Origin of the sequence: Bacillus stratosphericus, assembly GCF_020524495.1 — a bacterium.
In the GTDB taxonomy this organism is placed as follows: Bacteria; Bacillota; Bacilli; order Bacillales; family Bacillaceae; genus Bacillus; species Bacillus stratosphericus_B.
In genome coordinates this window covers 1-53,781 of the sequence record NZ_JAIVLB010000022.1, presented here as the reverse complement: position 1 = coordinate 53,781, position 53,781 = coordinate 1, and the positions used below count along the sequence as shown (strand labels likewise).

Below are 53,781 nucleotides of genomic sequence, written 5' to 3'. Positions count from 1 at the left end.
GACGATGAAAGGGCGGCGGCGCAGTCGCAAATAAACTACGGGGAGTTGTTTTAGTATGACGAAATATAAGACGGAGAAACGTAAGGCAAACGTTGGCGAACGGATTTTGATTACGGATACTGAATATCCGGGCGGCGGTTTTAAGAATGGCGACGTACTTACGGTAAGTAGTTCGCAGGGCTTGGGCGTACAAACAGATGGCGGCTGGATAATTTGGCACAGAGAATACGAAGTCATCGTTGGCGAGCACACGCCAGCCTCGAACCTAGACGAAATGGACTATGACGAATTAGTAACGCTAGTAGAGGACACAATGAAGGCGCTAAGAACACGCTCATATAAGAACGGCTACGAACAAGGGCGTTTTGATGCGGAAATTGAGGCGGCGCATGGGACGTATGAGATGTCCGATCAGCAGAAACGTGATGATATCGTAGCGCAGGCGAAGAATGATATAGAGGCTTTGTATAAACGAGACCTCGGATACAGACACGACTTTATCGTAAATGCAGAAAAAAGAACCGTTGTCGCTTTACGAAAATCGTTTGCAGAAGGCTATATTCGCGATAGAGGAATCGCCAAATGCGCACCTAACGACTGCTTCAACGCGCATATCGGTAAGGCTATTGCGCTAAGACGTGCGTTAAGGTTACCAGTACCGCCAGAGTATCTGAACGTGCCGCAGCCGACAGAAGTTCGTGTGGGCGACGTAATTCGAGGAACCTATTATAACAAAAAGAGCACATATACTAAGACAGTAAAAAAGATTGAAGACGGAGCCTACTTCTATGAATCAGATTACGATTTCATTAACGGTGTTGATCTCGTAATTATTGACGATTCGAGAGCGGGTGAGGGCGAATGAAGACGGTGAATGTAACGTACTTCAGAACGAGAGGTAAGTACTACTTAGACGAAACGATAGAGATTTCGGAGTCACTAAACGGCTACGATGCGTTATTTCATGAAATTCCGAAGCACCATCGGATCAAAGAAATGATCATGTCGGTATCCGATAGCGGAGACGGAAAAGAACCGTTCATCGTTCCGCATCTATTCTTCCCTAAAAACTGACGATTCAAGGACGGAGGTAAACGAATGATTGACGTGGATAAGTGGGATAACTTTGCTAAGTATGTCCGCGAGACTGTAAAAGTGCGATGCCCTCATTGCGGATTTAGCGAAAGGTTTTCGAAAGATTCCGTACCAAAGCAGATTAAATGCGAAGGTTGCTACCGGAAAGTTAACGCAAAGGAGGCGCTTAATTGACGCTTCATCGCTGGCTTAAAACAGGCGGAAGAAAGAGCTATGGTGGTGTCGATTACTATTATACAGGCGGCGGATGGAAGGCGAACTTTAATGAACAACGCGTTAAAGGCGAAGATAAAAAGATGCGCACAAAGCACGAACGGACTTTACGTAAACGAATTGACCGAAAGGAGGCGGCTATGAATGACGAATGAATCACGATGCCTACTCGCAAGTAAATGCGCCCAAGCCGGCGGCGATAATTGTACGAAACACTGCGAACTATACCTCGGTTTGCACGGCTTAGACGGCGCAGGTGGGCGGTCAGGGGCGGCTGGCTTGGCGGAAGACTATCGGCTGGTGACGCTGACCGACTCGCCGGCACGCGCCGATCAGCCCGGAGCTTATAAGGCTGTCGATGCATATGCGCAGACATTCGTTCGGCAATTTGACGCAGAAGCCGACCGCATTAAATCGCTGTATTTATATAGCGCTAAATTAGGAACCGGCAAAACTACGACGGCGGCGGCTCTTCTAAACGAATATTTAACGGTCCATTACATCGGCTCACTAAAGCGCGGCGTTCAGCCCGACCAGCGTCCGACATATTTTCTAGACGTCAATGCGTGGCAAAACGAATACAACGAGTTTAATAGACCGCGAGTACCCGACGCAATCGCAGAGCCGGCAGCAAAACGTTATTATACCGAGCTAGAAGCAGCAAAACGGGCGCCTTTCGCTGTTCTGGACGATATAGGCGTTCGAGACGCGACGGACGGATTTCGTGGCGATTTACACACCGTAATCAACTACCGCGTGACGAACCGTATGCCGACCGTTTATACGTCGAACATCAAGATGGAAGACCTACCGGAAGTATTCGGAGAAGGGCGACTGGCGGACCGGATCGCCGACCAGTGCAGAGAAATCGTCTTCGCAGGCGGATCAAAAAGGAGGCGGCTGTAATGGGCGGCTTATCACTTACGGAACAACCGAAAACGATTATGAGAATCGGACATCTAACATTCGGGACACCGGAATATGTTCGTGTGACTAAACTAGCTGAGCGTGAAGCAGACGAGAAAGCCGCCACACAGGCGTGGGATAAGTGGGACGCGATGATAGAAGATAATCCTACAATGAGTGAAAGGGCTTCGTTGTACAAAATTCTTGAAGACATCGAGAGTTTACTATATTAGAAAGGAGCTGAACGCCGATGAGTTTCGGATCTAGCTTACTATCGAAAGTAATCGAAGCGAACGACCCGGCCGCCCTACTGCGTTATGGACTAACCCGCAACGATTTTCAAACCGACGGAGAACGAGCCGCCTTCGATTATATCAGCACCTATGCGGAGAAGAACGGCAACCAAGCGCCGACCGCCGAGATGGTAGCGACTGAAGTGCCGACCTTTCAGCCAGAATTCAGCATCGACGCAACGTTTGAATACTTGGCGCAGAAGGCGAAGGAAACTGCGGCGATGAGCGATTTTGCCGCAATTTTCAACGATAAATACGGGGCGAACGGCATCAAGAAAGCCGATTCGGAATTTATTCAGCGGTTCAATCGTGCACAGGAAGGCGGAAACCCGAAGGAATTTTTTGAATGGTTGACCGAGGTCGCAGAACGAAGTACAATAAGAACAAATGTTCGTAAAACGGTGGGGACAGACGTAGTGAGAGACGTCGATAAATTCCGAGCAGAATACGAAAAACGGAAGGCTGGCGAGTCTTTCCGCATATGGGACAGTAAGTTTCCGGCGCTCAACAAGGCGATCGGCGGCTACGTCAGCTCGAACATGTACGTTGTCTACGGAAAATCAGGACGCGGCAAGTCGGCTATCACGCTTGAAGAATCGATCAACTGCGCAGCACAAGGTGCTAACGTGCTTATATGGTCGATGGAGATGGGCTGGTTCGAGGTTCTCGTACGTATCTACGTATCGCTTTCCGGTGATCAAGGCGTTTCTTTAACGGAGATCGACGGTCAGCGGATGGAAGCTGGCTTTGATTCGAGGTCTGTCCGTCAAGGCAAGTTATCGGAAGAGTTTGAAGCTGGCTTTATGGAATTTATCGCGACGTTGAATACGATTATTTCCGGATCTATTACGGTGCGTGCCGTGGACGACAAGGACTTCGATTCGCGTTCTCTACGTGATCTCAAAGCGGACATCGAAAAGACGAACGCAGATGTTGTAATGATCGATCCGTTCTATTACCTCGATTACGAAGCTAACTCGAACAAAACGACGGGCGGCGCTGCGGCTGACACGTCAAAAAAGATGCGGCGATTAGCCGGAACGATGGACGTTGTAATTTTCGCAATCACACAGGCGGGAGAAGATGATGGAGCTGAAGACGAAGGAGGAAACCGTGAAATTAAGTTGCCGAAGCGCAAGGACGTCATGAAAACGTCTGCTTTGCTTCAAGACGCTGCGGTATTAATTCCGGTTGATACGAACGCAAGAGAAGGGCGCGGCTTGGTCGGCGTTAATAAGGGACGCGATGGCGGCGAGGACGAAGTCGTCGAGATCGTTTATCTGCCGCAAGTCGGCATTATTAAGCAAGTGGCTGGCGGTGAAACTGCGCTGGGTGGCTACGGATTCTAGAAATTGGAATGCCTACCATGAATTACACCGAATAATTCTGAATCTTTTCGACAAATTGCGACGGAAATCCCTATTACAATATTGTATTATAACGAAAGGAGTCGTATATACATGTCGATTATTACGATCAACGGCGTTCCTACCGACGTCGACATACGCGAAGAATTAGAACAGTACGAATGGGATCGTCCAACGTGGCACGCTGACCGGTTAACGGCGGCAAGCCCTTTTCGCGACGACCGGACTCCTAGCTTTTACGTTTACTACGAAGATACCCCAACTGCAAAGGCCGGCTATTTCGGAGACAGCGGCACAGGCGAACGCGGCGGCTTTATTAAACTGCTTGCATTCTTACGTGAAGAAACCGAGGAAGAGGCGGCTTTTTACCTAGCCGAGACTTATGGTACTGGCGGAGGCGATGCCCGCCTAAAACTCCGCATTCCACGTTTAAAAATCGTTGAGCCTAGACGTCCTTTAGCCGAGGCTCTGATGGCGGATGTGAAGATCGGGCCAAACGGATACTTGACTAGTCGCGGCATAAGCGAGGACGTTCAGCGAGAAGCAGGCGTGGGGCTAGACGGACAGACAGCCGTGATTCCGTGGCGGCTGCCTAATAATCGCCTAGCAAACGTAAAATATCGATCGACCCGCAATAAAGCGTTTTGGTACGCTAAGGGCGGCTGGCCTATACGCGGGCTGATCTACGGAGTTGATGTCGTATATGCCCAACGTGCTAAAGTTGCGGTGCTTTCCGAAGCTGAAATCGACGCGCTATCGTGGCGTACGGCGGGCTTTTGTGGGATCGCAACAGGCGGCAGTAAGTTTTCGGCCGAGAAGGCGGACATAATTACGCAGTCGCCGATCGAATATTTAATCGTAATAACGGACAATGATTCTGCCGGTGCACAACTAAGGAAGGAGGTCGAGCTAAAGATGCGCTGCAAAGTCAGGCTTGCGCACGGTTATATCACGGAAGGTTTTAAGGATGCGAATGAGTTAGTGATGGCGGAGGGCGAGAACGCGCTGAAGCGAGTTGTTGATCGTGCGGAGGTCGTTAAGGGCTTGCGGGTGTAGTTGCAGTACGGTAATACCCGTACTAAAGGTCGGCGGAGGGTAAGTTAACCCTCCGTGTTATTGTCGGTCCTCGAGCCATTCGTAAAGATCTTCGGGAGCACATCCGAGAACATGAGAGATGTTATAAGCACGCTCGATACTCGGTATATTACGAAGACTTACGTAGTCCGTTATGTGTTGTTTTGTTAAACCGACTTTAGCTGCGAGTTGAGTCTGATCAATGCCTCGTTTAGAGCATAATTCAGATATCCTACATTTAACGATCTTAAACGTAACAAGCACCTCCTTATCATTAGGGTGTCCGCATATTTTACACTAGGCACTACTATCTCGATCTAAGTTAGTTAGTCCCTTATAACCCTGACTATACATTCGATCGGAACATCTAATTCTTTACACAAGAACTCTATTGTTGAGAGGCTTACTGCTTGTCCCTTATTTATCCGAGCCTGGGTTTTGGAGTTTAGTCCCTTTTCCCGGAATTGACTTAAAGCTATTTCTTTTTCGTTAAGACATTTAAATAGCGGGGTGTAATCAATCATATTTAGCTTCCTTCCAAGTTTTTTCGAGTAATTATGTGTACAAAAGTACACATTTATATTATACTTAGAGTTATAAACAAACGCAATTCTGAATAGAGGGGGTTTAAATTTGGGCGCACTTCAGCAAGATGTTTTAAACTATTTCGATGATTTATTTCTAGACTTTGATTCAGCGGCAAATAACTTAAACATTCATGTAAATCAGCTTTACAATTTCAAAAGGACTGGAAAAATCGGCTTTCGGACGTTATTAAAATTATCGCAATTTTTCTATAAAGGGAATTATCATGAATTAATGCAAAAATGGTGCTTAAAGCTTACCACGACGGAGTCGATTAAACATGCCTTTGAGTATGCAGCAATAAAGCGTGATATTCCTTTGTTAGAAAAATTACTAAGAGCACACAGAACGGATTCCAGCTTAATCAATTATACACAATTTTATCAAGTAATATATAACTACATGTTAGGAGAATTCAGACCGTACGAATTAAAGAATTATGTGAACACTTTAAAATGCGGTAAGGATAAAGAATTGAAGGTGCTCAAGGATATTTTTTATTGCTATTGTCTTTATTTTGATAATAAAAATGTCACAATTGTTGAAAAAGCGGCAGATATCGAAAAGGAGATCTACGAATTAAGCGACGCAAGAAAAATATTTTTCAAAGAGTGTTATCTAATACGTCTTTCTGAAGTGTTCGCGCCTGCTTATTTATACCTCAAAGATCTACCCAAAGCCCGCCGGCATGCAGATTTTCTTTTTTCTTCGAATTTAAGTGCGAAAACTAAATCTGACGGGTATTATTACATGGGTGTTTCTTTTATAGAGGAAGATAAGGGAGAGTGTCTTCGCTACATGAGAAAGAGTGCTGATGAGGCTCAAAAAACAAACGATCCGAGGATTGCTGCGGAAGCAGATAATACATTAAAGCTAGTCGAGGTGTTTTATTCGTATAAAGAGAAGAGAGAGATTCCTCAAAACTTACCAACATCAGAAGATATGATACTAGGTGAAAAAAACCTGTTTCTGCGGTATTTTCGAAGGGTCAAGGGCGGATCTTTACCAGACCTAGCCGAAGCGTACAGCACGTTCACGCAAGAGTTTAACTTTCTATTTTCCAGCATTGTCGTAGGTGATATGATCGTTGCTGGATTAGACCCTCTCATAGCCGCCCCTATAAAGGACATTCAACTAAATTACAAGGGAGAGGTTTATTTTGAAAAAGATTTTATTAGTAGTTTTACTTACAGCGGGGGTTCTAGCAGCAGGAAGTTCGTTAATTAATACCGCGGCAGAAAGTAATACAACCCAGTTAGCAGATCCGATCCCAGGAGGTTAGTTCATAATTTTTATCAACCCGTCGAATGACGGGATTTTCTTTTATTTGGGGAATATTCGTTACATTAAACTGTTTTTCGGAAACATAGTGTGATAGAGAAGGATTATCCAAAATAAATGGTACTATTTCTTTGTAGAAGAGAAAATTAGAAAAAAAATAAAGAAATATGTGCGATTTTAAATTGTCGTGGGTATTATTAAGTGAGAAAGGGATGGTGAGCTTTTTTGAAAGAAAAACTGAATAATCTGGTATTGAATTACCAAAAGTCTAGGAGTAACAATTCATTCGCTGAGATTTATGAAATGACCATCACTCCGATGAGAATCACCTTCAAAGAAGTGGCTCGATCATTGAGGTCGAGCGTTCCGGAGGTAGTCGCTTTATACGAAGATGTTTTAATGGGTTGTATCTCTTCTTATTCAGGCGAATACGACTTCGAGAATTACTTTAAGTACAGTTTGAAAAATAAACGTGCAAATTTATACAGGGACAAAAAGAAGCGATCACAGTGGGAAGTACTAGAATGCGGGTTATCTTCAAGTGATGAGAGCGCGGCAACGCTCGAAATCGCCGACGAAGAAACACCAGAAACGATTTACTTTACGAAAAAAAGAGCCGATCAGTGTCAACTGATTGACTCTCTTCTAGAAAAAGCGGACGAAACGACGAGGCAAATCGTCGAAACGTTCCTTGGATGCGAACGCCCAACACCGACGGCAATCGGTAAAAAGTTAGGCGTTCATCACATGACAGTCATTCGCAAACTCGAAAAGCTAGCAGGCTACTTCGATACGAAACAGTTCGGTGACCACCGAGACTATTTGTTTACGAAATAACTGAACGTAACTAGCCGCAGGGGCTTCGCTACGTACCTCAATGATAATCGCTTCCCAAGCGAATTTCAAGCGAACACTATGCGAACAACCCTCCGTCTAGTACGTTAAACCTAATCGAAAAGGAGACTAACGTACTATGAAACGCCCTATCAACGTCATTAACATCCAAAAGTTAACGGAATTACAATACGAAGGTGCATTAAACCGCGAAGATGATCCGGCTGATCTTTACCGTCCAACGACGATCAAGGCGGTGCGTGTCGGATGAAACAATATCGAGTATCTAAGCACGCAGAAGATCGCGCCGTTAAACGATTAGGCTACGAGAGATCTAACGCTAAAAATAACCTACAACAACTTATGCAAACGGCCGTACACGTCGGAACCGTACAGAATAAGCAAGGAAAAAGTTGTGAAGTACGCGACCATATTAAATCACGCACTCGTATGATTTTGGACGGCGACTTAATCGTGACCGTTTACGCGATGCCAGAGCCATTGACGTCGAATCAAACGAAGGCATTACCGGAAGAGCTTAAAGACGCAATTAAACGTAAATCAAATACGATCATAAAAAATAAGAACCGTTCACTGCGCGCACTAAAAATCGCAATTGCCGAGAAAAATTTAGAGATTGCGCATTTAAAAGTCAATCTCGCTAAGGCTAAGGCGCCGAAGACGATTGATGCGATCAACGAAAAGCTCAGCGCTGGAGAAGTCGAATACGACGCACTTAAATTGCGCGAAGAAAAACTAGAAACCGATATTAAGTCGATTTCAAAGTTCGGTGATCTATATGTTTGATGACTTCCTAATGTTTTTCACATTCGTCGGTATTATTTCGACCATCATTATCGGCGGCATGTACTGGTCGCTCGTAGACGAAGGAAGACGGAATAAAGGCGGCGACTGACCGCCGACGCTCGGAGAATACCGGGGCGTTCGTTAAGTAAAACTGTCGCGTCGCTATGCCGTGCGCTGGCGGCGTCTCGGGCGCAGATACCGGTGTTTTGCGAGGGTCAAACCCTAAAACAAATTAACGGAGGTAATCGGATGACAAAGTACACTAGCGGAGCTGACGCTCTAAACGCATTGAACGCAACAAATGAAGGAAACGGCGGTAATAGCGCCGAGTTTGCGAGCTTCAAGACGGGCACGGTTTATAAGGTACGCGTTATGAGTGCTTTCGATCTAATTCGCTTCTTTTCATACGGAATCTATAAGAAAGTAAATTCGTTCTCGGCGGCTAATCCGAGCACGCTAAACAAAAACGGCTTTCCCGAGTCGAATTTAACGTCATGGGATCGCGCATGGAAGTATTACCAAGACCAAAAGAAAGCGGCAGCGGATCGCGGAGATGCCAAAGCGGAAGAGGCTGCGAAGGAAGAAGCGGCTAAGTATCGTGTCAAAGAACGTTACGCACTCGGTTTTATTAACCTAGAAACAGGTAAGCCGATCATTATTGACTTTACGAGTCTCCAAGCTAGAGGCGTTCATGCGGTGATCAAGAAGCAGGAAAAGAAACTCGGTCGTATCGCGTTCGAATTAGAGAAAACTGGATCAGGGCCAAATACAGTAGTCTCACTAACGCCGTTGATTGATTTAGACGAGGATTTGACGGAAGCGGAGCGCAAGCATTTTGCGGAGCAGGACGGCAAAGAATTCGACATGTCTTTATTTGACGGCTTAATTTACGAAGCTGATGAAAAGGAAATGCTCGAAAACCTTGTCGCGGCCGGCTTTGACCTATCGTTAATTGGCGAATCACTTGGCGGCGGTGCAACAGACGACGAACTACCAGCCGAAGAAAACTTCGAATTTTAAGGAGGGAGCATAGATGCGAGAGATTAAAACGGAAGCGCAGACGTTAGATTTATCGAAAAAGATCACCGTAGAAGTTTCGTTGGCGGAGTTAATCTTTATGGAGGCGGCTATGATGCGGGTGGATGTTGATTCTGCGTGGAGACGCATACACAATGTCAGGAGCAACGATGTAGGAACCGCTATGTTGAGGCCGGAACCAACTGCGCCGGCCCTCGCAGGTGATATTGAACGTATTTTAGCCGGGCATATTCCGGAGGAGGACGAATAGATGGCGCACAAAGAGGAAACGATCGGCAAATTCGCCGAACTGATCGCACGCGCTGCCTTAATGGCGGCCGGCTGGTCAGGCGTTAGCAAGCCGGAAACCGAAGAACCGTATGATATTCTCGCGGCTGAGCCGATCACTGGCGCAATCAAACGTATCCAGGTTAAGACGATTCGTGACCGTAGGAACAGTCGCGGTTGCTTAACGGTCAGCGGACGCAAGAACACCGGTCAGGCTTATACGAAATCTGATACGGATTATTTTATCGGCGTGTTGATCGAAGACAATAAGACAAAGGCGTATATGTTCGAATGTCGCAATATTACGGACTATTGGATGCCGCGAAAGAACGAAGGACACCGAGCGTGGCACGAACTCAAACTTAACTTAGACCGCGCATTCTTAGCGGCATTAGAAAACGAAGCGGAGGCGGTTTGACCTTATCGGGTCGGACGGTCAATCAAAGGAGGACGAAACGATGGCGGCATTAAAAGGCGTAAAGACGATCGATATGAAAAACGGTGAAATCACGAAAGTAGCGTATGACGGTGCGGAGTATGAACGCGTTGAGGGAGAGGCGAAGGTTGGCGATCTCGTTTTAATTACGGACGACAGTTGGTGTGATGCGACAGAAGGTGCGTTTTATTTATCTATCGATATTAGCGCTGAAGATCCTGTAATCGTTGGCGGTATTGATGAAAAAGATAGCAACTATAGCGACGGGTACGCACTATTCCGCAAGAAGCATACACGCCTAAAAGTCGGTGATTATGCGAAGGCTATTGGATATTTTTCCGATTATAGAATTAATGAGGGAGACATCGTTAAAATCTTGGAGGATGAGCCCTGGGCAGATTTCCCGCCATTTAAATGTGAATTTATAAATAAAGAGAATATAGAAGATAGATTGTTTTATGAAGATGAACTTGTCCTCGCAACCGAAGCCGAAGTCGCAGCCGCCAAAGAAGCGGAAGAAAAACGCTCTATCGAAGCGAAATGGGTGGAGATCGGCCGCAAAGTTGGCGAGTATAAAGTCGGCGATATTGTAAAATACCGCAGTGACGGAGAAATTTGCGAAGTAATTAAAGTCGAAGGCTATATTACGATGATGACCGCCAATCACGGCGATTGCCCAGAACTGGCGGAAGATATCGAACTAATCACTCCGGTCGAGGCACGATTTGACCGCAGCTAAATGCGCCGCCTGTCAAGCGCCCATTAACGAAGGCCAGCGCGCTATCTACGACTCGCTATACGATGTGTATTGTTGCGATGTGGCGTGCTGGTCGGACTTTTATGCGGATAATGAGACGGTTCATAGACGAAAGTGGGCGGCTGAAGTCGACTTTTAACGAAGAAAGGAGGACGCGACGTGGAAATCAAGCCGTTAAAACTAAACGTAAATGCTCGCAAGGACTCAGCGCCGGCGACCGAGGTTGCTAAACGTAAGCAAGCGGCCAACGCCGTCGAGCCGATCGAGGACGCATGGCGTCGCATCTACGCAAGCAAACTTAGCGATTCGGATCGGCAGAAATTAAACGAAGTCAAGGCGGCTATGGAGGACGGCCGGTTGGCGCGCGATCCTTCTGACTGCGTTAATAAAGCCGGCAAGCCGAAGAAGTTCAGCAAGGCGGAAGCGCTTCATCTGTGGAAAACGGTGCAAGCGCAGACCCGCGAGGAAAAGCTACGTAAAATGGTCGCGGAAACGCCGGATAATTATTGGCTGATTACGGATGAAAAGCGTCTAGCTGAGTTCATTGCGCTACTCGAAAACGAAGAAGAGATCGTATTTGACGTAGAGACTACCGGCGTAGACGTGTGGAACGATTATATTGTCGGCCATGTGATTACGGCTATCAAAGCGGACGTCCACGCTTATATTCCTACGCGTCATAAAACGGATCGACCGCAGTTAAGCCGAGATTTAGTAAGCGAAGCGCTACGACCATTCTACGAAGATCCAACCGTCGGCAAGCTCGCCCATAACGCCAAGTTCGATATTCATATGCTTGATCGCGAAGGCATTAAGCTATGCGGACTAACGTGGGATACACAAGAGGCTATGCGACTTCTAAACGAAAACGAACCGTCATTTGCGCTTAAGAACCTCGTCACGAAATACCTACGCATCGAGTCGAGAACTTACGGTGACCTATTCGGAGAGATCGGTTTTGACGAAGTAGATGACTTAGAGATTGCGCTTGCCTATGCGGCTAAAGACGGTGACGTGACGCTTAAGCTACGTAACTTCCAGCGATTGCACCTCGCAAAAATGCCGGAAGTGCTGCGTTATTACGAGACAGTAGAGGTTCCGTTGATCGGCGTGGTTCAGAAGATGGAGACGACCGGCTTCGATATTGATTTAGATTATGCGCAGGAATATGGACGAGAATTAAAGGACGGCTTAGACCGTTTATACGATGAATTAATCGAAGAGTTAGGCGACGTCAACATTAACTCTCCGGCGCAGTTAAAGCCGGCCCTTGAACGGGTGACAGGCGAATCACTAGCGTCGACCGATGCGAAGAAAGTTCTAAAACCACTCGCGAAAAAGTATCCGGTAGTTAAGAAGCTACTCGAATATAAAGACAGCTTTAAGCTTTATTCAACGTATATCAACGCATTGCCGGAACTAATCGACCAAAAGACCGGCAAGCTCTACACGAACTTCAATCCGAATGGAGCGAAAACGGGGCGGTTTAGCTCCGGCGGAACGGGCGTCAACTTACAGAATCAGCCGAAGAAGGCTCGGAAATTATTCGTTGCGCCTAAAGGCTACGCAATACTAGGCGGTGACTGGAGCCAACAAGAATACCGATGCCTGGCGTACTTTACGCAAGATCCGAAGCTGGTCGATAACTATTTCCGCGGTGACGATTTATATGCATCTATCGCGGCAGAAGTATTCGGCAAGCCAATCGAAGAATGCGGAGACGGCTCGGTCTATCGTAAACAGGCGAAGGTAATTATGCTTGCGGTTGCTTACGGTGGCGGCGCGAACATGTTAAAAGACGCGATCGGTGTAGAAAAGCATGAGGCGCAGAAGTTCCTCGATAGCTTCTTCGAGAGATTTCCGGTGGTAAAAGAATGGGTCGAATCGAATCAGGCGTTCGTGAAAAAACACGGATTCGTTTGGATGGATCATCTACAGCGGAAGCGCCGCCTGCCTGACGCTAAAGATCGGAGCGCAAAAGGACACTACTCGGCGGTCTTTACGCGATCAACGAATGCACGCGTTCAAGGTTCGGCCGCGATTCAAACAAAGGCGACCATGATTGCGCTGCAAGAGCTCTGCGATAAAAAGACGGCTGAAGGACGAGGGAAATGGCGCTTATGGTGCGTTGTTCACGACGAGGCGCTTTTATTAGTGCCGGATACACTTACGCAGCAAGACGTAAAAGACTTCGAGGATGCCATGGTCAATACGTACGTTTTCGGAAACATACCGAATAAGACGGACATTGAGATAAGCCGAAGATGGGGCGAGGGTTTAAAGATTGACGAGTTTTTCTCCGGTGAAGTAGATCGCGGAGATTATCCAAACGTGGAAGATTACGAAAAACAAAAACGGATTGTTGGCGAAGGCTGGCAAGGAAAAGGGGCGGTTTAATGTTACCACAAACTCACGTAGTGCTTGATTTAGAAACGACGGGACTCGATCATAAGAAGGATCAGATTATCGAAATCGGCGCAATTAAAATTCGACTTGGCGGGCAACTACGTGCATTCGAAGAAGTAGACCGTTTTCATACGATGGTCGCGTTAGAAGAAGGCCGTGATCTACCCGAGTTCATCACGGAGCTAACCGGAATCACAGAAGAAGACCTCGAAGATGCTCCGGAAGAATGGGACGCGCTGGACGATTTAAAAACCTTCATCGGAGACGCTACCGTTGTTGCGCAGAATGCACCGTTTGATCTTTCGTTTCTTAGTCGCGGCGGCATCGAGCCGGAACGTTTCTATTGTACGAGAGCAATGGCGCGCTTTGTAGAGCCGGAGTTATCAGCGTCGTTAAAAGACGTGACTAAACGAAACGGCATTTCACTAGACGGACATCATCGTGCGCTAAATGACGTAGAAGCAACGATCGAAGTTTTCCGTAATTACTTACCGCGAGTAGCCGATGAATATAACGAATTTGCGAACATAGTTATGGAGGCGCCGGACCGACCGTTGAAATTCGTTCCCAAGCACGCAATCGTTTGGGAGGTTCAGATGGTTGCGCTATCTAAAGCGGATCTGTTGCGTATTTACCAGGCGCTAAGAGATAACGAAGCGATGTCGTTAAAGATCGGTTCTATCATCGAGCGCAATATGAAGGGACGTGATTAATTGACGGCAGACAAACGAAAATTAGCGGCTCAATTACTTAGTAATGGCGGTTCATCGGAGCCATCATTTGCGCAATCAATCGCAGATGAACTCGTATCGTATCTTAACGAATGGCACTCGCTGCCCGAGACGTGTGATAACCAATTAACAGCAGATATTTACCGATGGTATGCGCAAGCACCAAACGTATTTCCGAAGCGCCCGTACTTTTCACCATCGGCAGCAAACGCATGTCCGCGCGAACTATATCATAAGGCGCTTAACGCGAAAAAAGACGTCGAAGCCAAGCCGCCATATCAAGGACGATGGACGCGTCTAGGAACGGCGATCGGCGACATGATCCAGCGCGATATTTTGTTCATGGCGAAGCACTTCGGTAAAAAGACCGGACGCGTATGCCCGTTTGACTTCGAACGCAACGAAGACGGGACGCCGGTATTCGAAGACTTTGCCAAACGTAATCATAAGATCGAGCGCGGCGGGCAGACGTTCTATCTATACGGGACTTGCGACGGCATTCTTCGCTACGTGACAGCAGATGGAGAAATCTTACGCGTCGGCCTCGAAATCAAGTCGAAGCAAACGACCGCCGCCAAGACTTCGCTGCATTCGATGCGTGAACCGGAAGCAAAGCACGTAGCGCAATGCGTGACTTACGGACCGATGTACGGCGTCGATTATTACATTATCTTATACGTCAACGCGTCCAAGAAATCGTGGGTCTATCCGGAAGGCGAATTCGAGAAGACACCGGACATCCGAGCGTTTGGCCTCGAAATCAAGCCGCATGATATTGACGCGATTCTTGATAGATTCGTAGCTATTCGAAATGCGGTCGATGCGGGTTCGCCGCCGGCACTTGATCTCGGAGCATGGACGTTCAACAACTATAAAACTACGATTGCTAAGTCGCTGACGGACGAGGAACTACAGACCATTCGCGAGAAAGTAGCGCAGGTCAGACGATCAGGCATGTACGCAAGCACGAAGCAGCAGTACGCAGAGGCGCTCGCATTTATCGAGAGAGTACGGGAAGGGGAGGCGGTTTGATGGGATTATCGTATGTGACTTTCATGAAGCACGCTGAAAAAATAACTAAAAAGACGTCGTCAGGAAGATCGGTTTTAAAAGGCGTCTACCACTCAGAGGACGGAAGCCTGGTGGTTACTGATTCTCATCGATTATATTTGGCGAAAAATATTAGTCGAGGTGTAGAAGGTACAGTATTAGATCCAAAGACGGGTGTTGTTATCGAAGGGAAATACCCAGATGTTAGAAGACTCTTTCCTGATGAAGGGACGGAGAGTGCGCGAATTTCATTTGACATAGACATCTTATTACCAGGATTGCTTGCACTTCTAAAATGTAATCAGGTGAACAAAAAGGAACGTTCTTTTATTACATTAACCGCGAGTTCAGATAAGGAAACACCTGAATTTTCTTGCACAAATAAATTCGTAGAAGCAAAGGTCACTGTAGGAGCATTCAACAAATATAGTGCTATTAGTTTATCGGTAGATACGCAATATCTTATAGATGCAGTTAACCTTTTTAAAGCGTCACAAATCACTGCAGTAGTTCTCAATTACTACGGAAATATCCGTCCTTTTACGATTACAGCCGAAAATAATTCGGATCTGATCGCGCTAATCATGCCAATAAGACGAGACGGAGTGCCTGAATGACCGCCGCCAAGCCTATCCGCATCCTTGCGTTTGACACGTCGATGACCTGTCCGGGCGTCGCGATCATAGAGGTACGCAAAGGCAAGCCAACCATCAAGGCGCTAAGCCACGTTAAGCCGAATACGAGCCGATCTCATGCGCACCGTGCCGAGGTTATCGAAGGATGGGCGATGATGTTTCTCGATAAGCACGTAAGCGCGGCTGGCTTTGATTACGTGGTTCGCGAAGATTTTGCCGGCAAGACGTCACGGTCGAACTATCCGGTACTAAGCGCTTGGAACGCGTGTGAAAGAGCGACGTCGCGCTTCGGGTTGACCTTCGATAAATATAAGAAGCCGGGCAAGAAGACGGAAGACCTCGGCATATCAGCGACGCGGGTAAAGTCGTTAGTCGCCGGGTCGGGCAACGCAGAAAAAGACGAATTAGAGGCGGGTGTAAGACGGCTAACAGGCTACGACGGCGCCTTCGCTAACTTTGATGAATCGGATGCGGCTGCGATTGGGCTGGCGTGGCTGATCGATGCAGGCGTAATTGAGAAACCGAAAGGGGCGAAATAGATGGGTCGTTTGCTAAATATCGGGGTCGTTGTGTGGATTGCGCTAGTACTGTTTTCTGTCGTAATTGTAGCGCCAGTATATACGATCGCTTCTTATGCTAATAAAAACACCTATGAGATTAAGGTAACGGATAAAGAAACGAAGACTTCCAAAGAGTCCTCTAAGTATCTGATTTTCGGCATTGACGAGGAAGGGAGCGAAAAAGTTTTCGAAAATACTGACGCTCTGTTTGCTCGTAAGTTTAATTCTAGTGATCTCTACGCGAAGATTGAAGTCGGTAAGACTTACGAGTTTAAGACGATTGGTTTCCGTATTCCGTTTTTATCTAAATACGAAAACATAATGACGTTAAAGGAGGCGAAGTAGATGGAAAGCGGATATTTTCTTATCGCAGGCAAACCGGAAGGCTTCGAGTATGACAAATCTACGGTAGTAAGATGCCGTAATGAGCATGACGTCGACTCCATGATTAAAAATTTAAGAAGCGGAGGTTATACGATCTTCTATGTAACGAAAATCGCGGAACGGATTGACGACAATCTGACGAAGGAGGCGGGCGCTAATGGATAAAGCGATGGCTTACATCGACAAATTAGCCGCAAAGCTCGGAGTGGCGGCGGAACATGTTTACGGGGTGCTCGTCAATCAGATGTATGTATTCGGGATAGTTAACGTGGTGGTAGGCGTCGCTTCGTTGGTGATGCTTGCGGCTTTAGTCCGACTGAACTATTTGATTATCGCAAAAGGCGGAAGGCCTTCGTGGGGAGAAGCTGCCTCATTTTACTACAAGTTGCGAGATACGGGAGGCGGTGGTCTATTTATGGTAATCATCGTCGTTACAATCGCGGCTTTAATTACGGGAATGGTAACGGTGCCTATCGGAATCATGAAAATGCTGAATCCGGAATACTACGCAATCAAAGAAATCCTCGACACGATCGGAGGTAAATGACGATGGAAGATACACCTAATGTTACTATATCGCAGGAATCTTACGATAATCTGATTAACGCATCTGTCGCGCTGGTCAATCAGTTGCGGGAAAAAGAAGCGGACAAAACGGCGATCATTACACCCGTAGAAGCCGAGTTTGCTAACGCATTCTTCTCGTACTCAAAAGAGACGATAGATGCCGTTAAAGAACGGTATGGCGACGACATCAAAGCGGCTGAGAAACGTAAAGTTAGTGCGGTCGAGTACGCTGAAATGTATAGCGTTCCACTCACGAATTTGCACGACATGAAACGTCGATTGGAACTCGATTTGATCGATCATGAGTACCGACTAAGTCGACTCGGTTCTAAACGGATTGAAACGGAAATCGAGCGCAATCGGACGGCTGCTAGAATTGCGGAATTAGAAGCGGAGATTGAGCGGAGAGGTGCAGACGAATGATCAATTACATTGCGATGGGTTATCTCCTACTTCCGATAATGCTTTCGTGGAGTATACCGACCGATTCAATCTTCGGCATCGTGACTAAATTTATGTGCATCGCGCTACCCATCATTGCCCTCGCATTAATATTAGGGGCGCATTTATGAACGTTTATTTCTACTCGCTGACGGGAAACGTACGGCGGTTCATCGCTAAAACCGGATTGGGTGGCCAGGCACGCGAAATCAAGACGGGCGAGATCGTCGAGGAGCCGTTCGTGCTCGTAACACCGACTTACGATTTCGGTCAGCCGCCCGCAACGGTAAGCGAATGGCTTAAGGATAATGGCGATTGGATGGTCGGAGTGGCTGCGTCGGGAAATCGTGCATGGGGAGACGGTTTTGGTGCGGCTGCTGACGTTATTGCGGCGCTCTATAACGTTCCGGTGATCGCCAAGTTCGAGCTAGCAGGGACGGAAGAGGACGTTCAATTATTCACGGAAAGGGTGGAGGCGCTTGGGTAAAGAGGTGATCGGAGAACTGGAATTGAATCGGATATATCAGCGCGATTGTATCGAAGGAATGCGTATGTTGCCGGATAATAGCGTTGATTTAGTTGTAATAGACCCTCCTTATAATATCGGAAAAGATAATCGATGGGATAAGTTTAGCCGCGCTGAGTACCACTCGTTCATGGTTGCGGTATTTCAAGAATGTAATCGCGTTCTTAAAGATAATGGATCGTTCTATTGGTTTCATAATGACATGAAGCAAATACGAGAACTTATGGACCTAATAGATTCGGATACTAATTTAATATTCAAACAGTTTATAACTTGGAACAAAATCAATCCTAGCTTCAAAAACTACGGTTATGTCCAACAACGATTAAGCGTAGCTTCCATGCGAAACTATTACAACGGTTTTACTGAGTACTGCTTGTATTATACAACTCAAGCTGACACCGGACTAGAGGGCCGCACGACTCAAAACCCTATTTCTAAGTATCTAAAGGAAGAATTTGAACGCGCAGAGGTAACAAGAAAAGAAATAGCATCTCTATTCCCGTCAAGGACTGGCGGTCTTACCGGTTGTGTATCAAATTGGTTGAAGGGTGACAATGTAATAACTGAGGATCAATATTTAAAAATAAGGAATTATTTAGAAGGGGAGTATCTTCGCAAGGAGTACAAGGATCTTCACGCTGAATACGAAGATTATCGCGCAACATTTAATGTGGCTAATGTCAAAGAGGATCTTCGCGCAAATTCAAATGTTTGGCTGTATCCTCCAGCGAAAAAACAAGGACATATTACACCTAAACCAATTGAGTTAGTCGAAAACATCATCAAGCATTCGTCTAATGAGGGGGATGTTGTTCTTGATTGTTTTATGGGGTCTGGAACAACGGCAGTAGCATCAATTCGTTTAGATCGTAATTTCATAGGTTTTGAGCGTGAGTCAGAATATATTGAGATTGCTAACCAGCGTTTAGAAAACGTAAACGATAGATTTGTAGAAAAAAATGTGTGAGGAGGCGGCCCATGCCGAATAGCAGCGCAAACTACATCGAGTTAAATAACGAAATTATGATTCAAAAAGACGGACGGTTTAAGTTTGATAAGGACAAAGAAGCCGTCCGTGCTTATTTTATAGACTACGTAAATCAAAACACCGTATTTTTCCACGACTTGCGCGAGAAACTCGACTACCTACGCGATAACGATTACTACGAAACGGAGTTCCTAGACGCTTATACATTCGAGGAAATAAAAGCGGTTTATAAAACGGCATACGCCGCCAAGTTCCGATTCCCTTCGTTCATGAGCGCATTCAAGTTTTACAATGACTACGCGCTGAAGACGAACGATCGAAAAAAAATCCTCGAACGCTACGAAGATCGCATCGCTTGCTGTGCGCTGTACTTCGGGAAAGGCGACGGGGCCAAGGCGATCGAGTTTGCGAAACTAATGATCCGCCAGGAATATCAGCCGGCGACGCCTACGTTTTTGAACGCCGGACGCAAACGTAGAGGCGAGATGGTGTCGTGCTTTCTGCTCGAAGTTAACGATTCGCTGAACGATATCTCACGTGCGATCGACATTTCGATGCAGCTTTCGAAGGCAGGCGGAGGTGTTTCGCTTAATCTTTCAAAGATTCGCGCAAAAGGTGAGGCGATAAAGGACGTTGCCGGAGCGACAAAAGGCGTAGTCGGCGTAATGAAGCTGCTCGATAATGCATTCCGATATGCGGATCAGATGGGTCAGCGGCAGGGCGCAGGTGCGGCGTATCTAAACGTATTCCACGCAGATATTAACGAGTTCATTGACGTCAAAAAAATCTCGGCAGATGAAGACGTCCGAGTCAAAACGTTATCAATCGGAGTCGTTGTGCCCGATAAGTTCATCGAGTTAGCGCGAGAAGATCGTCCAGCTTACGTTTTCTATCCGCACACGATCTACAAGGCTTACGGCACGCATCTAGACGAAATGGACATCGGCGCAATGTACGATGAACTCGTAAATAATCCGGCAGTTCGTAAGGAGCAAATCAACCCCCGTCAGTTACTCGAAAAGATGGCGGTGCTGCGATCCGAGTCGGGCTATCCGTACATGATGTTTCAAGACAACGTGAACCGTGAACATGCGCTGAACCATATCAGCCGCGTTAAATTCTCGAATCTCTGTTCAGAAATTTGTCAAGCGTCAACCGTCTCGGAATACACCGACTATGGCGAACCGGACGACATCGGCTTAGATATTTCGTGCAATCTCGGTTCTCTTAATATCGCGAATGTAATGGCGGACGGCTCAATCGAAAACGCCGTCAAATTAGCCGTCGATGCGCTTACGGTTGTCTCAGAAGCTACGAATATTAAAAACGCGCCAGCCGTCGCAAAGGCTAATCGCGAGATGCGTTCTATCGGACTTGGCGCAATGAACTTACACGGCTATCTAGCGCAGAACAGAATCGCCTACGAATCGGAAGAAGCGCGTGACTTTGCTAACGTATTCTTCGCGACGGTTAATTACTGGACGTTGGTGCGCTCGAATGAATTGGCGCAGGAAACGGGGTCAACGTTCGATGGTTTCGAGGGGTCAACGTATGCGAGCGGTGAGTATTTCCGTAAGTATGCGACCGTAGACGAAGCCGGAGATTATTTAGATACATTTCCGAAGACTGAAAAAGTAACGAAACTATTCGAAGGTATTTGGATTCCGGACGGACTCGATTGGTTTCGCCTTATGGAAGACGTAGAAGAATTCGGACTCTATCACGCATATAGACTTGCGATTGCGCCTAACGGGTCTATTTCGTATGTACAGTCGGCGACGGCTTCGGTCATGCCGATTATGGAGCGCATTGAGGAACGGACTTACGGAAACTCGAAGACGTACTATCCAATGCCGGGCTTATCGCCGCAAAACTGGTTCTTCTACAAGGAAGCGTACGACATGGATATGTTTAAGGTCGTCGATATGATCGCAACGATTCAGCAGCACGTCGATCAAGGCATCAGCTTTACACTATTCCTAAAAGATACGATGACGACGCGTGATCTGAATCGGATTGACTTATACGCGCATCACAAGGGGATCAAGACGCTTTATTATGCGCGGACGAAGGATACGGGACAGGAGGGATGCTTGTCATGCGCGGTTTAAGTGAGGAGCGACAGAAGCAGATTCAACGCGGAGACTTAATTATTTATTACTTCCGAGGTACCTTAATTAATGCGGAAGTTATTCAAGCGTATGAGGGTGGATATCTCGAAGTACGCCATAAAGACTTCCCAATACTGAATGGTTTACTCGGATATAGGGACGAGGTACGGACATCGGAAGTGTTGGGTGTAGTTAAACGTAAACGCAAACGTGGCAAGGAGGACGAATAATTGACGACATTCACAGCGGCCAACTGGTCGCAATCAGACGATAATTTCACGGCCATGTTCTACGATCAGAACGTCAAGCAGTTTTGGCTTCCGGAGGAGATTTCGCTTAATGGAGATCTACTCGCGTGGCACGAACTCAAGCCCGCCGAACGCGATACGTATATGAAAGTGCTCGCCGGTTTGGACTTATTGGATACGGAACAAGGCAATACCGGAATGCCTGCGATCATGGCGCACGTAGACGGACACCAACGCAAGGCCGTCCTTAATTTCATGGCGATGATGGAGAACGCAGTCCATGCGAAGTCCTATTCGAATATCTTCCTTACGTTAGCGCCATCGGAAACTATCACGGCCGTCTTCGAGTGGGTCAAAGAGAACCGATATTTGCAGCGCAAAGCGAAGCTCATCACCGACCTTTATCGCGGAATCAAGGCAGGCGACGACATTTCGTCATATAAAGCGATGGTGGCTTCGGTGTATCTCGAAAGTTTCCTATTTTACAGCGGCTTTTATTATCCGTTGTATTTCTACGGCCAAGGCCGCATGATGCAAAGCGGCGAGATAATTAACCTTATTATTCGCGACGAAGCGATCCACGGCGTATACGTCGGCTTGCTTGCGCAGGAAATATATAACCGTCAAACGGACGCTATGAAGGCGGGTCTGCACGAGTGGGCGGTCGGGTTATTAGCGGAGCTCTACGAAAATGAAGTCGCATATACGGATGATGTGTACGGCGTGGTCGGCTTGGCTCATGACGTTAAGGCTTTCGTTAGGTATAACGCGAATAAGGCGCTCATGAATCTCGGCTTTGAAGCGCATTTTCCGGATGAGCCGGTCAATCCGATCGTGATTAACGGGCTGAGTACGAAGACGAAGGCACATGACTTCTTTAGCATGCAAGGGAACGGCTACAAAAAGGCGACGGTCGAGGCGTTAAAAGACGAAGATTTTTATTTTTCCGACTGATATTGCGCGGTTTGTAGAAATGGTTCGTATTATTAAGTGAAAGCAAAAATAAGGAGATGAACGTATGAGACAGACGATTAACCAGGCTCTTTAATTGCGGCGTCCATCGTGCCGGCCTTTTGGTACGCACATGCAGCGGGCTTTTGGTGGTTCGTGGCGGCGGGTGCGCCGTTCTTACTATACGTGGTTACGCTACCGTTTGAGGACGGTAAGAAGGCGGAGGAGGGCGAGTAGATGTATCGGATTATTATCGAAGCCAAGAACGGGTTAAAATACCCCGCAAATGTAACTAAGGAAGAATTAGATTCGGTCTTACTGCGGATGAAAATTAGCGAGGAGAGCGATTTTATCGTTCTTGATGCGAGCGTATGGGGATGGACGTACATGATTAGGCGTAGTGAAATTCTCTCTTACGCATATAAAGAACTGAAGGAGGAATCGCAATGAACGTAAATATTAAACGGCTATCAGCCGACGCAACTACGCCAACATACGCACATTCGACGGATGCCTGCTTCGACCTATACGCGGCGGAAGACGTCATTATCGAGCCGGGCGAGACGGTTCTTGTGCCGACGGGCCTTGCGTTCGAGATTCCGCCAGGCTACGAAATGCAGATTCGGCCGCGTTCGGGCATTACGCTGAAGACGCACCTGCGCGTTCAACTAGGGACGGTAGATAGCGGCTATGCGGGTGAGGTCGGCGTGATCGTGGATAATATCGCAAAGGTGGACGAAACGGTTCCGAATGATTACGGGCCTCTTACGGTAAGTAGAGAAATTGATCGCATGATCGGTCATCATCCGAAATGGACTTATAGACTACGCAAAGGAGATCGCATAGCTCAAGCGGTCATCAAACCGGTAGAGCAAGCGACCTTTACGATTGTGGATGCGTTGGAAGATACGGAACGAGGTGCGGGCGGGTTCGGCAGTAGCGGCGTCGGGAAGGCGCGCGAGGAATGACGAAGTTGCCGCCGAGAAAAAGCGGGAAGTCGTTTGTTCACGCCGATCAATTCGAGCTAACTTCGGAATACGCAGCCGATTTCATTGCGCTACGTTCAATCGTTTATAGAACGCCGATCAAGACGACCTTACGTTGGGCTAATAAAAACGTTAGCGGATTATGGGTAAACCTCGGGTGGATAACCGAAGAAGAATACGGTTCACTAGAACGAGTCATCGCGGAAATGATCGTATATTACGAAAACGTTAGTAGAAACGAAGCAAAGCGGAAGTATAGAAGGATTGCGAAGACGATCAAGGAGGCGTCCAATAAATGACGCAGATATACGCGTGTTTCTTAAACGGAAAACTTTACGGAAAAGGTGACCTCGAATATATGAACGACTTATTTCGTGATTGGGTCGTTTATTGCGAAATGTACGGAAAAGATGACGTGACTTTCCGAGTGACGACGGTTGAGAAGATGCGAGAAATTGTAAAGGAGGCGTAATTTATGGGATTCGAATATGGGTCGTTATTTGTATACGATAGAAAGCTGTGGTTTTTCGAAGGCTATTCGACGGATGAAGACATGCACCAAACGCTCAAATTACGAGGAGCTGGCGGTGTCGAGTTAGAAGCGTTAGCATCCGAATGTTATTTCTTGGGCGCACCGAGCGAATTTGACTACGAAGAAATAGAACAGAACGCAAGGAGGGGCGAATAAATGACGGAAACCAAAATGAACGTACAGCTACTCGCACATACGATGATTACGGAGAAGTTTGCGAAAAGTTTCGGTCTTAACGAATCGGAAACCGAATTAACTGACGTCGGTGAACTGTTCCGAAATGAAGCAACCGATGGCCAAGCGATCGCCTTATCCGCGATCAGAACGTGCTACAGCGCAAACAAGCCGTCCGAAATCGTAGCCAAAGAAGGCGCCAAGTATTTCGGCAACAGCGCAACAGATGGCGGTTCAGGCACGGATGCAGACCGACTATTCCGGCAGATCGTCGCATCGAAGCACACGTCTACTCTCGAACATCTAACGTTCACCTTTGCGATCGAAGGCGTCAGCCGTGCTTTGTTAGCGCAGTTAACACGGCACCGCGCCGGCTTTAGCTTCAGCGTCCAATCACAACGTTATGTAAAGATGGGAAGCGGAAATAAATCGGGCGGGTTCGATTACGTCGTTCCGGAAAAGGTTACAGGCGATAAAATCGCAGTGGAGTGCGCTGATTACGATTTAACTGCGGATGATGTTTTTGCTGACGCAATGATGCACGCTCAGGAGAGCTACGATCTATTACGAAAAGCAGGCGTTCCGGCCGAAGATGCACGCGCCGTCCTACCGCAAGCCGCGGCTACTAATCTCGTAATGACCGTCAACCTACGTGCTTTACTAGACTTCTACGCTAAGAGACGGCGTGGCAACGGCGCACAGGCGGAAATCGCCGACCTAGCCGAAGCCTTGTGTCGAGCCGTAACCGAAGTCGAGCCGTGGACTGCGCAATTCTTCAAGGGGGTGTCTGCATCGGTATAATGAAGACCATGACGCTTGCGTGCGGATTATTATGTACGCAGCAACCAGCGGAAGAGAAACCAGCGCCTATACTAACGGCTGATCAAGCGGCCTTACAGCGGGCTAATCAACGTATCAAGACGTTAGAAGGCGAATTGGAAACGTTGAAAAAGACGAAGGCTAAGAAACACGCGGTCAAGAAGGCGCCAAACGTAGTCAAGCGCGAGAAGGTAGCGCAAACATACGAAGTGACTGCGTACACAAACGGCGCCGAATCTACCGGCAAGTCGCCCGGCCATCCCGACTATGGCGTCACAGCAAGCGGCGCACGCACCAAAACGGGCCATACGATTGCCTGTCCGCCGTCAATGCCGTTTGGCACACGGCTGAACATCGAGGGAATCGGCGTCAGAACTTGTGAAGACCGAGGCGGCGCAATTACGGAAGGTCATATCGACCTTTACGTTGCGGACGTGGCTGAGGCGCAGTCGTTCGGGCGTCAGCGGCTAAAGGCGGAATTCATAACGAAATAGGGAGGCGGCTATAGATGATGCACGTATTAAAAGACGAAAAGCTCGGCGTTGATCGCGAATATGTTGCGGTGGATAGAAACGCGGAGGTTGGCGAGAAGATTTATACGTTAGTAGACGGGGGCGATTTTTACAGGAAGGGTGAGTATGGCGTTGTCTATTCTTTAGACGGCAACTGCGCACATTCGAGATTTGAAAGCAACAGCTGGCTCATTAACCATAAAAAATACCACGTACTCGAACCGACCGACATCGTCCACATTGACGGTGAGCGCTATCGTTTAGAAGATCCGGAAAAGGACGCGATTAAATTCACTATGGAAATCGGCGGGAACCTAGTCAATATCGAGCCGTGGGATGCGACGCGTGGTCCTATTATTTCCGGTGGAGGCGAAACGTACAAACTAACGCCAGTTACCGATGATCGCGAGGAAGAGGAACCGAAAGAATCCGACGTCATCACCGTCCTTGCCAATTTAGGCGCAGAGGTGGCTGAATTAAAACGCACCGTAGCGGGTCAGCAATCGGAAATTAACGCCCTCCACGATAATAAAGTGCGTCTCGGCGAACAACTCGCAAAGGTAGTGGCGGCGGGCGACCCGAAAGCCTTGTCGGTTACTGCGGATGAGATCGCGCAGATATTCGTCAGTCTAAAGAAGGCCGGACTATGAAGCTCGCAATCACAGGTAAGCTAGGCGCAGGCAAAGACGTAGCCGTCGATTATCTTGTCGCAATGTACGAATTCTTTCCGTTCACGTTTTCCGCAAAAGGTAAGTCGCTCTTCTACGAACTGTTTCCGGAATTACGCGGCGACGCCAAACAGCGCCAGCCTATGCGGGATTTCATTAACGGAATCACCGAATTAGACGTACCTGGCGCAAAAGACGTATGGGTCGATTATCTATTCCGCCGCATCGAGACGCACGAGAAACTGCGCTGCTGTCGTTCTAGCAACGTGTTGATTACGGATATTCGGAAGTCGGCGGAATACGAACGTGCAAAAGCGGAGGGTTTTAAGATTCTCCGCATTACAGCGCCGGCTCAAACACGTATTGATCGTGCTAAAAGACGGGGCGACGTATTCAAGGCGGACGATTTAAGCCATCCGACAGAAACGGCGCTCGATCGATTTGAGGTCGATTATGAGGTCGTAAATGACGGCTCGCTCGACGACCTATATACGCGACTAGACGAAATTATGACGAAGGAGGGCGTTAGATGACGGAATTCAACTTAACGACGCAACAACAGGCGAACGGTCTTACGGTACTAGAACTTTTCTGCGGAGGTGGTCTCGGCGCAGTCGGATTCAAAGCGGCGGGCTTCGATATTGTAAAGGCACTTGACTTCGATAAGAACGCAGTCAAGGCGTACCGACACAACTTCGGAGATCACGTAGAGCAAGCGGACATCAGCACGGTCGAGATCGACTCTTTACCAACCACCGACGTCATTTTCGGAGGCCCTCCATGCCAAGACTTCTCGGTTGCGGGCAAAGGCGCCGGCGCTGACGGAGATCGAGGTAAATTAGTATGGCGCTATCTAGAAATCATCGCCGCCAAGCAGCCAAAAGCATTCGTATTTGAAAACGTTAAAGGTTTATTGTCGAAACGCCACCGTTCTACATTCGACGGCTTACTGGCGAAGTTCGACGAAATTGGCTACGAAGTTTCTTGGCAACTAATCAACGCATGGGATTACGGCGTAGCTCAGAAACGTGAACGGGTGTTTATCGTAGGCACACGAAAAGACCTCGGATTCAAGTTCGAATTTCCGAAGCCGTTAGAAGGTGATTATCAAACGAAGGTACTGCGGGATGTTATCGGAGATTTACCGGAGCCGGGGAACTACCCAAATCATCGAGGCACAAAAACTAAGTTTAGAGACGGAAAAACACAAGGCGATAAAGTATACCCTCTATCTAGTGCTTCTCCGACTATTCGAGCAGAGCATCACGGGAATATTGAGGGATTTGACGCATCGGAGAAAATAAACGGAGCTGAGTCAGGTCTGCGACGTTTCACCGTCCGTGAGTGTCTCCGTATTCAATCAGTCCCGGACACCTACATTCTACCTGACGACATCTCTCTATCGGCCGGGTATAGAATCGTAGGCAACGGCATCGCTTCCCGTGTAGCTTGGTATATCGGAATATCGCTCGCCGATCAGCTTAAAGAGAACGCATAAGTGCCCTGCGGATAGGCTAGATGCGGCTGTTTAGACGCCTCGCCATCGCCGATCAAATAGAAGCGTAGCGGCAATTCTCGCCCATCAAGGCCGGCACTTTCTAATACGCGACTGGCCGCCTTATTGTACGCACGCTTATCGAACTTGAACGGCTGCGTGTCCGTCTTAACCTTTTCCGGTTTTGCAACGACTAGACATTGGGCTTCTGCGTCGTATCCTATCGCAAGTTTAAACGGAGCATTTGAAGGTAAGCCGATTAAAGACCTAGCCGCCGAGTTAACGTAAATACGGCGCTGCTTATCTAACGAAATATAGGCGGTCTCATTAACCGCGGAAATCCATTCTAATGGCATTCGGATACACCTCGCTTATTATATAAGACGATTATAGACGATTTGAAGACGGAAAGCAAACGAAGGAGGCGTTTTGATTGGGTGAAACAATTACGGAAAAAATTAACCGTATTCTCGGAATAGATGATTCTTATAAAGCTCCGTCAAAAATTATGGAGATACTTTTCGATCGTGAACGCCGTGAGGAGATATTTCGCAAATTCGTCGATGATCCGGCTCTTAATTCCTCCGATAAAGACGTATTTCACGAGTATTTCCAGGAAGAGCATGCGGATAGAAAAGATAAGAAACAGGATTTTACTCCGGGAAGTGTGGGCGGTCTATTAGCGAGAATCACTGATGTCGGCTTTGAGTCGACTACGAGCTATGACGGATGCGCCGGTACAGGCGGCCTTACAATAGCGAAATGGCAGTCTGATCGTATTAAACACTCACCGTTTGACTATAAGCCTTCGTGGTACTTCTACCACTGCGAGGAAATGAGTGATCGTGCGATACCGTTTTTATTATTCAATCTGTTATTCCGCGGAATGAACGCCGTTGTTGTGCACTGCGATGTTTTGACTAGAAAAAGTAAGGGCGCTTTTTTTATACAAAACGATCATGACGATTTTATGCGTTTTTCAGCGCTTAATGTACTTCCGTATACTGACCTAGCTGCTCGTGAGCTAAACGTAACATGGGATGACGATTTTGTTCCTTACGACGATCTTATTGAATCGGAGGAGATTCCCACTCATGTACTAAACCCTACGGAATTTGGCACGGTAAGTTTTGAAACTAAGTTTCTCCATTTATTATGCGGTATAGATTCGGAGGTGGCGTAATGGGCGCATCTACGAACAAGCCCGACCAGCATCTACGGTACGAAACGCAATATAAGCTCGACGGACCGGACGGGGTAAAGGCGCTTCTAGCCGATTACACAACGTTAAGACAGCGCCGCTTTTTAGGCGACATGGCTGCTTGCGATATTCTAATGGATCTTGACCGCGCCATTGAACTAGCGGCGCTGACCGGAAAGCAATACGAAGCCATCCGGCTTGTGTATTTCGATGACCTTACGCAAGTAGAGGCGGGCGTGGCGCTTGGTATTACGCAGATAACTGTCCGAGAGTATTTAGAAACGGCTATTAATAAAATCGTCGACATCTACTATTATTGGGCGTCGCACGGCGAAGGATACGGAACTACGAGAGGGGCGATTTGATGGCGGAAGAATTAACGAAGAAAGAAATCGAGGAATTACGAGGCTATTTGCGTTGGTGCTACGACACTATGAACCATCCGAGAATCTCACCGCGAGTATTGTCGATTTTATTGAACGCATATACGGAGGAGGGTTCGAAATGTTCTCAGTAGCAATTACAAACATCGGTTTAATCGCGCTTATAGGCTTCGGTATTTACGCTACAGGCACCTGTTGGCCGTTAGCTGCGTTGATATTCTTACAATTTTATGGGGAGGGCGCCTAATTGACGAAGGAAGTATTGCTCGAAGCCATTACAGCTCTATACGAACGCACAAAAACCGGCGACTTAGAGCGCGAGGAACGAATCGCAGAAGTCACCGTTTTACTAGCGTCCTACGACGGAACTCCGCCGGCCGTCGCGCTAGAACGTCTGTCCGACTTAATCTTATACGAAGAACTATCGGATACGCGTCGTAATAAAATGTCAGCCGAAGAATATCCGTTCATGTCCGATCGTATGGAAAAGACACGCAAGACTGGTGAAGCATCCGAGAAGATGGCCGAAGAATACGACATCACCGGCGCCAATTACGCCGTACCTAAGCGTCGGACACGATCTCCTTACGATAATCTATTCACGGACCGTCACGCAAAAGCACGTAATAAGACGGCTCGCAAACGATACAACGATTTCGTCAACGGAAAGTCTAGCGGACAATTCACCGTAAATATAGCAACCGGCATCAAAACGGTAAGGTCAGACGCTCAATAGGCGTCTTTTGTTTTGCGATAAATACGAAAAGGGGGCGTATGTATGAATCAAAATCAACCGCGCATCATTGACGTTAACACAGGAGAAGACCTGTCCGGTATCTATTCGTTAAGGCACCGGAATCAAGACGCTGCTTTCCGTCAGCAATTAAATAAAACGGAGGATCGGCGTGAGTTTACCAACGCGGAAATGCCGAACATTAACGAGGTGTATGACGTACTCACGACGGCTCAATGCGGCTATTTAATGCTTTTACAGTGCTACGTTGATTATGGCGGCCTTTTAATTAAGTCCAGCCACAATAAGACACCGATGGATACTTCGGACATGATGGACGTTCTTCAGCTTACAAAGAAGCGTCAGACTTTCTATGACTTCATTGCGGCGGCTATTGAAAACGACATTATACGAAAAGATGACGTAGGATATTACGTAAATGAACGCTATCACTTTAAAGGTAACTTTCGTAGTCCGCACGTTGTTAAAATATATAGCGCAAAAATTAAACGAGTGTACAGCGAAGTCAAAGCGACCGACATCGGGCTTATTTATCGAATGCTTCCGTATATTCATTTCGATACTAACGCTCTTTGCGAGAATCCGAACGAATCTAATCCGCGCGCCATCCGGTGGTTCAGTCGAGCCGGTCTAGCTGCTGCGATAGGTGTGGTGCCTGATACGCTTGGCCGCCGTCTGAAAGCGATGAAATTCGGAAGCGAATATGTTATTGCTCGCGTTAAAGTCGGAAGTGAGCCGGAACGATACACATTTAATCCTAACGTTTTCTATCGACAATCTAAAGCGCCGGATAAAACGTTGATTGCGTTATTTAACGTTGAGAAGGCACGCTAATATGGTATGGTTTTACTGCGGGGAGGTGAGACGGATGATTAAAGCGATCACTAAATCGGGCGAATTAAAGCCGGGCGGTTAACGAAAAAGGACGCCTGCGAGGGCGTCTTTATTTTTGCGTTAGATGCGCTTAGTCATTCCGCACTTGGAACACTTACGGAGAAATACTCCTCCTTTAATCGAACTGTTAAACTTCGACGTATCGCAATTGTCGCACCGTCCGCTCTTAACGTCCGGCATCTCGCGAATATCATAAACGACAGATACGTCATAATCGCCTGGTTGCGGTCTAGTCACGTCTTTCACCTCACAACCTTCGTATTATAACGTATCTTGGCGCCTATTTAAACAATTTGCCGAAAGCCCTTCCGATGCCGCGGCGCATGATCCGTCCGCCTACGTCGTTTTTCTTCACCGCGTTCACGTCGCCCAAAAATCTAGCCCATCCGTACAAGAATCTGCGGAATTTCATGTCGTCGTCCTCCTTCTTTACTCTCTTCCGAATGATTCGGTGTCTAAATCTGTAACTACCGGACGGCTACTCGACGCCTTATTTTATTAGCGATTTTACAGCCGCCGTGCCGCCGAAAACAATTAAGGTTACGACGGCTGCGAAGTCAATCGGCTGCATAGAACCGTAATCTATGAACGCGATCCAAACGACCAGGACGAAAATGAGCAACGTATCAACCGTATTAATTTTGCGCATATGTGGTATAATTGATTGAACCGGGGCTTATCGCCCCGTCCGTTTACTTGCGACGTTTCTTCTTGGAGGGAGACCGTCGCTTTTTCTTTCTTTGCCGTCGTATTGCCGTGATTTCCATTGCGGTTTTAATGATCGCCAACCATGACGCAAGCAAGACGGATATTTTAGTCACCAGTTCAATCAATTTTTTCGCACCTCCTTTCTATACCTTTATTATACGATATCGTATAACGTATGTCAACGGTTATTGCGAAAAAATATTCGATATCGTATAATTACTTATATAAATACGGAGGTGGTGCGGATGGGCAAACGCATAAACGTAAGGCCGCGTCTGAAGGAACTAATGAAGGCGGATGGTTGGACGCAAACAAGACTGTCCGAAGCTTCTGGCGTTCCGCAGGGTTCTATATCGCGATTCGATACGAATAGTCGGCACGAAGACTGGCAGGTGGTTGCGCTAATGAAAGCGGGAGGATGGAAGTACGAAGACCTGTTCGAAATAGAGGACGAAGAAGTCGAAAAGTAGGGACGTTCAGGGGAGCGTCTCTTTTTTGCGTGTCGTATTAATATTTGTATATACGAATAAATATACGTTAATATTTCGTTGATGATCCGTACTGACTTGCGTCTGTTCTCAATTAGGACGTATTAAATGATAATCAATACGACTTCATTCGTACAAAAACGCCAAAAGTACGACTTTATTCGTACATGCGAAAATGGGGTTGACGCTTAGAGCCACGTGGGATACAGCGTTTTGAGGGCGGAAATTACTTCTTATCTTCTAAATCTAATACCTAGTGAGCCTTCGCTAACGCTCCGTCTCACATATACGCAATATGTATAATGAATGAATATTTGCGGACGAGGCGAAGCCGAGGTCGCTGTACTTAAATACATACGGAGAGGACAACGATAATATATCCGTCTCATTATCGTTAAATACCCGCACTGATTGCGTAGTTTTTCCCTATAAATATACCGAATATGCTGTCTTACGTTATAGAGGGACGTAAATGACCGTAACATACTAACGGTAGGATGACGTACAAGCAGACGATAGGCAGCGTTTGATAAGTCGAATAGGGTACCGACATACAGGCGGCATGTAACGGTAGGCACAGGCGGTGTATATAATATAGTACGAAGGCGGACGGTGGGGTGACGGTAGTATACCGGTTAACAATATAGATTACCAAGCAGACGCCGCCAGCGGACGAGGCCTTCCGAAACTCGAGGGGGTCAGCGACCAAAGCCAATCCGTTTATGCACGATCCTATACATACCGGCCGGCATGGGCAGCCCGCAAGAATGGCGGCATGGCGGGGTTGGTACGATGTATAAAGTTAATACGATTCATTGCGCTGCTCAGACGGTTGCCAACCGCATTGCATCAACGTTTATCATCAACGCGAATGTAACAGAAAGTCTTTTTGTTACTTTCGTTATGCAACGTTATGAATGCGTTATTCAATAATAATCGCGAAAAAAGAGACGAACGCCGCCCGCCCCCAAGCGCCCCGGCCAAAACCGCCGGATCTAGTGAACAAAACTTGCGCACAATTTTTTAAACTCGGGGTGTTAATCGTCTACCTATTGTGATTCGATTGGTCGTGGCTATCCGAAGATGTTCGGAGCAGGTAGAGGGTTAATACGCAAATTAAACGGAGGGTCTGACATGAAAAGAATCGAGCCGGTACGGCTGAATTTCGAAACTGACGCAGAAGTAGAAGCTTTTTCATCTTGGCTACGTAAAGATCGTCCGTTGACGGAGTCGGAAAAAAGAGTGCGTACTTTAATTGCGAATCACAAAAGATCGAAAAGGAGGACGCTAGGATGATCGATGAAATTGACCGATGTATCCAAATCGCCGAAAACGTTTATGTTAGCGACGACAGCAGTGACTCATTTCGAGAGTCGTTCGGAGAAAACGCCTCGGAAGTGTTGGCGAGTTTATACACGAAATATGTGCCGGATCGGATACCGACGGAACAACTCTCCGGTTCCTTATTATGCGTATATCTTTATAGCGTAGATTCAGACGACCTTAAAATGTGGGTGCAGAAAGCTCCGTTATTTGTAGGCGATTACGGACAGGTGTGTCTTATCGTTTGGGAAACGGAGGGGCGCACATGACCACGCTACCTAACTTCGCCGCCTGCGACGCATGCAATCAGCGAACCGCCGTCGTATTAAAAGAACAGGCCGTTCGAAAAGGCGTCGTCGAAACGTACTTTGACTGCATCGTCTGCGGTGCGCATTACCCGACCGCGATCACGAACAGCGCGCTACGAACGAAAATAGAGACGCTGAAGCAACTACGGCTTACGGACGGCTCGGCGACGGAATCAATCGACGCATTAAAGTCCGAAATCGCCGCCGATATGAAAGTATTGCGGGAACGATACGGACTAGCATAACGATTTTAACACGTAAATCGCACGAAAATAGACGTTTTGAAGGCGGTATAGGGTATTCGTAAGGGTACGGGGTGAGAGGAGCTGATTTCGTGTTATTTTTAAGGAGGTTCGGTTAGATGGTAATCGATACGAGAGAATCCGGCATTATTAAAATCGAAGGAAACGGCGACTTGATTTTAACGAAGGACAGCGTAGCGTTTGACTTGAAAACAGATGAGCCGTCTAAAACAGCGTTTCACATCACAAACCACGTAATTTATTGCGTAGGGGCTAGCGTAACTACGAATGTCCTTAAAAGTATTAAAGTACATTTTTAGTAAATGAACGCAATCAGAACAAGGCTTCCGGCCAGCGCTGGAGGTTTTTTGTGCTTGCGTTAAAATGCGCAGCAATAAAACGGACAAAGGAGATGACGTGAATGGCGGAAAACAAACGCGAATCAGTCGGAGGATTAAACGTAAAGGTAGACGTAGATGTTGCGGAGGCTATTAAAGGACTAAAGGCGGTTCAACGCCAAGCAAAGGCGGCGACTAGGGCGTTGGCTGAGTTAGAAGCGGCAATGAAAGGGTACGAGAAGGCGCAGAAAAAAGACAGACTAATCGGCGTAGACGTAGGGGTTGTCGGCTATGATAAGTCCGTGGTGCATGCGGGTCCTAATAGAGTCTTCGGCTACGGAACTTTACCGGCAAAAAGCACCACGACCTAAATCGCGATGCTCTCGTATGCGACCGAAATCTCGTCGGCCGTGATTCCGATATATTTCAGCGTATCCTTTTCGGAAGAATGCCCGAGGATCGCCATAATCCGGTCGACTGCGATATCCATTTCGTACAAACGGTAGCCGAACGTCTTACGCAACGTGTGCGTGCCGATGTTGCCGATCTTTTGAGCGATCTCGGCGCGCTCGGCTGCCTCGTTTAGAATGCGGTAGGCTTGGACGCGACTGATAGGCTTGGCGCCCTTGCGGCTTGCAAATACGTAGTCTTCGTCTGAACCTTCGAGTTCATTGACGAGTTTTTTAACGGCGGGCGAGAACGTAATGACACGCGTCTTGCTGCGTTTTGCTTCGGTTATTTTAAGAGACGTTTGGCCGCGAAGATCACCGACCTTAAGCGAAAGTAAATCGGAAATACGAAGTCCAAAAGCCGTCCCTAACTGCAATAACAGACGGTCGCGCCCTGGTTTAAGGGCGTTTTTTAGTTTGTTGAAATCGCGTTTACTTTTGATCGGGTTCACTTCGTTGGCCATACGTCTTCACTCCAATGTAATTTAATTATTTTTAAGTTACGTTCATTATACGATGGTGAATAAAGGAAGTCAACGCCGAAATGAGAGAGGAGGACGACAACTTGGCATTTATAAACGGTAAATTTTTAGAACGTGAGGAAAGGCGGGCGCGCATTGAGGCGGTGACGGAGCGGCTGAAGAAACTGCGCAACATTATCCAAGCCGGAAAACATAGCGACTATCATATCGAACTTATGCGGAAAGACCGCGACGAACTAATTAAGTTAAAACGGGTACATCGTGCCGAGGTCGACATGCTGTATTTCTTCTACGAATATTTTTCGGAAGCGAGAAACCCAGGCAATCCGGATAACCTCGTTCCAACGACCGCAGTAGACATGGAGAACGCGCCGGACTTTCACCGGAAACTATCGTCCATACTCGACTCGGTATCTAACCGGAATAAGACGGCTCGTATCGCTTGGGCGGCTTCGAGGGGACACGCAAAGTCAGCGTACCTATCGAATGCCTATCCGGTGCGTGAAATCGTGTATAAAAAACGGCGTATGATCTTGATTATCTCGGAAACCAACGCCGGATCGATCAAGTTCATCAAATGGGTCGCGGGGCAGCTTAAGTACAACCAAAAGCTACGCGAAGACTTTGGCGAGATCCTTTACGAACAAAAAACGCGCAACGAAAAGGATTCCGAGACTGCCTTTATCACAACGACCGGAATTAAGATGGAAGCGACGTCGCTCGGAACTCAAATTCGTGGTTTCCGTAATGGTTCACAGCGTCCAGATTTAATTTTACTGGACGACTTGGAATCGCTAGACTCAACCAATACGCCTGAATTGCGTCAGAAGGCGAAGGATTGGCTCAACCAAGACCTTATGCCAGCGGGTGATCCTACGAAAACAGCTTTTATTTTCATGGGAACACTTGTACACTTCGACTCTTTGTTGAACTACGTATTGAACGAACGTCGAGATTTCATTAAGAACAGCTTCCCAGCGATTATCAAGCCGCCAAAGCGAACTGATTTGTGGGCGGAGTTCGAACGTATTTACAAAGAGTACGTACCGAGTGACGAAGAGGTCGAAGAAATGATGCAAGAAGAATCGGAAGACTCGATGTCTACACCGAATGCACGGGCTGCACTTCGTTTCTATGAAGAAAATAAGACGGAAATGGACGAAGGTGCAGAGGTTTTGTGGCCTGGTCGTTTCCCCCTGCCGGCTCTAATAATAGAAAAGGCCAACATTACAACAAAAGCATTTAACACGGAATTTATGAATAACCCAATCGATGAGGAATCGCAGCTATTTAAGCCGGAGTCCTTTACGTATTGGACGGATTTTATATTAGACCACAAAGATTATGCGGTTTATATGGGTGTCGACTTTGCGATGGGGAAAGAACGCGGAGACTTCTCGGCGATAGTCACGATAGCGAAACATAAAAAGAGCGGAAAAATTTACGTCATTGATGCGTACGGAGAACGTATTCACCCTGATAAGTTTCTGCGCAAAATTGTCGAGAAGGTCGTGGAATACCAGCCGGATCGAATCGCAGCCGAGTCGCAGATGGCGCAAGAGTTTTTTATTGACACGCTTAAACGCGAGCTAGTCATACAAGGCTATCCAGCCGGATCTCGCGTCACGAAAATCAACCAACGATCGCGAAAAGAACTTCGTATAGAAGCGCTCATGCCGCAGATCGAAAAAGGTGAGATCGAATTTCACCGTAGTCAAGCGCTTCTACTCGAGCAGTTTGAGCGGTACGGCTCGAATTGGCACGATGACCTACCGGATGCGTTAGAAATGGCGGTGAGTGTCAGTAAACGAGCTAAAACGGTGCTTCAGGAGAAGCCAAAATTTATGTAACGAAAGGAGGGACGTTAAATGTCGAGAATTAAGCAGCTAGAGGCGCAACTGTCGTTTGAGAAGCGAAAAGCCGCCCAGGCCTGCGCATTGAATGAAATTATGCCGGAAGGCGGCGAGAAGAAAACGCAGGAACAACTCGCAGAAGAACTAGGAATGTCGCGTATGGGGTTGTATCGTTGGCGAACGCAAGATTCCGCGTTCATCGAATACATGAACTTACTTGCGGATGATATGTTATCGAGTCATAGATCAGAAGTTTACGGTCAATTAATGAAACTGATTAAAGGGTCGCAACCGTCCGTTAAGGCGATCGACCTATTTATGAAACGATACGGGCTACTAACCGAAAAACAAATCGTCACTGACAGTACTACGGATACTCAATCTAGCGTGGACATTTTAAAAGAAGCCGAAGATTTAGACGATCTTTTAAAGGAGGGCTAAGCGATGGGTTTTACGGACTTTTTTAAGCATCGCAACCACGAACCCGACGACGGATCGCATACTAAGACGTACAGTATCATCCGACCCGGCGCGCAATTTCCTCCGGCTGACTCAATCGAGCGTCTGGCAAAATATCGGCGCATGAAAAAGCTATTCGAAGGTCGTCACCGAAACGTCTATGAACGTGCGACCGACATTCTTAAAGATTCGCCGCAGGCCGAGCAGTTAAAAAAGCTGTATATTGCGGTCAATCTCGCCGACATTCTAGTCACGAAGCCGGCTGATCTTCTCGTAGGCGAACCGGTGCAATTCGAAAGCGGCCTGCCCGACGACAGCGAAGAACAAAAAGCGCTCAATCGCTACGTAGAAGAAAACGATATTAATCAGCTTCTTCACGAAAGCGCAACTGCAAACGGATTCCGCGGCGATTCGTGGTTTAAGGTTCGATATGGCTACCGTCAAGACTTTACGGAAGTTGAAAAGCTCGGCCTACCTGTACCGGCAGATGCCGAAATGGAAGCGATCATTGAGCACGTCAGCGCTGGCGCAGTCTTTCCAGAGTTTAGCGTCGGGAACGTCAAGAAACTAAAGGCGGTCAATATTGCGCAAGTCGAGTGGGTTGAAACCGAGAAGACGGAGATTCCGTTTTTAAACGTCGAGCGACATATACCGGGCTATATTCTGTACTCGCGATACCGTTTGCATGAAAACGGAGTTGATACTTCGACAGGCACGTCGGTATCCGTATATAAAATCGGCGAACAACTGCCAACAGGTCGCGAAGAAGACATCGAGGAGACACACCTACCACACATTCCGGTCTTTCACGTACCTTACAAGTCGATTGACGACGAGTTCTTCGGAATCGGCGGTTTAGAGAAGCTAGAAACGACGTTTGCTGCGATCAATGACCGCCTAGTGCAGATCGACTATATCTTATGGAAGCATAGCGATCCTACTGCGTATGGTCCGGAGATTCAAGATGATGGAGATACGGTTCGCTTCGGTGGAGCTTATATTCCTGTATCAAAAGACGACCCGACGCCTGGATATATGGTGTGGCAGGCGCAACTAGACGCGGCATTTAAGGAACTCGATGTCTTATTTAGCAACGTGTTTATGCAATCTGAGACTCCGCAGTGGCTTTTCGGAACTGTTATGTCGGGCGATAATTCAGGCGGAACAGGTACGTCTCATACAGATGGCGCTGCAATCAAAGCGCGATTTATGCCGATTCTTTCAAAGGTAAAGAGGATCAGATCGCACTATGATAAAGCGGTTAGGGATGCGTTGTGGACGTGTATGCTCTTAGAGAAAGCGGTCAAGCGGATCAAGATTGACGAAGCCGTTTACCCGCGGGCTATTTGGAACGACGGTATTCCGCAGAATGAAAAAGAACTTGCGGAGATTATGCAGATTAGAACGGCAGGCAAACCGACGCTAGACGTTAAAGGTGCAATTAAGGCGATGGACGACGTTGATGACGAGGAAGCGGACGAAATCATGCGACGCATTGAAAAAGACGAAACTTCGGCAAATGGCTTCGTAGATTCTTCGATTTTTAATGAATCGGAATCGCAGCCGGAAACAGAGGACGATAAGTAATGGCTAAAGTACCGGCACCTAACTACGATTATCAAACGAAACAACTTGCCGGCTATTACCACACCGCCATTAAAGACATACTCGCCGAACTTGACCGCGTTGATATTTCGGATTTCCGCCGAGCCAATGCGCTTGCTACGCTACAATCAATCAGCCGTATTTTATCGGACCTGGACACGAAGTCGGCGCGGTGGGTTAGTGAAAACGTACCTATTGCGGCGCGAGAAGGCGTAATCAATACGCTTGTTTCGCTTAAGATTGCGGAATCAGTTGAGCAGGCGGCTTTGTTAGCGCAATTTAACGAACTGAATGAAGCGATGGTTGCGACTGCTATTGCGGATACGCAGGCGGATCTTTTAGCCGTCACGCAAAACGTTGACAGGAAAACAAAAGCCGCAGTTAGGCGAGCCGTTTCCGATTCTATAAAGTACAACATGGCGTCTGGCACAAACGGTCGGCGAACGATTCGAGATGATATAAAGAAACGGCTGAAAGAGTCGGTCGTGACTGGCATCGTTGACTCAAAAGGCCGACGTTGGAAACCGGAAGTATATGCCGATATGGTAACCCGAACGAAAATGATGCAGACATACCGCGAAGCAACGAGCAATGAAGCCGTTAGTCGCGGAGTTTTCTATGCCCAAATATCGTCTCACGGGGCGACGGATTATTGCCGATACCACGAAGGCGAGATTATGAAACTGACGCTAGATGCGCCTGGACCTTATTTAACCTACGACGAATTACAGGCGACGGGCGAGATATTCCACCCACGATGCAAGCACGTTTACTCGCCTATCAGAAGCGAAGATTTATTGTCCGAACGTTAAGACGTTAAACTAAACGGCTATTTTATCTAATAGGCGACGGCCTTAAAACGGATGGAGGACGATATGTTTGTAAAACGATTTATGCCGTTATTTGACGCAGATGATCAAGCGGGAGGCGGGCAGGGCGAAGAACAAACGCCAGAGCAACCGCAGAAGATCGAACTAACGCAAGAAGAACTAGATACGATGATTACTAAACGTATTAGTCGCGTTGAATCTAAGTACGCAGATTACGGAGATCTAAAAGAGAAAGTCGCAGCGTTCGAAAAAGCGGAGCAAGAAAAGGCAGACGCAGAGTTGCCGGAACTAGAGCGCATCAAAAAGGAACTAGAATTGAAATCTGAGTCTGAACAGTCTCTTGCGAAGCAGATCGAGGATCTTAAAAAAGCGGACGAACAAAACAAAATTACGAACGAGTTTATTAAGATTGCTACGGCTCATAACATCGCTTATGTTGACGACGCCTTACGCCTTGCAGACCTATCAGAAGTTAAGGTCGAGGAGGGTAAAGTGCTCGGAATCGAAGGCGTTGTTAAGGAGATCGTTGACAATAAACCTTACCTGATTAAATCCACTCAAAATAGTAAGTCGATCGGCCAAGCTACAAATGGAGGCGGAGAATCGGGCGGGGAAGTCAAGACTTTAGAAGCTCAATTAACTACAGCGAAGAAAGAAAAGAACTTTTCCAAAGTAATTGAGCTTTCTAACAAATTAAAAAGTCTACTAAATAATTAGGGGGAAACTAAATGTTAACAAGTTATGACTTTAAGGATCAAGTACGTCAGCTAGACGCCGGAATCGATTTAATTTTGAAGGATGAGCCGACTCTTTTAGGTCTTGTTGGTTTAAGCGGTGAAGCTCTCTTCCAAACTAAATTCGAGTGGATGTCAGACCGTTTAAACTCGAACTTAGCCACAGTCAAAGAAGTAGGCACAGACGGTAAGATTACAGTTGCGGAAGACGATGGGTCTAAGTTTCGTAAAGACGCTATCGTTGTTATCGGAGAAGAGTACCTAAAAGTTACAGACGTTTCGGGCGATGTACTGACAGTAATTCGAGGTTTTGACGGTACTGCTCAGGAAGAGCTAAAAGCCGGCTCTGAATTGCGTATTGTTTCACGCCCGCAAAATGAAGGAGCAGGCGTAGGCATGGACGAGGGGCACGACCGCTACGTTGATTACAACTTCACGCAGATCATCGAAAGATATGCAGCGGTATCCAACACCCAACAAGCGGTTAGAACGCACAACGTAACGGACGAACTCAACTATCAAGTGCAACTAAGACTAAAAGAAATGGCACGCGAGTTCAACGACTGGTTGATTTATGGGCGTAGAATTGACGGTAAGCCACGTATGACAGGTGGCCTTTTAAACTTTGCGAATCTTAAAGGATCGGCGAAAGCAAACTTAGAAGAAAAAGAAGTAGAGGCTAAAGATATTAACTCATTAATGGAGCAGGTATATCTCAGAGGCGGCTCTGTAAATACGATTTTAACAAATACTGCGGGCGCTCGTCAGATTTCTAAAATGGCGACAGATACTATCCGAACTGAACGTACAGACGCAGCTACAGGACATAGAATCAGCACGTTTGTTTCGGATATGGTTGGTGGCGGCGTAGCTACGGTCGTTGTCGATCCTAACTTCCCGAAAGATAAAATCGCACTGTTCGATCGAAGCATCCTATCGCTACATCCTTTGACTGGGCGCTCTGTATACGATGAGGATGCGAGTGTTCCGGGCGCAGACTTTGTCGCAAGACAGATTCGTGGAGAGTACGGAATTAAAGTTAAAAACGCTAACGAAAAAATTGCGATTCTCGAAAACATCGCAAAGACTGTATCTTAATCGACGGGATTAATTGCCCGTTTTTATTTTTGAAAGGAGGAATTACGTATGGCGATAACAGAGAGTCAAAAACAACGTCTGAACGAGTCTATGCCTATTGCTAACGAACTGAAACTAGGTAACATTATCCAAAACCTTCAATCTTCTGAAGGCGGATCATTAGTTATCGAAGATGGCGCAATTAAAAATAGACATATTGGGGATGGAGCTGTAAACTCTCGAACCATCGGAAAGGGAAGCGTTTTTCTCGATAACCTTAATTCTGAAGTCAAGACAATTTTAGACGAATTAAAAAGCCGTGTGGAGGCGTTAGAAGGAAAGGAGTCTAGTTAATGGCGATTTATAAAGCGACGCCTTTTTATATGATAGGAAGTTCCAACAAGATTGTGTTTGATCACGCTGGGATATATCAAACAGATAATTCAGATGAGATAAAACTACTAGACGGCTTGTGTCCGAAGTGGGTTACTTGTATAAAATCGGAGGATAAACCGAAGTCTGCGCCAGTTAAAAAGACCGCCCGTAAATCCTCCGCAAAATAATAGGAGGTGGGAGCGAATGGCTGCTACAGTAGAAGGCGCAAACGACTATATTAATGCGTTTCTAGTAGATACCGAGGATTGGATTAACGCAGATGAGGCGAAGAAAGAACGGCTTTTAAACCGAGCTTTCGAAACCCTTACGCGTGTGTTTCCTGAATACGTTATACCGAACAAAGCAGTCTACGAGTTTGTTAACGTCCTAGCTATCGCGTACAACGATACGAACCGACTGAATAAGCACGGTATTTCTTCGTTCTCGATCACCGGGGTCGGCTCGTTCAACTATAAGGATACATTGCGGGTAGAGGACGAAGACTTGATTCCGAGAGAATCGATCGCAGCTATCGAAGAAGAAAACGGAGTCCCAATCGGAGGCAAGCGCATCAGAAGGACGGTGCTATAAATGGCGATTTTTCCAATGCGCCAAACTATCACGGTGAAGCGACCTTCTGACGAGCTTGATCGCTGGGGCAACCCAGTCAACGATGGCGCTGAGTTTACGCTAAAATGTCGTATCGACGAAGGATCGACCGCGGTCAAGTCGCGCAACAACGGTGTGGTTAAATCCGAAGAGGCCGTCGCATCGGCTCGTATTCTACTAGATCGCCTAGCTGACGTGCGTTATACCGACGTTATCTCTTATACGAATGAGCTCGGAGAAACAATGGAAAAGAGACCGAAGGAAATCAACGTTAAGAGACATATAGACGGTAAAGCGTTATTAACGGAGGTGTACCTATGAGTTTTACGTTTGATGCGAGCAGTTTCATAACCGGTATAAACAATGCAAGCAGAAGCGCCCTCACAAGCGCCGCACGAGCGTTAGGGGATTCCGGCGACGACCTTGGTAGGATTGCGCAGAACATTGCGCCGATTGATAAAGGAACGTTGCGTGCGAGCATTAAGAAGAATTATAAGCTATCGAAAGGTAAAGCGGTCGTGGACGTCTCTTTTCGAGCGGTCGAAGGCGGCTTCAACTATGCGATATGGACTCACGAAATGGACTATAACCTCGGACCGGCATCTCAAGCGGCGGGCGGTATCGACGGCTACGAGGTCGGCAACAAATACCTCGAACGTCCGTTAAAAGGAAACGCCGAAAAATACGTACGCTGGATCGCTGAAGGCGTTCGTAGGGGGCTGATCTAATGCGCGTAGGCGAGCTAATCGATTTTATTGAGGCGAAAGTTGACGGCAAATACTACGTAAATAAGTTTCCGGTAGATAGCAAAGGCGCCGCAATTTCGGTTAAGTTGACGGGTGGATTTCCGACGTCTAAGTACACCGGCTTAAAGCGGCCGTCTTTTCAAGTATTAGTGCGAGGCGAAGCTAGAGACGGGGCAGGCGCGGAAGACAAAGCGTTTGAATTATACGATGCGCTTACGAACGTGACCGAGGTACAGGTCGGCGGAAGCTCGATCGTACAAATACGCTGCAATAACTCGGCGCCATTGTATTTAGGAGACGATGAATCCGATTGTCCGATATATTCATTAAATTTCGATTGCGTAGAGCGCCCTTAGAGGCGCTTTTTAATTTGCGCAAATATAAAAGGAGGAAAACAGATGGCGGCAGGAATTAGAGGAATTAACGTTCCTATCGGTCCGGCAATCGTTGAATACGGCGAAGGTGCTGATATGGTGACGTTTGACATCACTAAAGGCGGGATCGTCTTTAAGGCGGAGACGTCGATTCAAGACACGACGGTTGATCAATACGGAGATACGCCGGTCAAGTCGACGATGAAGGGACGTAATGCTGAGGTTACGGTACCGTTCGCACTTCACGAGTTAGAAAGACTGGCCGCAGCAATGCCGAACAGTAAGCTCACTAAAGACAGTACAGATCCTGCAAAAATGAAGCTAGAAGTATCGGGGCAAGCAGGTTTTGATATGTTGGCAGCAGCAAAGCCACTCGTCATTAAACCTACATCACCTAGCACGACGCCGAACGATTACATCACGATTCCACTTGCGGGTGCCATGTCAGATCCCGAATATACGTATAACTCAGACGATGAGCGAATTGCAAATCTGACGTTTAAAGCGTATCCTGACACAGACAACGACGGTCTTTTATATATCATGGGTGACGAATCAGCCGAATAAAACGGAAGGCATCGCTTAACAGCGGTGTCTTTTTATTTTGAAAGGAGGTTACGCAATGAGCTTATTTGGTATCGGAGGCACTAAAAAGGTATCAAGCGAACTTACACTCGGCGACAAGACGGTTCAAGTACCGAAGCTAACGCCAGTCAAATGGAAGGCGCTATTCGAGGTGGTCGATCGTCTGCCGCATTTATTTATTACGGTTTTAAGCACGACCGGTCAGGACGATTTTGCTTCCACGTTAGTTGCTGCGGCTAAGTTGGCGATGGATGAAGTCGCTAAGATTGTCGCAGTCCTTTCCGGCTTAGAAGAAGACTACGTACTCGAAAACGCCGGAACCGATGAGATTACCGATTTCTTAGTCGCAGTGGTCGAGAAGAATCGTCTGCAATCCGTAGTAAAAAACCTGAAAAGCCTTCTTCCGAAAGCACCAACGGAATAAAGCAAGCGGATGAAGGCGAGTACACAATCGATGGCTACTTAATAGATGCGGCGATCTTGCTTGGCGTCACACAGCGGCAAATAGAAAACGATTATTACATGGTCGACATTCCGAAATTCTTGCGGTCAAAAACGAAGTCTAACGCAATTGAACGGCTTTCTATGATTTCGACGCTTGTCGGAACTGAGGGGCGCGCGATGGAAGATCAAGACTATCAACGGTTATTAAAAGACTTACGCAAGCAAGCCGGCTATGTAGAACGTGATGATTTTGACCGTGATAAGTTCGAGCAATTGCGGAACTTCTTTAAATAACGGAGGAAAGGAGGGAAACGAATGGCGGGAACTTCAGTAGGCGAAATCGTCGCCCGTCTTGAACTTGATTCATCGCAATTCAGCGCCGGAGTCTCTCGGGCAGAAGGACAAATGCGTCAGATGGGCAGTTCGGCTAAGTCGCTAAGCAAGCAGATGAGTCTCGTACAAACGGCGGCCTTAGCGGTAGGCGGCGCGGTCGTTGCCGGAATTGGCGTATCGGTAAAAACCGCAGCCGACTTCGAGCAGGCGATGTCTAAGGTCGGTGCTATATCAGGTGCGACCGGACAGGATTTTGAGGATTTAAAGAAAATCGCAATGGATCTCGGAGAATCGACGAAGTTTACGGCGACCGAGGCGGCGGAGGGCCTCCAATACTTATCTATGGCGGGCTTTAGCGTTAAAGAACAGATAGGCTCGCTTCCGGCCGTCCTCAACCTTGCGTCGGCAGCGGCGGTTGATATGGGGACGTCGGCGGATATTGTATCTAACATTATGACCGGTTTCGGCATCGAGGCGACGGAGTCAACGCATGCGGTAGACGTACTTGTCAAAACGATGAACACGGCAAACACCGACTTACCACAACTAGGAGACGCGATGAAATACGTTGCCCCAGTCGCAAAGTCTCTCGGTTTTACATTTGAAGAGACGGCTGCGGCGGTTGGGAAAATGTCGGACGCGGGTATTCAAGGCTCGATGGCTGGTACGGCTCTAAGGGCGGGCTTGCTACGTCTTGCCAATCCGGTAGGCCGCGCAGCTAAAGTCATGCAACGGTATGGCATCGAAGTCGAGACGGCGGAGGGAAAAATGAAGCCACTGCCGGAGATAATCGGACATCTAAACGAAAAGTTTGGCGATCTAGGCGAAGCTGAAAAGACGGCGGCTATCGCAAGCGTGGTAGGCACGGAGGCGGCTTCGGGTTTTGTAGCGTTGTTGTCCGAAGGCGAGGGCGCACTTAAATCGTACACGAAGACGTTGGAGAACTCCGCCGGAACGGCTGAAAGCGTAGCAAAGAAGCAGATGGATAACCTATACGGATCTTTCGACAAATTTACGTCGGCACTCAGTGGCCTCGGAATCAAGATCGGAAATGAGTTCTTGCCGCACATACGGTCAATTGTCGATCAAGGTACGAAGCTAGTCGGCTTATTCAGTCAGATCAACCCGAGCGTAACGGCGACGGGACTTGCAATGGCGGGAACTTCGGCGGCTATTGCGCTTACGGCGGCTTCGGCTGTCAAGCTCGGCTTTGCATTGCGTGGCTTATTCGCTGCGATGGGACCGGCCGGCTGGATCATAACGGGCCTTTCGGTACTCGGCGGATTGTTAGTCGGGGTTTCCGCGGGCTATAAAGCGCTAAACACCGTCAGCTTAGAAGCGGCCAACGCAAAGCAAAAGGAAGTCGACGGGATCAACAAAACGATCAAAGAATACGACGGCTTGCAGGCGAAGATGAAGCTAACGAATGACGAATTACTGCGCTATTTAGACAACAAGGACGCGCTGGCTAACGAGAAAGATTCGGCGGCGATTAAGCGGTTAAACGCGGAACAAGATGAATTGCGGAAGAAGTCCGGACTAACGAATAAGGAATTCGACGAGTTTCTGCGGCTGAATGATCAAATCATCAAGAAGTCGCCGGAAACAGAAGCGGCTTTCTCGGCGCAGGGTAATGCGATCGCAAAGAATACCGAGGCGATGAAACGGCTTAGTGAGGAGAAATACGAAGAGCTGCGTTTGGAACTCGAAAAACAGCAGACAATCGCCGAGCGGAATATGGAAGGCAACTTAGCAAAAAAAGCACAATTAGAGAAAGAGATCAACGGAATTAAAGAACAACGGGTTTCCAAAGAAAAAGCTGTAGCGGATCAACTTAAGGATGTGGAAGGTATCGAAAAACGCATCGCAGACGCAAAAGAACGCGGTGATAAAGCGGCAGCCCAATCTCACAAGGTCGCCCTCGACACAGAGAAGCATCGACTTGAACAGATGCGTAACGAGTTAATAAAAAGTACAGAACTTCTTCAGAGCAAAAAAGCTAATCTTGCGGAGGTACAAAAGGAAATCGGGAAGCTCGATCAGGTTAATCAGAAGTTAATCAATATAGCGTTGAGTCAAGTCGGACTCAACGCGAAGAAAGGTCAAGGAGTCGCCGTACTTGATCGAGAGATTATAAAACTAAAAGATACGCGTTCCAACCTAATCAACAACACATCTGAAGCGGAAAAGAATACGCAGAAATACCGCGAATCACTCGCCGCAATAAACAAGCAAATCTCGCAATTAGAGCAGACAAAAAACAAAGTCATCGAAATTACCGGTCAAGCCTCGACTATGAATGCGGAACTTAGCAAGGATCTTAGTAAGCGTATCACGGTTATCACGACGGACGTTACACGTAAAACGGAACGAGCCGTCAGCCGTGGGCGCGGAAACGAAGGGACTTACCATGTCGGAGGCATCGTCGGTAAACCAGCCGGCAAGCTACATTCAGGCGGCATGGCGTCGAAGTTTATTGATCGTCCGATGAGCCATGAAGTCGATATCCGCGCGCTAAGAAACGAGATGGTCTTGACGGAAGCGCAGCAAGCGAATTTATTCCGGATGTTAGATGCAGGCCATACGGCCAATATCGGTAATGGTACGCCGTTTGCTTCTTCCGAAGTAACACGCCTATTAAAATCGATGGATGCTACGCTTAAAGCAAAAGGAGACAGCGCCGTAATCATGGAAGCGGAAGTGGTCGGTCGCATCATTGAACCGCACGTAAGTAGACGTCAGATGGACGGAATAGATCGAAGCAGTTATTAGAGAGGAGGTGAGCGGTTGAGCAACGCTAGCTTTATCAAAGCAATAGCGCCGGACGCACAGAAAATATACCGGAATTACAACATACTTGCATCGCTAGTAATTGCGCAAGGGTGTTTAGAATCCGGTTATGGTAATTCGGGCTTGGCTACGAAAGGTAAGAACTTGTTCGGCGTCAAAGGATCATATAAAGGCGCTTCTATTCGTATGTTGACGTGGGAAGTATATAACGGGCGGAATGTTCAAGTGTACGCTGACTTTCGTAAGTATCCGTCATGGTACGAATCAATGCAGGATCTCGCGAAGTTATACATTAACGGAACGAGCTGGGATCCGAATCACTATAAAGCGGTCGTCGGACAAACGAACTATCGAAAAGCAACGAAGGCGCTCGTAAGTGCTGGATACGCAACGGACCCAGCGTACACGACGAAACTAAACAACATCATTGCGACACATAACCTGACGAAGTATGATACGAAGAAGACAACGGATACGAGTACCGACGTTGACAAGCCAGCGCAACCGAAACCAGAGCCGTCTGTTGTTGATATCGACGAAAACTTCAACGAAGATGCATTCTCGCCGGATATTGTCTTCGGACGATCTTCAGCGATTCCGCGTTCGGATGCAAACTTCCGTATTCAATATCGAAATGGAACGTTAATTGATATGGCGAGGGATCTATCGGTATTGGTGCGCAGTTTAGTAGTATCCGCACCTTCTCCGAATATCGCCTATGAATATATACCGGGCAAGAACGGCTCTTATCGCACAGGCAAGGACTTCGGGAATCGTCGAATAACGGCCGAATGCACGATGTACGCCGAAGATGCAGCCGACTTCTATTTACTACGCGACGAAATTTATAACGCACTTTACAAGGATGACGTGTTTTATCTAATTTCGGAGGGAAGCCCGAAGAAACGATGGCGAGTTGAATTAAGCGATAGTTTTGACCCGGAAAGAAGCGGAAGCGTAGCCGACTTTACTCTAACGTTCGAAAGCGCCTCTCCTTATTGCGAATCCGTCGGAACGACGCAGGATCCGTTTACCTTTGACGCAAGTCTTTGGCAGTTCGGCCAAAACCTAGAAGATACTATTCCGGTCTATAAACATACGTCAAAGAGCTTCCGTATTTACAATGCGGGGGCTATTCGTATTGATCCGTTGGAACTTCCGTTCGTCATTTCGTATAAAGGGGCTTCCTCTAAATTAAAGATCACGAACAAAACGACCGGCGATGCGTGGCAATATACCGGAGATACGACGTCTAAAGAGACAATTACATTGGACGGTGTTAAGGCTCGAAAAGACGGAGTTAGTATTTTCGGAGATACAAACCGGCATACGATTCGCCTAGAGCCGGGGTGGAATGATTTTGTGTTGTCGGGAACTAGCGGATCTTTCGTAATCAAATTCGATTTCCGTTTCTATTATTTCTAGGAGGTGACGCGATGGAGCTACTTATAAAAACGGTAAGAGGCGAAGTCGAGTCGCTTACTGACTACGATTGTACGGTGCGTGAGACGGCCGAGAATGAGAAATCGCTTGATGTGACGGTAAGCAGAACGAGAAGAAACGATCATTCTTTCGGGCTGATTGAGAACGAGAATACCTTTGTTTGCGACGGAGAAGAGTACGTTATCAAAAAAACTAACCCGGTCACCGCAGTAGGTACTGTCAAGGTATCGGCTACTGCGATTTATAAACCATTGATCGATCTAGCCGACAACTACGTCTATAGCAAGTCCGGCAAGAAAAAGAAGATGACCATCGATGACATGGTTGCGATTGCGCTTGAAGGGTCCGGTTATTCTTACGATATTTCTCCGGAAGGGCTAGGGGCGACGTTTGAACTCGAAGATTTTGGCGACGGATTTTCTAACGATTTATTACGGGATATTCTCGATAAATATAAAGCAGAATATGCGTTTTCCGGAAAGAAGGTAGTTATCGCCAAAGAACTCGGACGTGATACCGATTATCAGATACGACACAAATTTAATTCACGCGACGAACAAGCGGAAGTCGATACGAGTTCTTTAAAAACCTACATTCGCGGCTACGGTAAGCAGAACGACAAAACGAAGGCATATGCAGTCGAGCTTGAATACACGAGTCCGCTAGCGGAAATCTACGGCATCAAACACGCAGCACCCATCCGCGACGATGCTTACACCGATAAGAACGCCGACGAATTAGAACTTCGGTTGCAAGAAGAACTGACGGACACGATCGAGTTATCCTTGACGCTGACTTATACGGAGCTAAGATACTTCGGCGTACAAGACATACGAAAAGGTGATTACGTATGGTGCATGATCGATCCGTTCGGAATCAACAAGCGAATTAAGGTTGTCGGCGTTGAGCGTTATTCAGACCCGAATAAATCACCGGTTTATACGTTCGGAAAACTTAAACGCGATATTAAAACGGACATGAAGAACTTCCGGAAGACAGAAAAACGCGTATCGAAGTTATTTGACGCAGCCGGTAAAGTCAAAGGAAGCTCGATAGGGTCGGGGATACGTATCGGTAGTGATGCGAGTTTTGATGATGGTTATGATCCGACAACTATACCGAAATACGGGCCAGCTACGGCGGTTTCAGACGGGCTAATGACGTCGAACGGTTTTCAGAAGCTCCAAAGTATCGTAGTTGGGCCGGACGGTAAGCCGCAAGTAGATATGGCGAGCTCATCAAAAGCCGGCCTGATGTCGTCGACTGACTATGTAAAAATATCGAAAGTCAGCGTCAGTTCTTCCGGCCCAAACGTTGACCTAAATAAGCTCGCATCGGATATAGCGGCGCTGACTGCGCGAGTGGCCGCGCTAGAATCAAAATAAAGGAGGCACTAAATGGCTAACGTATTTTTAAAGCGGATAGCGGCTGCGTGGGATCGTATTGCTCGAAACAACTTAAACGATAACTTCGACAACATCGAGCAGGGTTTTACGAAAGCGACCGCCGAGCTAAACGCCCATAAAAACGCATCGCCCGCACACAAGTCCGATCAAATTCAGCACGGACCATTTACTGCGGCTAACCGTTTCGATAATTTACAAGCGCGTTTTGCAAATCTCGTGGTCAACCACGACGGCGATGACGTCAAAGAAGTCGTGGATCTGCGGGTAGCGCTTGACGCATCTACGCATCTGACCGCGAAAGATCGCTTCGACTATGACTTCGCCAAGTTAACGAGGAAGATCGAAGACATGGCCGTATTTGTATCGTTGCGTCCGTACTTAGAGAAATACGGAAACTTTGACGATGCGATGCAGGCGGCGCTGGACCTATCTAAGTCTATGCCTATTACGCTTGTGGTTCCGCCTGGAAACTACACGCAAACTCGTACGCTACGGATTTTCAGAAACACGCGGCTGATCGTTCAAGGTGGCGCAGTTATCAAGCGAAACTTCGTCGGGTCGATGCTAGTTAACGGACATGAAATGGATAATTTCAGCAGTTATAACGGTCACGGAAACATCGTAATTGAGGGCGGAGGTACATTCGACAGTAACGGCGCTGTAATCAAACAGCAGTGTTCCGTACTCGGGTTTGCGCATGCTGACGGAATTATCATCCGAGATATTACCGTACTTGATGTCGCAGGTGGTCACGCATTTGACTGTGCCGGCAACCAAAACGTACTAATCGAGAATGTAAAGTTTAAGGGGTACGCTGACTACGTAGGTGACCGTTGGTTTTCGGCGGCGATTCAACTCGACCTAATGCGATCTTCAGCAAACTTCGGCGCATTCGGATCTTACGATCAAACCGTAACACGGAACATCATTATCCGCGGCAATTATTTCGGACGATCAAGCAAGCTGGGCGGTTGGGCACGTGCGGTCGATTCTCATACAAGTACGGACGGCGTGTGGTATTCGGTCATCCGTATTTTAGATAACGTCATCGAGGACACGACTGAGTACGCGATCAGCGGGAACAAATGGTACGATACGCGCATCAGCGGAAACAAACTAAACAACTGCGCATCAGGCATCCGTATTCTACTGCCGAAAGTCACGGCGCAATACACGCAGGATGCCAGCGGAAATACGACTGGACGCGTAAATAAAACAAAGCATCACGTAATTACCGAGAATACGATCACGAACATCACGAAGAATCACGCAATTCAAGTGTACGGGCGAAAAGATTATCAAACGATTGACGATGTTGTTATCTCAGGAAACGTAATTGACGGCGTTGTTAAACGTCACGGTATTCAAGTCTCAGACGTGTATAACTATACGATCGCAAATAACGTAGTCGACAACGTAGGCCACCACGGAATTTTAATCACACGAAGCACTTACGGTTCTGCCACAGCTAATACGTTGCGCGGCGTTAAAGGAAACGGAATCCGTATCGAAGAAGGTAGCTGTAATAACGTCACTGTCGCAAATAACATTTTAAAGGACGTAGGCTTTTCCGGAATCTCCGTATCAGGAGCATCGCGAAGAGTTCGCGTCTTTTTTAATGTGCTTGTAGACGTTGGAACGAGGGCGACGAAGAGCGACGGTTATGACGGGATCATTTTCTTATCCGGCGTCGCGCGCTCTATGTGCGCATTTAACGACGTCACCGGTCTAGGAATGCGGCACGGCATTTATCTGACGAATAAGTGCTCGCAAATTTCGTCGTATGGAAACTATGTAAAGGGTGCGGGCTTTGACGACAGCTATAACGATAATAGTATAGACCCGATCAATTCGACCGAGAACGTTATTTAAAGGGAGGAAAATGGATGTTAGCAAAAGATGGCGCTTTGTCTTTCGACGTCAATGCGCAAACAAAGCGGCCTGTCAATGCCGCCATACAATTCAGCACGCAAGATATAAATACGGCGCGCCTATCCTTTAAACTCACGAAAGATGGCGTTCCGTTACCGTTGTCGGCCGTCGTTGGTAAGTTAGTGCTTGCGATGGCGGATGGTAGCCGTTTTGTGCGTGCGATTACGTTAGTGAATAAACCGGAGGGGCTTGCAGAATACGTATTGAGCGCAGATGAAATTCGTCATTACGGCGCAGTAAAAGCCGAGCTGCTTCTTTATTACACGAACGGCCAAGCGCTTTCGATTCATAAATTCGGCTTTAGCGTCGACCGGTCGCTCATCGACCAGAATATCGCACCAGTTGCGGAATATTATATTGACGATTTTGAAGCCTTACGCGAGCAAATCAACGATCTTTATGATGACGTAGTAGCAACCGTTGCGGAAATCGAAGAGAAATTCGAAGTTTTAGATAACGTGGAAACAAAGGCAGGGGCGCAGGCGAAGGTAGATGCTCATGCTAATAATGCCGACGTGCACGTCACTACGCAGAAGAAAGCGGAATGGGACGCCAAAGAGACGACAGCAGGTGCGCAAGCAAAAGTAACCGCCCATGCTAACGATGCTATAAAGCACGTCACTAACGAAGAGCGGGCTACTTGGAACTCGAAGGAAACGACTTCGGGGGCGCAGCAGAAAGTAGATGTAGCGCTTCAAACTATGCAGGATAATGTAGAGAATTTTCAACAACGTAAGATTACGGCGGATGACGGTGCGCCTTTAATCTCTATTAAAGACACATCTGTCAGTATTTTAGATACTGTTATCAATAACGGTCTAGGACAAGGAACATTTTACGCAATTGCAGGATCAAAAGATTTGCCTAACCACCGTT

Annotated in this window: 73 protein-coding genes; 68 read left to right on the top strand and 5 right to left on the bottom strand. The window is 47.3% G+C overall.

Features of this window, described 5'->3' with window-relative positions:
• Positions 1-181: 181 nt before the first annotated feature.
• The 7 genes from LC033_RS10505 to LC033_RS10475 all read left to right on the top strand — a co-directional run bounded on the left by LC033_RS10505 (position 182) and on the right by LC033_RS10475 (position 4,930).
• Positions 182-865, top strand: a complete 684-nt coding sequence (locus tag LC033_RS10505; RefSeq protein WP_226568204.1) for a hypothetical protein — start codon at positions 182-184, stop codon at positions 863-865.
• Complete coding sequence (locus LC033_RS10500) at positions 862-1,074, top strand: hypothetical protein (RefSeq protein WP_226568203.1); 213 nt, start codon at positions 862-864, stop codon at positions 1,072-1,074. Before LC033_RS10505 ends, LC033_RS10500 begins: the two co-directional genes overlap by 4 nt.
• Before the next feature lie 191 nt (positions 1,075-1,265).
• Positions 1,266-1,463 carry a hypothetical protein gene (locus LC033_RS10495; protein ID WP_226568202.1) on the top strand — a complete coding sequence of 66 codons (198 nt, stop codon included), beginning with the start codon at positions 1,266-1,268 and terminating at the stop codon, positions 1,461-1,463.
• On the top strand, positions 1,453-2,214 hold the full coding sequence (locus LC033_RS10490; RefSeq protein WP_226568201.1) for a DNA replication protein: 762 nt from the start codon (positions 1,453-1,455) through the stop codon (positions 2,212-2,214). Before LC033_RS10495 ends, LC033_RS10490 begins: the two co-directional genes overlap by 11 nt.
• Positions 2,214-2,447 (top strand): hypothetical protein, encoded by a 234-nt coding sequence (locus LC033_RS10485; RefSeq protein ID WP_226568200.1) that lies wholly within the window; start codon positions 2,214-2,216, stop codon positions 2,445-2,447. The genes LC033_RS10490 and LC033_RS10485 overlap by 1 nt, the downstream gene beginning before the upstream one ends.
• Positions 2,448-2,464: 17 nt before the next feature.
• On the top strand, positions 2,465-3,856 hold the full coding sequence (locus LC033_RS10480; protein WP_226568199.1) for a DnaB-like helicase C-terminal domain-containing protein: 1,392 nt from the start codon (positions 2,465-2,467) through the stop codon (positions 3,854-3,856).
• 111 nt (positions 3,857-3,967) lie between these two features.
• On the top strand, positions 3,968-4,930 hold the full coding sequence (locus tag LC033_RS10475) for a toprim domain-containing protein (RefSeq protein WP_226568198.1): 963 nt from the start codon (positions 3,968-3,970) through the stop codon (positions 4,928-4,930).
• Between the two features lie 57 nt (positions 4,931-4,987).
• On the opposite strand, the gene LC033_RS17275 is transcribed toward LC033_RS10475, so the two are convergent.
• On the bottom strand, positions 4,988-5,212 hold the full coding sequence (locus LC033_RS17275) for a helix-turn-helix transcriptional regulator (RefSeq protein ID WP_226568197.1): 225 nt from the start codon (positions 5,210-5,212) through the stop codon (positions 4,988-4,990).
• A 369-nt stretch (positions 5,213-5,581) separates the two neighbouring features.
• Here LC033_RS17275 and LC033_RS10465 point away from each other — a divergent pair, with 369 nt between their 5' ends.
• The 32 genes from LC033_RS10465 (at position 5,582) to LC033_RS10315 (ending at position 27,743) form a co-directional block, all read left to right on the top strand.
• Positions 5,582-6,760, top strand: a complete 1,179-nt coding sequence (locus LC033_RS10465; RefSeq protein ID WP_226568196.1) for an AimR family lysis-lysogeny pheromone receptor — start codon at positions 5,582-5,584, stop codon at positions 6,758-6,760.
• 279 nt (positions 6,761-7,039) lie between these two features.
• Positions 7,040-7,651: a hypothetical protein gene (locus tag LC033_RS10460; protein ID WP_226568195.1), complete on the top strand. Its 612-nt coding sequence runs from the start codon at positions 7,040-7,042 to the stop codon at positions 7,649-7,651.
• 136 nt (positions 7,652-7,787) lie between these two features.
• Entirely contained in the window at positions 7,788-7,919 is a 132-nt protein-coding gene (locus LC033_RS16840; protein WP_264188713.1) for a hypothetical protein, read from the top strand.
• Positions 7,916-8,455: a hypothetical protein gene (locus tag LC033_RS10455; RefSeq protein WP_226568194.1), complete on the top strand. Its 540-nt coding sequence runs from the start codon at positions 7,916-7,918 to the stop codon at positions 8,453-8,455. Before LC033_RS16840 ends, LC033_RS10455 begins: the two co-directional genes overlap by 4 nt.
• Before the next feature lie 249 nt (positions 8,456-8,704).
• Entirely contained in the window at positions 8,705-9,475 is a 771-nt protein-coding gene (locus tag LC033_RS10450; RefSeq protein ID WP_226568193.1) for a hypothetical protein, read from the top strand.
• Positions 9,476-9,488: 13 nt separating this feature from the next.
• A complete protein-coding gene (locus tag LC033_RS10445; protein WP_226568192.1) occupies positions 9,489-9,743 on the top strand; it encodes a hypothetical protein in 255 nt (84 codons plus the stop codon).
• Positions 9,744-10,178 (top strand): group I intron-associated PD-(D/E)XK endonuclease, encoded by a 435-nt coding sequence (locus LC033_RS10440; RefSeq protein WP_226568191.1) that lies wholly within the window; start codon positions 9,744-9,746, stop codon positions 10,176-10,178.
• Positions 10,179-10,218: 40 nt separating this feature from the next.
• On the top strand, positions 10,219-10,935 hold the full coding sequence (locus LC033_RS10435; protein WP_226568190.1) for a hypothetical protein: 717 nt from the start codon (positions 10,219-10,221) through the stop codon (positions 10,933-10,935).
• Positions 10,936-11,112: 177 nt separating this feature from the next.
• Positions 11,113-13,350 (top strand): DNA polymerase, encoded by a 2,238-nt coding sequence (locus LC033_RS10430; RefSeq protein WP_226568189.1) that lies wholly within the window; start codon positions 11,113-11,115, stop codon positions 13,348-13,350.
• Positions 13,350-14,072, top strand: a complete 723-nt coding sequence (locus tag LC033_RS10425) for a 3'-5' exonuclease (RefSeq protein ID WP_226568188.1) — start codon at positions 13,350-13,352, stop codon at positions 14,070-14,072. The genes LC033_RS10430 and LC033_RS10425 overlap by 1 nt, the downstream gene beginning before the upstream one ends.
• Positions 14,073-15,122 carry a hypothetical protein gene (locus LC033_RS10420; protein ID WP_226568187.1) on the top strand — a complete coding sequence of 350 codons (1,050 nt, stop codon included), beginning with the start codon at positions 14,073-14,075 and terminating at the stop codon, positions 15,120-15,122.
• The gene (locus tag LC033_RS10415; protein WP_226568186.1) at positions 15,122-15,757 is read left to right on the top strand and encodes a beta clamp domain-containing protein; all 636 of its coding nucleotides are present in this window, start codon (positions 15,122-15,124) and stop codon (positions 15,755-15,757) included. Before LC033_RS10420 ends, LC033_RS10415 begins: the two co-directional genes overlap by 1 nt.
• Positions 15,754-16,314, top strand: a complete 561-nt coding sequence (locus LC033_RS10410; protein WP_226568185.1) for a RuvC family protein — start codon at positions 15,754-15,756, stop codon at positions 16,312-16,314. Before LC033_RS10415 ends, LC033_RS10410 begins: the two co-directional genes overlap by 4 nt.
• Positions 16,315-16,680 carry a DUF1523 family protein gene (locus LC033_RS10405; RefSeq protein ID WP_226568184.1) on the top strand — a complete coding sequence of 122 codons (366 nt, stop codon included), beginning with the start codon at positions 16,315-16,317 and terminating at the stop codon, positions 16,678-16,680. It abuts the gene before it with no gap.
• Positions 16,681-16,884, top strand: coding sequence for a hypothetical protein (locus LC033_RS10400; RefSeq protein ID WP_226568183.1), 204 nt, complete (start codon positions 16,681-16,683; stop codon positions 16,882-16,884).
• Positions 16,877-17,266: a hypothetical protein gene (locus LC033_RS10395; protein WP_226568182.1), complete on the top strand. Its 390-nt coding sequence runs from the start codon at positions 16,877-16,879 to the stop codon at positions 17,264-17,266. Before LC033_RS10400 ends, LC033_RS10395 begins: the two co-directional genes overlap by 8 nt.
• An 83-nt stretch (positions 17,267-17,349) precedes the next feature.
• Positions 17,350-17,709, top strand: a complete 360-nt coding sequence (locus LC033_RS10390) for a hypothetical protein (RefSeq protein ID WP_226568181.1) — start codon at positions 17,350-17,352, stop codon at positions 17,707-17,709.
• 145 nt (positions 17,710-17,854) lie between these two features.
• Complete coding sequence (gene nrdI / locus LC033_RS10385; protein WP_226568180.1) at positions 17,855-18,214, top strand: class Ib ribonucleoside-diphosphate reductase assembly flavoprotein NrdI; 360 nt, start codon at positions 17,855-17,857, stop codon at positions 18,212-18,214.
• Complete coding sequence (locus LC033_RS10380; protein ID WP_226568179.1) at positions 18,207-19,223, top strand: DNA-methyltransferase; 1,017 nt, start codon at positions 18,207-18,209, stop codon at positions 19,221-19,223. The genes nrdI and LC033_RS10380 overlap by 8 nt, the downstream gene beginning before the upstream one ends.
• 11 nt (positions 19,224-19,234) lie before the next feature.
• On the top strand, positions 19,235-21,355 hold the full coding sequence (nrdE, locus tag LC033_RS10375) for a class 1b ribonucleoside-diphosphate reductase subunit alpha (protein ID WP_226568178.1): 2,121 nt from the start codon (positions 19,235-19,237) through the stop codon (positions 21,353-21,355).
• The gene (locus LC033_RS10370) at positions 21,343-21,585 is read left to right on the top strand and encodes a hypothetical protein (RefSeq protein ID WP_226568177.1); all 243 of its coding nucleotides are present in this window, start codon (positions 21,343-21,345) and stop codon (positions 21,583-21,585) included. The genes nrdE and LC033_RS10370 overlap by 13 nt, the downstream gene beginning before the upstream one ends.
• On the top strand, positions 21,586-22,557 hold the full coding sequence (gene nrdF, locus LC033_RS10365; RefSeq protein ID WP_226568176.1) for a class 1b ribonucleoside-diphosphate reductase subunit beta: 972 nt from the start codon (positions 21,586-21,588) through the stop codon (positions 22,555-22,557).
• Positions 22,558-22,791: 234 nt separating this feature from the next.
• Positions 22,792-23,004 carry a hypothetical protein gene (locus LC033_RS10360; RefSeq protein ID WP_226568175.1) on the top strand — a complete coding sequence of 71 codons (213 nt, stop codon included), beginning with the start codon at positions 22,792-22,794 and terminating at the stop codon, positions 23,002-23,004.
• Positions 23,001-23,522, top strand: coding sequence for a dUTP diphosphatase (locus LC033_RS10355; protein WP_226568174.1), 522 nt, complete (start codon positions 23,001-23,003; stop codon positions 23,520-23,522). The genes LC033_RS10360 and LC033_RS10355 overlap by 4 nt, the downstream gene beginning before the upstream one ends.
• Complete coding sequence (locus LC033_RS10350; protein WP_226568173.1) at positions 23,519-23,839, top strand: hypothetical protein; 321 nt, start codon at positions 23,519-23,521, stop codon at positions 23,837-23,839. Before LC033_RS10355 ends, LC033_RS10350 begins: the two co-directional genes overlap by 4 nt.
• Complete coding sequence (locus LC033_RS10345) at positions 23,836-24,012, top strand: hypothetical protein (RefSeq protein WP_226568172.1); 177 nt, start codon at positions 23,836-23,838, stop codon at positions 24,010-24,012. The genes LC033_RS10350 and LC033_RS10345 overlap by 4 nt, the downstream gene beginning before the upstream one ends.
• Before the next feature lie 3 nt (positions 24,013-24,015).
• Positions 24,016-24,228 carry a hypothetical protein gene (locus tag LC033_RS10340; protein WP_226568171.1) on the top strand — a complete coding sequence of 71 codons (213 nt, stop codon included), beginning with the start codon at positions 24,016-24,018 and terminating at the stop codon, positions 24,226-24,228.
• Entirely contained in the window at positions 24,229-25,047 is an 819-nt protein-coding gene (thyX, locus tag LC033_RS10335) for an FAD-dependent thymidylate synthase (protein ID WP_226568170.1), read from the top strand.
• Entirely contained in the window at positions 25,047-25,559 is a 513-nt protein-coding gene (locus tag LC033_RS10330; protein ID WP_226568169.1) for a 3D domain-containing protein, read from the top strand. Before thyX ends, LC033_RS10330 begins: the two co-directional genes overlap by 1 nt.
• A 14-nt stretch (positions 25,560-25,573) precedes the next feature.
• Complete coding sequence (locus tag LC033_RS10325; protein WP_226568168.1) at positions 25,574-26,227, top strand: hypothetical protein; 654 nt, start codon at positions 25,574-25,576, stop codon at positions 26,225-26,227.
• On the top strand, positions 26,224-26,778 hold the full coding sequence (locus LC033_RS10320; protein ID WP_226568167.1) for a nucleoside/nucleotide kinase family protein: 555 nt from the start codon (positions 26,224-26,226) through the stop codon (positions 26,776-26,778). Before LC033_RS10325 ends, LC033_RS10320 begins: the two co-directional genes overlap by 4 nt.
• Positions 26,775-27,743 (top strand): DNA cytosine methyltransferase, encoded by a 969-nt coding sequence (locus LC033_RS10315; protein WP_226568166.1) that lies wholly within the window; start codon positions 26,775-26,777, stop codon positions 27,741-27,743. Before LC033_RS10320 ends, LC033_RS10315 begins: the two co-directional genes overlap by 4 nt.
• Here LC033_RS10315 and LC033_RS10310 read toward each other — a convergent pair.
• A complete protein-coding gene (locus LC033_RS10310; RefSeq protein WP_226568165.1) occupies positions 27,722-28,096 on the bottom strand; it encodes a hypothetical protein in 375 nt (124 codons plus the stop codon). The genes LC033_RS10315 and LC033_RS10310 overlap by 22 nt on opposite strands.
• A 77-nt stretch (positions 28,097-28,173) precedes the next feature.
• Between LC033_RS10310 and LC033_RS10305 the strand changes: the two genes are divergently transcribed.
• The 4 genes from LC033_RS10305 to LC033_RS10290 all read left to right on the top strand — a co-directional run bounded on the left by LC033_RS10305 (position 28,174) and on the right by LC033_RS10290 (position 30,912).
• On the top strand, positions 28,174-28,923 hold the full coding sequence (locus LC033_RS10305; protein WP_226568164.1) for an N-6 DNA methylase: 750 nt from the start codon (positions 28,174-28,176) through the stop codon (positions 28,921-28,923).
• Positions 28,896-29,306, top strand: coding sequence for a sigma factor-like helix-turn-helix DNA-binding protein (locus tag LC033_RS10300; RefSeq protein WP_226568163.1), 411 nt, complete (start codon positions 28,896-28,898; stop codon positions 29,304-29,306). The genes LC033_RS10305 and LC033_RS10300 overlap by 28 nt, the downstream gene beginning before the upstream one ends.
• 265 nt (positions 29,307-29,571) lie before the next feature.
• Positions 29,572-30,060 carry a hypothetical protein gene (locus LC033_RS10295; protein ID WP_226568162.1) on the top strand — a complete coding sequence of 163 codons (489 nt, stop codon included), beginning with the start codon at positions 29,572-29,574 and terminating at the stop codon, positions 30,058-30,060.
• Between the two features lie 42 nt (positions 30,061-30,102).
• Positions 30,103-30,912 (top strand): hypothetical protein, encoded by an 810-nt coding sequence (locus LC033_RS10290; RefSeq protein WP_226568161.1) that lies wholly within the window; start codon positions 30,103-30,105, stop codon positions 30,910-30,912.
• A 120-nt stretch (positions 30,913-31,032) separates the two neighbouring features.
• On the opposite strand, the gene LC033_RS10285 is transcribed toward LC033_RS10290, so the two are convergent.
• Entirely contained in the window at positions 31,033-31,209 is a 177-nt protein-coding gene (locus tag LC033_RS10285) for a DUF8096 family protein (protein ID WP_376776437.1), read from the bottom strand.
• A gap of 43 nt (positions 31,210-31,252) precedes the next feature.
• Positions 31,253-31,384: a hypothetical protein gene (locus LC033_RS16835; RefSeq protein ID WP_264188711.1), complete on the bottom strand. Its 132-nt coding sequence runs from the start codon at positions 31,382-31,384 to the stop codon at positions 31,253-31,255.
• A 541-nt stretch (positions 31,385-31,925) separates the two neighbouring features.
• Here LC033_RS16835 and LC033_RS10280 point away from each other — a divergent pair.
• From LC033_RS10280 to LC033_RS10260, 5 genes are all read left to right on the top strand, one after another.
• Positions 31,926-32,150, top strand: a complete 225-nt coding sequence (locus tag LC033_RS10280; protein ID WP_226568159.1) for a helix-turn-helix domain-containing protein — start codon at positions 31,926-31,928, stop codon at positions 32,148-32,150.
• A 1,310-nt stretch (positions 32,151-33,460) separates the two neighbouring features.
• A complete protein-coding gene (locus LC033_RS10275; protein ID WP_226568158.1) occupies positions 33,461-33,760 on the top strand; it encodes a hypothetical protein in 300 nt (99 codons plus the stop codon).
• On the top strand, positions 33,757-34,044 hold the full coding sequence (locus LC033_RS10270) for a hypothetical protein (protein ID WP_226568157.1): 288 nt from the start codon (positions 33,757-33,759) through the stop codon (positions 34,042-34,044). Before LC033_RS10275 ends, LC033_RS10270 begins: the two co-directional genes overlap by 4 nt.
• A gap of 116 nt (positions 34,045-34,160) precedes the next feature.
• The gene (locus LC033_RS10265; RefSeq protein ID WP_226568156.1) at positions 34,161-34,361 is read left to right on the top strand and encodes a hypothetical protein; all 201 of its coding nucleotides are present in this window, start codon (positions 34,161-34,163) and stop codon (positions 34,359-34,361) included.
• A 101-nt stretch (positions 34,362-34,462) separates the two neighbouring features.
• Positions 34,463-34,750 (top strand): hypothetical protein, encoded by a 288-nt coding sequence (locus tag LC033_RS10260; RefSeq protein WP_226568155.1) that lies wholly within the window; start codon positions 34,463-34,465, stop codon positions 34,748-34,750.
• Here the strand turns inward: LC033_RS10260 and LC033_RS10255 are convergent.
• A complete protein-coding gene (locus LC033_RS10255; RefSeq protein WP_226568154.1) occupies positions 34,747-35,292 on the bottom strand; it encodes a tyrosine-type recombinase/integrase in 546 nt (181 codons plus the stop codon). The two genes, LC033_RS10260 and LC033_RS10255, sit on opposite strands and share 4 nt — an antisense overlap.
• A gap of 527 nt (positions 35,293-35,819) precedes the next feature.
• Between LC033_RS10255 and terL the strand changes: the two genes are divergently transcribed.
• From terL to LC033_RS10155, 20 genes are all read left to right on the top strand, one after another.
• Positions 35,820-37,160 carry a phage terminase large subunit gene (terL, locus tag LC033_RS10250; RefSeq protein WP_226568153.1) on the top strand — a complete coding sequence of 447 codons (1,341 nt, stop codon included), beginning with the start codon at positions 35,820-35,822 and terminating at the stop codon, positions 37,158-37,160.
• An 18-nt stretch (positions 37,161-37,178) separates the two neighbouring features.
• Complete coding sequence (locus LC033_RS10245) at positions 37,179-37,604, top strand: phBC6A51 family helix-turn-helix protein (protein WP_226568152.1); 426 nt, start codon at positions 37,179-37,181, stop codon at positions 37,602-37,604.
• Positions 37,605-37,607: 3 nt separating this feature from the next.
• Positions 37,608-39,209, top strand: a complete 1,602-nt coding sequence (locus LC033_RS10240; RefSeq protein WP_226568151.1) for a phage portal protein — start codon at positions 37,608-37,610, stop codon at positions 39,207-39,209.
• A complete protein-coding gene (locus LC033_RS10235) occupies positions 39,209-40,039 on the top strand; it encodes a phage minor capsid protein (RefSeq protein ID WP_226568150.1) in 831 nt (276 codons plus the stop codon). Before LC033_RS10240 ends, LC033_RS10235 begins: the two co-directional genes overlap by 1 nt.
• Positions 40,040-40,102: 63 nt before the next feature.
• Positions 40,103-40,774 carry a phage scaffolding protein gene (locus LC033_RS10230; RefSeq protein WP_226568149.1) on the top strand — a complete coding sequence of 224 codons (672 nt, stop codon included), beginning with the start codon at positions 40,103-40,105 and terminating at the stop codon, positions 40,772-40,774.
• An 11-nt stretch (positions 40,775-40,785) separates the two neighbouring features.
• Complete coding sequence (locus LC033_RS10225) at positions 40,786-41,889, top strand: SU10 major capsid protein (RefSeq protein ID WP_226568148.1); 1,104 nt, start codon at positions 40,786-40,788, stop codon at positions 41,887-41,889.
• 48 nt (positions 41,890-41,937) lie between these two features.
• Positions 41,938-42,222, top strand: a complete 285-nt coding sequence (locus LC033_RS10220; protein WP_226568147.1) for a hypothetical protein — start codon at positions 41,938-41,940, stop codon at positions 42,220-42,222.
• A complete protein-coding gene (locus tag LC033_RS10215) occupies positions 42,222-42,431 on the top strand; it encodes a hypothetical protein (RefSeq protein WP_226568146.1) in 210 nt (69 codons plus the stop codon). Before LC033_RS10220 ends, LC033_RS10215 begins: the two co-directional genes overlap by 1 nt.
• Positions 42,432-42,447: 16 nt before the next feature.
• Positions 42,448-42,834, top strand: coding sequence for a hypothetical protein (locus LC033_RS10210; protein ID WP_226568145.1), 387 nt, complete (start codon positions 42,448-42,450; stop codon positions 42,832-42,834).
• A complete protein-coding gene (locus LC033_RS10205; RefSeq protein ID WP_226568144.1) occupies positions 42,835-43,173 on the top strand; it encodes a hypothetical protein in 339 nt (112 codons plus the stop codon).
• A complete protein-coding gene (locus LC033_RS10200) occupies positions 43,170-43,580 on the top strand; it encodes a hypothetical protein (RefSeq protein WP_226568143.1) in 411 nt (136 codons plus the stop codon). Before LC033_RS10205 ends, LC033_RS10200 begins: the two co-directional genes overlap by 4 nt.
• Positions 43,580-43,954, top strand: a complete 375-nt coding sequence (locus tag LC033_RS10195; RefSeq protein WP_226568142.1) for a minor capsid protein — start codon at positions 43,580-43,582, stop codon at positions 43,952-43,954. The genes LC033_RS10200 and LC033_RS10195 overlap by 1 nt, the downstream gene beginning before the upstream one ends.
• Before the next feature lie 42 nt (positions 43,955-43,996).
• Positions 43,997-44,539 carry a hypothetical protein gene (locus tag LC033_RS10190; RefSeq protein ID WP_226568141.1) on the top strand — a complete coding sequence of 181 codons (543 nt, stop codon included), beginning with the start codon at positions 43,997-43,999 and terminating at the stop codon, positions 44,537-44,539.
• A gap of 55 nt (positions 44,540-44,594) precedes the next feature.
• Positions 44,595-44,981, top strand: a complete 387-nt coding sequence (locus LC033_RS10185; RefSeq protein ID WP_226568140.1) for a hypothetical protein — start codon at positions 44,595-44,597, stop codon at positions 44,979-44,981.
• Positions 44,982-45,037: 56 nt separating this feature from the next.
• Positions 45,038-45,295, top strand: coding sequence for a hypothetical protein (locus LC033_RS10180; RefSeq protein ID WP_226568139.1), 258 nt, complete (start codon positions 45,038-45,040; stop codon positions 45,293-45,295).
• Positions 45,296-45,316: 21 nt separating this feature from the next.
• Complete coding sequence (locus LC033_RS10175) at positions 45,317-48,106, top strand: phage tail tape measure protein (protein ID WP_226568138.1); 2,790 nt, start codon at positions 45,317-45,319, stop codon at positions 48,104-48,106.
• 15 nt (positions 48,107-48,121) lie between these two features.
• A complete protein-coding gene (locus LC033_RS10170; protein ID WP_226568137.1) occupies positions 48,122-49,549 on the top strand; it encodes a glucosaminidase domain-containing protein in 1,428 nt (475 codons plus the stop codon).
• 11 nt (positions 49,550-49,560) lie between these two features.
• Positions 49,561-50,952 carry a phage tail protein gene (locus LC033_RS10165; RefSeq protein ID WP_226568136.1) on the top strand — a complete coding sequence of 464 codons (1,392 nt, stop codon included), beginning with the start codon at positions 49,561-49,563 and terminating at the stop codon, positions 50,950-50,952.
• A 12-nt stretch (positions 50,953-50,964) separates the two neighbouring features.
• Complete coding sequence (locus LC033_RS10160; protein ID WP_226568135.1) at positions 50,965-52,845, top strand: right-handed parallel beta-helix repeat-containing protein; 1,881 nt, start codon at positions 50,965-50,967, stop codon at positions 52,843-52,845.
• Between the two features lie 14 nt (positions 52,846-52,859).
• On the top strand, positions 52,860-53,781 hold a 922-nt coding region (locus LC033_RS10155), incomplete at its 3' end, for a phage baseplate upper protein (RefSeq protein WP_226568134.1).

What these genes read in the sequence shown, in the direction of transcription:
- LC033_RS10500 (WP_226568203.1), top strand. Translation starts at nt 862, where the DNA reads ATGAAGACGGTGAATGTAACGTACTTCAGAACGAGAGGTAAGTACTAC.
- LC033_RS10490 (WP_226568201.1), top strand. Translation starts at nt 1,453, where the DNA reads ATGACGAATGAATCACGATGCCTACTCGCAAGTAAATGCGCCCAAGCC.
- LC033_RS10485 (WP_226568200.1), top strand. Translation starts at nt 2,214, where the DNA reads ATGGGCGGCTTATCACTTACGGAACAACCGAAAACGATTATGAGAATC.
- LC033_RS10480 (WP_226568199.1), top strand. Translation starts at nt 2,465, where the DNA reads ATGAGTTTCGGATCTAGCTTACTATCGAAAGTAATCGAAGCGAACGAC.
- LC033_RS10475 (WP_226568198.1), top strand. Translation starts at nt 3,968, where the DNA reads ATGTCGATTATTACGATCAACGGCGTTCCTACCGACGTCGACATACGC.
- LC033_RS16840 (WP_264188713.1), top strand. Translation starts at nt 7,788, where the DNA reads ATGAAACGCCCTATCAACGTCATTAACATCCAAAAGTTAACGGAATTA.
- LC033_RS10455 (WP_226568194.1), top strand. Translation starts at nt 7,916, where the DNA reads ATGAAACAATATCGAGTATCTAAGCACGCAGAAGATCGCGCCGTTAAA.
- LC033_RS10450 (WP_226568193.1), top strand. Translation starts at nt 8,705, where the DNA reads ATGACAAAGTACACTAGCGGAGCTGACGCTCTAAACGCATTGAACGCA.
- LC033_RS10445 (WP_226568192.1), top strand. Translation starts at nt 9,489, where the DNA reads ATGCGAGAGATTAAAACGGAAGCGCAGACGTTAGATTTATCGAAAAAG.
- LC033_RS10440 (WP_226568191.1), top strand. Translation starts at nt 9,744, where the DNA reads ATGGCGCACAAAGAGGAAACGATCGGCAAATTCGCCGAACTGATCGCA.
- LC033_RS10435 (WP_226568190.1), top strand. Translation starts at nt 10,219, where the DNA reads ATGGCGGCATTAAAAGGCGTAAAGACGATCGATATGAAAAACGGTGAA.
- LC033_RS10425 (WP_226568188.1), top strand. Translation starts at nt 13,350, where the DNA reads ATGTTACCACAAACTCACGTAGTGCTTGATTTAGAAACGACGGGACTC.
- LC033_RS10415 (WP_226568186.1), top strand. Translation starts at nt 15,122, where the DNA reads ATGGGATTATCGTATGTGACTTTCATGAAGCACGCTGAAAAAATAACT.
- LC033_RS10410 (WP_226568185.1), top strand. Translation starts at nt 15,754, where the DNA reads ATGACCGCCGCCAAGCCTATCCGCATCCTTGCGTTTGACACGTCGATG.
- LC033_RS10405 (WP_226568184.1), top strand. Translation starts at nt 16,315, where the DNA reads ATGGGTCGTTTGCTAAATATCGGGGTCGTTGTGTGGATTGCGCTAGTA.
- LC033_RS10400 (WP_226568183.1), top strand. Translation starts at nt 16,681, where the DNA reads ATGGAAAGCGGATATTTTCTTATCGCAGGCAAACCGGAAGGCTTCGAG.
- LC033_RS10395 (WP_226568182.1), top strand. Translation starts at nt 16,877, where the DNA reads ATGGATAAAGCGATGGCTTACATCGACAAATTAGCCGCAAAGCTCGGA.
- nrdI (WP_226568180.1), top strand. Translation starts at nt 17,855, where the DNA reads ATGAACGTTTATTTCTACTCGCTGACGGGAAACGTACGGCGGTTCATC.
- nrdE (WP_226568178.1), top strand. Translation starts at nt 19,235, where the DNA reads ATGCCGAATAGCAGCGCAAACTACATCGAGTTAAATAACGAAATTATG.
- LC033_RS10370 (WP_226568177.1), top strand. Translation starts at nt 21,343, where the DNA reads ATGCGCGGTTTAAGTGAGGAGCGACAGAAGCAGATTCAACGCGGAGAC.
- LC033_RS10360 (WP_226568175.1), top strand. Translation starts at nt 22,792, where the DNA reads ATGTATCGGATTATTATCGAAGCCAAGAACGGGTTAAAATACCCCGCA.
- LC033_RS10355 (WP_226568174.1), top strand. Translation starts at nt 23,001, where the DNA reads ATGAACGTAAATATTAAACGGCTATCAGCCGACGCAACTACGCCAACA.
- LC033_RS10350 (WP_226568173.1), top strand. Translation starts at nt 23,519, where the DNA reads ATGACGAAGTTGCCGCCGAGAAAAAGCGGGAAGTCGTTTGTTCACGCC.
- LC033_RS10345 (WP_226568172.1), top strand. Translation starts at nt 23,836, where the DNA reads ATGACGCAGATATACGCGTGTTTCTTAAACGGAAAACTTTACGGAAAA.
- LC033_RS10340 (WP_226568171.1), top strand. Translation starts at nt 24,016, where the DNA reads ATGGGATTCGAATATGGGTCGTTATTTGTATACGATAGAAAGCTGTGG.
- thyX (WP_226568170.1), top strand. Translation starts at nt 24,229, where the DNA reads ATGACGGAAACCAAAATGAACGTACAGCTACTCGCACATACGATGATT.
- LC033_RS10330 (WP_226568169.1), top strand. Translation starts at nt 25,047, where the DNA reads ATGAAGACCATGACGCTTGCGTGCGGATTATTATGTACGCAGCAACCA.
- LC033_RS10325 (WP_226568168.1), top strand. Translation starts at nt 25,574, where the DNA reads ATGATGCACGTATTAAAAGACGAAAAGCTCGGCGTTGATCGCGAATAT.
- LC033_RS10320 (WP_226568167.1), top strand. Translation starts at nt 26,224, where the DNA reads ATGAAGCTCGCAATCACAGGTAAGCTAGGCGCAGGCAAAGACGTAGCC.
- LC033_RS10315 (WP_226568166.1), top strand. Translation starts at nt 26,775, where the DNA reads ATGACGGAATTCAACTTAACGACGCAACAACAGGCGAACGGTCTTACG.
- LC033_RS10310 (WP_226568165.1), bottom strand. Translation starts at nt 28,096, where the DNA reads ATGCCATTAGAATGGATTTCCGCGGTTAATGAGACCGCCTATATTTCG.
- LC033_RS10300 (WP_226568163.1), top strand. Translation starts at nt 28,896, where the DNA reads ATGCGGTATAGATTCGGAGGTGGCGTAATGGGCGCATCTACGAACAAG.
- LC033_RS10290 (WP_226568161.1), top strand. Translation starts at nt 30,103, where the DNA reads ATGAATCAAAATCAACCGCGCATCATTGACGTTAACACAGGAGAAGAC.
- LC033_RS16835 (WP_264188711.1), bottom strand. Translation starts at nt 31,384, where the DNA reads ATGAAATTCCGCAGATTCTTGTACGGATGGGCTAGATTTTTGGGCGAC.
- LC033_RS10280 (WP_226568159.1), top strand. Translation starts at nt 31,926, where the DNA reads ATGGGCAAACGCATAAACGTAAGGCCGCGTCTGAAGGAACTAATGAAG.
- LC033_RS10275 (WP_226568158.1), top strand. Translation starts at nt 33,461, where the DNA reads ATGATCGATGAAATTGACCGATGTATCCAAATCGCCGAAAACGTTTAT.
- LC033_RS10270 (WP_226568157.1), top strand. Translation starts at nt 33,757, where the DNA reads ATGACCACGCTACCTAACTTCGCCGCCTGCGACGCATGCAATCAGCGA.
- LC033_RS10265 (WP_226568156.1), top strand. Translation starts at nt 34,161, where the DNA reads ATGGTAATCGATACGAGAGAATCCGGCATTATTAAAATCGAAGGAAAC.
- LC033_RS10260 (WP_226568155.1), top strand. Translation starts at nt 34,463, where the DNA reads ATGGCGGAAAACAAACGCGAATCAGTCGGAGGATTAAACGTAAAGGTA.
- LC033_RS10255 (WP_226568154.1), bottom strand. Translation starts at nt 35,292, where the DNA reads ATGGCCAACGAAGTGAACCCGATCAAAAGTAAACGCGATTTCAACAAA.
- LC033_RS10245 (WP_226568152.1), top strand. Translation starts at nt 37,179, where the DNA reads ATGTCGAGAATTAAGCAGCTAGAGGCGCAACTGTCGTTTGAGAAGCGA.
- LC033_RS10240 (WP_226568151.1), top strand. Translation starts at nt 37,608, where the DNA reads ATGGGTTTTACGGACTTTTTTAAGCATCGCAACCACGAACCCGACGAC.
- LC033_RS10235 (WP_226568150.1), top strand. Translation starts at nt 39,209, where the DNA reads ATGGCTAAAGTACCGGCACCTAACTACGATTATCAAACGAAACAACTT.
- LC033_RS10230 (WP_226568149.1), top strand. Translation starts at nt 40,103, where the DNA reads ATGTTTGTAAAACGATTTATGCCGTTATTTGACGCAGATGATCAAGCG.
- LC033_RS10225 (WP_226568148.1), top strand. Translation starts at nt 40,786, where the DNA reads ATGTTAACAAGTTATGACTTTAAGGATCAAGTACGTCAGCTAGACGCC.
- LC033_RS10220 (WP_226568147.1), top strand. Translation starts at nt 41,938, where the DNA reads ATGGCGATAACAGAGAGTCAAAAACAACGTCTGAACGAGTCTATGCCT.
- LC033_RS10215 (WP_226568146.1), top strand. Translation starts at nt 42,222, where the DNA reads ATGGCGATTTATAAAGCGACGCCTTTTTATATGATAGGAAGTTCCAAC.
- LC033_RS10210 (WP_226568145.1), top strand. Translation starts at nt 42,448, where the DNA reads ATGGCTGCTACAGTAGAAGGCGCAAACGACTATATTAATGCGTTTCTA.
- LC033_RS10205 (WP_226568144.1), top strand. Translation starts at nt 42,835, where the DNA reads ATGGCGATTTTTCCAATGCGCCAAACTATCACGGTGAAGCGACCTTCT.
- LC033_RS10200 (WP_226568143.1), top strand. Translation starts at nt 43,170, where the DNA reads ATGAGTTTTACGTTTGATGCGAGCAGTTTCATAACCGGTATAAACAAT.
- LC033_RS10195 (WP_226568142.1), top strand. Translation starts at nt 43,580, where the DNA reads ATGCGCGTAGGCGAGCTAATCGATTTTATTGAGGCGAAAGTTGACGGC.
- LC033_RS10190 (WP_226568141.1), top strand. Translation starts at nt 43,997, where the DNA reads ATGGCGGCAGGAATTAGAGGAATTAACGTTCCTATCGGTCCGGCAATC.
- LC033_RS10185 (WP_226568140.1), top strand. Translation starts at nt 44,595, where the DNA reads ATGAGCTTATTTGGTATCGGAGGCACTAAAAAGGTATCAAGCGAACTT.
- LC033_RS10175 (WP_226568138.1), top strand. Translation starts at nt 45,317, where the DNA reads ATGGCGGGAACTTCAGTAGGCGAAATCGTCGCCCGTCTTGAACTTGAT.
- LC033_RS10165 (WP_226568136.1), top strand. Translation starts at nt 49,561, where the DNA reads ATGGAGCTACTTATAAAAACGGTAAGAGGCGAAGTCGAGTCGCTTACT.
- LC033_RS10160 (WP_226568135.1), top strand. Translation starts at nt 50,965, where the DNA reads ATGGCTAACGTATTTTTAAAGCGGATAGCGGCTGCGTGGGATCGTATT.